At 26.7% G+C, this 57,671-nt stretch carries 46 protein-coding genes (2 of these 46 cut by a window edge); 9 read left to right on the forward strand and 37 right to left on the reverse strand.

Annotated elements, in window-relative coordinates:
- The 8 genes from Q0G30_RS02740 to Q0G30_RS02775 all read right to left on the reverse strand — a co-directional run.
- Nucleotides 1–156 carry the 5' end (the start) of a DNA topoisomerase IV subunit B gene (locus Q0G30_RS02740; protein ID WP_294386174.1) on the reverse strand. Its footprint begins 1,794 nt before the window's first position, so 156 of the gene's 1,950 nt are visible here — the first part of the coding sequence; its start codon is at nt 154–156; the stop codon falls past the left edge of the window.
- Between the two features lie 633 nt (nt 157–789).
- The gene (gdhA, locus tag Q0G30_RS02745) at nt 790–2,136 is read right to left on the reverse strand and encodes an NADP-specific glutamate dehydrogenase (protein ID WP_294386176.1); all 1,347 of its coding nucleotides are present in this window, start codon (nt 2,134–2,136) and stop codon (nt 790–792) included.
- Between the two features lie 254 nt (nt 2,137–2,390).
- Nucleotides 2,391–3,524, reverse strand: coding sequence for a glycosyltransferase (locus Q0G30_RS02750; protein ID WP_294386178.1), 1,134 nt, complete (start codon nt 3,522–3,524; stop codon nt 2,391–2,393).
- 65 nt (nt 3,525–3,589) lie between these two features.
- Nucleotides 3,590–4,117 carry a phosphatase PAP2 family protein gene (locus Q0G30_RS02755; RefSeq protein ID WP_294386181.1) on the reverse strand — a complete coding sequence of 176 codons (528 nt, stop codon included), beginning with the start codon at nt 4,115–4,117 and terminating at the stop codon, nt 3,590–3,592.
- Nucleotides 4,118–4,302: 185 nt separating this feature from the next.
- On the reverse strand, nt 4,303–4,932 hold the full coding sequence (locus Q0G30_RS02760; protein ID WP_294386184.1) for a hypothetical protein: 630 nt from the start codon (nt 4,930–4,932) through the stop codon (nt 4,303–4,305).
- Nucleotides 4,933–4,944: 12 nt separating this feature from the next.
- Nucleotides 4,945–5,925, reverse strand: coding sequence for a rhomboid family intramembrane serine protease (locus Q0G30_RS02765; protein ID WP_294386187.1), 981 nt, complete (start codon nt 5,923–5,925; stop codon nt 4,945–4,947).
- Between the two features lie 2 nt (nt 5,926–5,927).
- Nucleotides 5,928–7,724, reverse strand: coding sequence for an oligoendopeptidase F (gene pepF, locus Q0G30_RS02770; protein WP_294386189.1), 1,797 nt, complete (start codon nt 7,722–7,724; stop codon nt 5,928–5,930).
- 42 nt (nt 7,725–7,766) lie between these two features.
- Nucleotides 7,767–8,165: a DUF6762 family protein gene (locus tag Q0G30_RS02775; RefSeq protein ID WP_294386192.1), complete on the reverse strand. Its 399-nt coding sequence runs from the start codon at nt 8,163–8,165 to the stop codon at nt 7,767–7,769.
- A gap of 285 nt (nt 8,166–8,450) precedes the next feature.
- Here Q0G30_RS02775 and Q0G30_RS02780 point away from each other — a divergent pair, with 285 nt between their 5' ends.
- Nucleotides 8,451–8,885 (forward strand): hypothetical protein, encoded by a 435-nt coding sequence (locus Q0G30_RS02780; RefSeq protein WP_294386194.1) that lies wholly within the window; start codon nt 8,451–8,453, stop codon nt 8,883–8,885.
- A 37-nt stretch (nt 8,886–8,922) separates the two neighbouring features.
- On the opposite strand, the gene Q0G30_RS02785 is transcribed toward Q0G30_RS02780, so the two are convergent.
- The 8 genes from Q0G30_RS02785 to aat all read right to left on the reverse strand — a co-directional run bounded on the left by Q0G30_RS02785 (nt 8,923) and on the right by aat (nt 18,004).
- Entirely contained in the window at nt 8,923–9,192 is a 270-nt protein-coding gene (locus tag Q0G30_RS02785) for a hypothetical protein (protein WP_294386196.1), read from the reverse strand.
- A gap of 13 nt (nt 9,193–9,205) precedes the next feature.
- Nucleotides 9,206–10,453, reverse strand: a complete 1,248-nt coding sequence (locus Q0G30_RS02790; RefSeq protein WP_294386197.1) for a HAMP domain-containing sensor histidine kinase — start codon at nt 10,451–10,453, stop codon at nt 9,206–9,208.
- Nucleotides 10,454–10,456: 3 nt separating this feature from the next.
- On the reverse strand, nt 10,457–11,161 hold the full coding sequence (locus Q0G30_RS02795) for a response regulator transcription factor (protein WP_294386200.1): 705 nt from the start codon (nt 11,159–11,161) through the stop codon (nt 10,457–10,459).
- Nucleotides 11,162–11,307: 146 nt separating this feature from the next.
- Nucleotides 11,308–13,830: an FtsX-like permease family protein gene (locus Q0G30_RS02800; RefSeq protein ID WP_294386203.1), complete on the reverse strand. Its 2,523-nt coding sequence runs from the start codon at nt 13,828–13,830 to the stop codon at nt 11,308–11,310.
- Entirely contained in the window at nt 13,830–14,510 is a 681-nt protein-coding gene (locus Q0G30_RS02805; RefSeq protein WP_294386208.1) for an ABC transporter ATP-binding protein, read from the reverse strand. Before Q0G30_RS02805 ends, Q0G30_RS02800 begins: the two co-directional genes overlap by 1 nt.
- 142 nt (nt 14,511–14,652) lie before the next feature.
- Complete coding sequence (asnB, locus tag Q0G30_RS02810) at nt 14,653–16,533, reverse strand: asparagine synthase (glutamine-hydrolyzing) (protein WP_294386211.1); 1,881 nt, start codon at nt 16,531–16,533, stop codon at nt 14,653–14,655.
- 211 nt (nt 16,534–16,744) lie between these two features.
- Nucleotides 16,745–17,236 carry a DUF1648 domain-containing protein gene (locus Q0G30_RS02815; RefSeq protein ID WP_294386215.1) on the reverse strand — a complete coding sequence of 164 codons (492 nt, stop codon included), beginning with the start codon at nt 17,234–17,236 and terminating at the stop codon, nt 16,745–16,747.
- Nucleotides 17,237–17,353: 117 nt separating this feature from the next.
- Nucleotides 17,354–18,004, reverse strand: a complete 651-nt coding sequence (gene aat, locus Q0G30_RS02820) for a leucyl/phenylalanyl-tRNA--protein transferase (protein WP_195467781.1) — start codon at nt 18,002–18,004, stop codon at nt 17,354–17,356.
- Nucleotides 18,005–18,191: 187 nt separating this feature from the next.
- On the opposite strand from aat, the gene Q0G30_RS02825 reads away from it, so the two are divergent.
- The gene (locus Q0G30_RS02825) at nt 18,192–18,785 is read left to right on the forward strand and encodes an ATP-dependent Clp protease proteolytic subunit (RefSeq protein ID WP_294386219.1); all 594 of its coding nucleotides are present in this window, start codon (nt 18,192–18,194) and stop codon (nt 18,783–18,785) included.
- An 80-nt stretch (nt 18,786–18,865) separates the two neighbouring features.
- On the opposite strand, the gene Q0G30_RS02830 is transcribed toward Q0G30_RS02825, so the two are convergent.
- The 3 genes from Q0G30_RS02830 to Q0G30_RS02840 all read right to left on the reverse strand — a co-directional run bounded on the left by Q0G30_RS02830 (nt 18,866) and on the right by Q0G30_RS02840 (nt 21,127).
- Nucleotides 18,866–19,060 (reverse strand): hypothetical protein, encoded by a 195-nt coding sequence (locus Q0G30_RS02830; RefSeq protein ID WP_294386221.1) that lies wholly within the window; start codon nt 19,058–19,060, stop codon nt 18,866–18,868.
- A gap of 134 nt (nt 19,061–19,194) precedes the next feature.
- Nucleotides 19,195–20,394 (reverse strand): dicarboxylate/amino acid:cation symporter, encoded by a 1,200-nt coding sequence (locus Q0G30_RS02835; protein ID WP_294386223.1) that lies wholly within the window; start codon nt 20,392–20,394, stop codon nt 19,195–19,197.
- 175 nt (nt 20,395–20,569) lie between these two features.
- Nucleotides 20,570–21,127 carry a manganese efflux pump gene (locus Q0G30_RS02840; protein WP_294386225.1) on the reverse strand — a complete coding sequence of 186 codons (558 nt, stop codon included), beginning with the start codon at nt 21,125–21,127 and terminating at the stop codon, nt 20,570–20,572.
- Nucleotides 21,128–21,350: 223 nt separating this feature from the next.
- On the opposite strand from Q0G30_RS02840, the gene Q0G30_RS02845 reads away from it, so the two are divergent.
- Nucleotides 21,351–22,568, forward strand: coding sequence for a 6-phosphofructokinase (locus Q0G30_RS02845; RefSeq protein ID WP_294386227.1), 1,218 nt, complete (start codon nt 21,351–21,353; stop codon nt 22,566–22,568).
- A gap of 354 nt (nt 22,569–22,922) precedes the next feature.
- On the opposite strand, the gene Q0G30_RS02850 is transcribed toward Q0G30_RS02845, so the two are convergent.
- Complete coding sequence (locus Q0G30_RS02850) at nt 22,923–24,218, reverse strand: aminotransferase class V-fold PLP-dependent enzyme (protein WP_294386229.1); 1,296 nt, start codon at nt 24,216–24,218, stop codon at nt 22,923–22,925.
- A gap of 167 nt (nt 24,219–24,385) precedes the next feature.
- On the opposite strand from Q0G30_RS02850, the gene Q0G30_RS02855 reads away from it, so the two are divergent.
- From Q0G30_RS02855 to Q0G30_RS02865, 3 genes are all read left to right on the forward strand, one after another.
- Nucleotides 24,386–25,105 (forward strand): hypothetical protein, encoded by a 720-nt coding sequence (locus Q0G30_RS02855; RefSeq protein WP_294386231.1) that lies wholly within the window; start codon nt 24,386–24,388, stop codon nt 25,103–25,105.
- A gap of 9 nt (nt 25,106–25,114) precedes the next feature.
- Nucleotides 25,115–25,732: a DUF4397 domain-containing protein gene (locus Q0G30_RS02860; protein WP_294386233.1), complete on the forward strand. Its 618-nt coding sequence runs from the start codon at nt 25,115–25,117 to the stop codon at nt 25,730–25,732.
- Nucleotides 25,733–25,831: 99 nt separating this feature from the next.
- Nucleotides 25,832–27,748, forward strand: coding sequence for an ABC-F family ATP-binding cassette domain-containing protein (locus Q0G30_RS02865; RefSeq protein WP_294386235.1), 1,917 nt, complete (start codon nt 25,832–25,834; stop codon nt 27,746–27,748).
- A 124-nt stretch (nt 27,749–27,872) separates the two neighbouring features.
- On the opposite strand, the gene Q0G30_RS02870 is transcribed toward Q0G30_RS02865, so the two are convergent.
- The 11 genes from Q0G30_RS02870 to Q0G30_RS02920 all read right to left on the reverse strand — a co-directional run bounded on the left by Q0G30_RS02870 (nt 27,873) and on the right by Q0G30_RS02920 (nt 40,161).
- Nucleotides 27,873–30,524: a cation-translocating P-type ATPase gene (locus Q0G30_RS02870; protein WP_294386237.1), complete on the reverse strand. Its 2,652-nt coding sequence runs from the start codon at nt 30,522–30,524 to the stop codon at nt 27,873–27,875.
- 149 nt (nt 30,525–30,673) lie between these two features.
- Nucleotides 30,674–31,303, reverse strand: coding sequence for a TerD family protein (locus Q0G30_RS02875; protein WP_294386239.1), 630 nt, complete (start codon nt 31,301–31,303; stop codon nt 30,674–30,676).
- Nucleotides 31,304–31,317: 14 nt separating this feature from the next.
- On the reverse strand, nt 31,318–31,896 hold the full coding sequence (locus Q0G30_RS02880; RefSeq protein WP_294386242.1) for a TerD family protein: 579 nt from the start codon (nt 31,894–31,896) through the stop codon (nt 31,318–31,320).
- A gap of 28 nt (nt 31,897–31,924) precedes the next feature.
- Entirely contained in the window at nt 31,925–32,551 is a 627-nt protein-coding gene (locus Q0G30_RS02885; RefSeq protein WP_294386244.1) for a TerD family protein, read from the reverse strand.
- Nucleotides 32,552–32,717: 166 nt separating this feature from the next.
- A complete protein-coding gene (locus Q0G30_RS02890) occupies nt 32,718–34,022 on the reverse strand; it encodes a toxic anion resistance protein (RefSeq protein WP_294386247.1) in 1,305 nt (434 codons plus the stop codon).
- Between the two features lie 25 nt (nt 34,023–34,047).
- Nucleotides 34,048–35,592 (reverse strand): YceG family protein, encoded by a 1,545-nt coding sequence (locus Q0G30_RS02895; RefSeq protein WP_195467768.1) that lies wholly within the window; start codon nt 35,590–35,592, stop codon nt 34,048–34,050.
- 110 nt (nt 35,593–35,702) lie between these two features.
- Nucleotides 35,703–36,470, reverse strand: a complete 768-nt coding sequence (locus Q0G30_RS02900) for an HAD family hydrolase (RefSeq protein ID WP_294386251.1) — start codon at nt 36,468–36,470, stop codon at nt 35,703–35,705.
- Nucleotides 36,471–37,550 (reverse strand): cysteine protease StiP domain-containing protein, encoded by a 1,080-nt coding sequence (locus tag Q0G30_RS02905; protein ID WP_294386254.1) that lies wholly within the window; start codon nt 37,548–37,550, stop codon nt 36,471–36,473.
- Nucleotides 37,551–37,555: 5 nt separating this feature from the next.
- Nucleotides 37,556–38,719: a phosphoribosyltransferase domain-containing protein gene (locus Q0G30_RS02910; RefSeq protein WP_294386256.1), complete on the reverse strand. Its 1,164-nt coding sequence runs from the start codon at nt 38,717–38,719 to the stop codon at nt 37,556–37,558.
- A 24-nt stretch (nt 38,720–38,743) separates the two neighbouring features.
- Nucleotides 38,744–39,856, reverse strand: a complete 1,113-nt coding sequence (locus tag Q0G30_RS02915; RefSeq protein ID WP_294386258.1) for an HpcH/HpaI aldolase/citrate lyase family protein — start codon at nt 39,854–39,856, stop codon at nt 38,744–38,746.
- Between the two features lie 167 nt (nt 39,857–40,023).
- Nucleotides 40,024–40,161 (reverse strand): hypothetical protein, encoded by a 138-nt coding sequence (locus Q0G30_RS02920; RefSeq protein ID WP_294386261.1) that lies wholly within the window; start codon nt 40,159–40,161, stop codon nt 40,024–40,026.
- Nucleotides 40,162–40,647: 486 nt separating this feature from the next.
- Between Q0G30_RS02920 and Q0G30_RS02925 the strand changes: the two genes are divergently transcribed.
- Complete coding sequence (locus Q0G30_RS02925; protein WP_294386264.1) at nt 40,648–42,582, forward strand: glycosyltransferase; 1,935 nt, start codon at nt 40,648–40,650, stop codon at nt 42,580–42,582.
- Between the two features lie 51 nt (nt 42,583–42,633).
- On the opposite strand, the gene Q0G30_RS02930 is transcribed toward Q0G30_RS02925, so the two are convergent.
- The 5 genes from Q0G30_RS02930 to Q0G30_RS02950 form a co-directional block, all read right to left on the reverse strand.
- Entirely contained in the window at nt 42,634–44,391 is a 1,758-nt protein-coding gene (locus Q0G30_RS02930; protein ID WP_294386267.1) for a helicase-related protein, read from the reverse strand.
- 371 nt (nt 44,392–44,762) lie between these two features.
- Nucleotides 44,763–46,490: a hydroxylamine reductase gene (gene hcp, locus Q0G30_RS02935; RefSeq protein WP_294386270.1), complete on the reverse strand. Its 1,728-nt coding sequence runs from the start codon at nt 46,488–46,490 to the stop codon at nt 44,763–44,765.
- Nucleotides 46,491–46,589: 99 nt separating this feature from the next.
- On the reverse strand, nt 46,590–47,270 hold the full coding sequence (locus Q0G30_RS02940; RefSeq protein ID WP_294130392.1) for a Crp/Fnr family transcriptional regulator: 681 nt from the start codon (nt 47,268–47,270) through the stop codon (nt 46,590–46,592).
- A gap of 16 nt (nt 47,271–47,286) precedes the next feature.
- Nucleotides 47,287–50,487 carry a sensor histidine kinase gene (locus Q0G30_RS02945; RefSeq protein WP_294386271.1) on the reverse strand — a complete coding sequence of 1,067 codons (3,201 nt, stop codon included), beginning with the start codon at nt 50,485–50,487 and terminating at the stop codon, nt 47,287–47,289.
- Nucleotides 50,488–50,640: 153 nt separating this feature from the next.
- A complete protein-coding gene (locus Q0G30_RS02950) occupies nt 50,641–53,844 on the reverse strand; it encodes a sensor histidine kinase (protein WP_294386273.1) in 3,204 nt (1,067 codons plus the stop codon).
- 192 nt (nt 53,845–54,036) lie between these two features.
- Here Q0G30_RS02950 and Q0G30_RS02955 point away from each other — a divergent pair, with 192 nt between their 5' ends.
- Entirely contained in the window at nt 54,037–55,386 is a 1,350-nt protein-coding gene (locus Q0G30_RS02955) for a [Fe-Fe] hydrogenase large subunit C-terminal domain-containing protein (protein WP_294386274.1), read from the forward strand.
- A gap of 263 nt (nt 55,387–55,649) precedes the next feature.
- Entirely contained in the window at nt 55,650–56,891 is a 1,242-nt protein-coding gene (locus Q0G30_RS02960; RefSeq protein ID WP_294386276.1) for a LysM peptidoglycan-binding domain-containing protein, read from the forward strand.
- Nucleotides 56,892–56,930: 39 nt separating this feature from the next.
- Here the strand turns inward: Q0G30_RS02960 and Q0G30_RS02965 are convergent, their stop codons facing one another.
- Nucleotides 56,931–57,671: the final stretch of an ABC transporter ATP-binding protein gene (locus tag Q0G30_RS02965; protein WP_294386278.1), read on the reverse strand. The gene runs 1,110 nt beyond the window's last position; 741 of the gene's 1,851 nt are visible here — the last part of the coding sequence; its start codon lies off the right edge, out of view — the gene reads right to left on this strand; the stop codon is at nt 56,931–56,933.

The following is a 57,671-nucleotide window of genomic DNA, read 5'->3' on the forward strand; positions in this document are numbered from 1 at the left end:
ATCTATTGAGTTATCTAATATCTCCCATATACAATGATGTAATCCCTTTGTTCCTGTAGATCCTATGTACATCCCAGGTCTGACTCTAACTGGTTCAAGTTTCTCTAAAGATGTCAAATCCGTTACATCATATTTACTATTAACTTCATTATTCATATAAACCTCCAAAATTATAACCTATTCACATTTAAGTAATAATTTAGATATAATTATACAATTTCATAATATCAAAATCAAACTAATGTTCTTTATTAACGTTTCTAATTCTATCATACTTTTGTGTTTATTTAAAAGTATGTTTAAAAATACCCTTAAAATTCCTATATTATTACGGTATTTAATTATAATTAATTCAATGATTTTTATCCTTTTATTATCTAAATATTTGCTTCCTCTTCTTTCATTTTTAATAAACCTAGCTTATTTATATGTTATCCTCATTATGTGAGCTACTATCCACTTATAGAAGTGGTAGCTTCTTGGTCAATATACCAAATGGTACAAGTTTATCTAAGTTAATTTTTACTACTATTGTTGACTGTCGTCAAGTGCTGTCTATCTCACATTTTAGAATATGTAAGTATTTTTACACTAAGGTTAAATTTACAAGCTATTTTGCTTGTATTTATTGATTTTATGGATATTTTAAGTATATTCGTAAACTTAAAGTTCTAATTTTTTATAATGCAATTAAAATAAAAAATCAAATTACTTTATAATTATTTAAACTATAAAGTAATTTGATTTTTGTACTGAATCCCAATTTTCTAATCTATTAACTCTAATTAACTATACTATACCTTGTGCCATCATAGCATCAGCAACCTTCTTAAATCCTGCTATGTTAGCTCCCATTAATATATTCCCTTCTTGACCATATTCTTTTGCAGCAGCTGCTGAATTGTTATAAATATTAATCATAATATTTTTAAGCTTAGCATCTACTTCTTCAAAACTCCAAGACATTCTCATACTATTTTGAGACATTTCTAAAGCTGAGCAAGCAACTCCACCTGCATTTGCAGCCTTAGCTGGTCCAAATAACACTTTATTACTTTGGAATACTTCAATAGCTTCTAATGTACTTGGCATATTAGCACCTTCCGCTACTACCTTAGTTCCATTTTCAACTAAAATCTTAGCTGATTTTTCATCTATTTCACCTTGAGTTGCACAAGGAAGTGCTACATCGCATTTTATAGTCCAGATACCTCTGCAACCTTCAAAATATTTAGCTGAAGGAACATAATCTAAATATTCTTTGATTCTTCCCCTCTTAACTTCCTTAATGTTCTTTACAACTTCAAGATTAACTCCATTTTCATCATAAATATATCCATTTGAATCGCTTAATGCAACAACTTTAGCTCCTAATTCTGTTGCTTTTTGAGTTGCATATATAGCAACATTTCCTGAACCAGAAATTACAACAGTTTTTCCTGCTAAAGAAAGTCCATTATCTTTCATCATTTCTTCAGTAAAGTACACTAATCCATATCCTGTTGCTTCAGTTCTTGTTAAACTTCCACCATAAGATAATCCTTTTCCTGTTAAAACACCTTGATCATTAGCATTTCTAATTTTCTTATAATATCCATACATATATCCAATTTCTCTACCACCAACACCAATATCTCCTGCTGGTACGTCTGTGTCTAACCCTATATGCTTACATAATTCAGCCATAAAACTTTGACAGAATCTCATTACTTCTCTATCTGATTTTCCTTTTGGATCAAAATCTGAACCACCTTTTCCCCCACCAATAGGTAGTCCTGTTAATGAATTCTTAAATATTTGCTCAAATCCTAAAAATTTAATTATGCTTGAATTAACTGTTGGATGGAATCTTAATCCACCTTTATAAGGACCTATAGCACTGTTAAATTGAATTCTATATCCTCTATTAACCTGAACTCTTCCTTTATCATCTACCCAAGGAACTCTAAACATGATTTGTCTCTCAGGCTCTACAATTCTCTCTAACAATCCCTCTTCAATATACTCTGGATGTTTATCGAATACTGGAATTAAAGAAGTTGCTACTTCCTTTACAGCATCTAAAAACTCCCTTTCATTTTCATTTCTCTTTTCTACTTGTTCTAAAACATTTAAAACATACTCTTTTCCTGTCATAAGTTTTCCCCCTTATCTTTATTACTATTTTATTCCTAGGATGTTTTATATATAAGTTTATTCTATTACAGCCCTTATATAAGTAAATTCCTAATAAGTTATTTATTAACATCCTAACCCTACTTAATATATTAATACTATTTTTGTAATTTTAAAAGCTAATTTTAAAAAACAAAAAAGTTATATTAATTTTTAACTACTTTCTATTAACTTAATAAAAGTAATTTATAATCAACATAACCTTTATACTATTATTATTTATTTATAATATTATTATTTTCTATTAATTCATTTATTAATAAAAATATATTTTTTGTAGAATCATTTTTATCAAAAGATTTGCAAGCTTCCTTCATATCCTCTAGTTTTTCACCGTCTTTTAATAATTCTACAATAGCTTCTCTACAGCTATTTCCATCTTTAATTCTTACAGCCATATTATGCTTTAATAAAAACTCTGCATTTTCTTCCTCTTGCCCTGGAATCGCATCAAAAACTGCCATTGGAATATTACAAGCTAATGCTTCTGTAACTGTTAATCCTCCTGGTTTTGTAATTATTATGTCTGATGCTTGCATAAATTTATTAATTTCATCTGTAAAATATATAAGCTTTGTTTTTTTAGGGCTATTACCTATTACTTCTTCAAAATGCTTATATAGCTTTTGATTTCTTCCTGTAACTAATATTATTTGAAAATCTAAATCTATATCGATTATATTTTCATAAACCTCAAAAACATTTGATACTCCAAAACTTCCTGCCATCATTAATATTGTTGGTAAGTTTTTATTAAGACCTAATTCTTCAATTACTAATTGTTTTTCTTTCTCTTCAAAAAACACTTCATCTACAGGTATTCCATAAGGATAAATACATCTTGCATCTACTCCCTCTGAAGCCATTTTAGCAACCATATCATCATTAGCCACAATATATGCATCTACCTTATCATTTATCCATGCCTTATGTGGTGCATAATCAGTCATTATACATATTAATGGTATATTTATTTCTCTTTTAGACTTTAATCTTGATACCATTTCAGTTGGAAATGGATGTGTTGTTATAATAACGTCTGGCTTAAAATCATCTATTAACGGTAATAACTTATTTGCAAATATATTGTTAAGTCTAGTTACAAAGTTAGCTAACTTATGATCCTTATTAGTTAAATCATATAGCTTTCCATATAATCTAGGAGTCTTAGTAGCTAAATAAACATATCCACTTGTTACTGTTTTATTTAATATTGGACTTATATACAATAAACTATCTACTATTTTAACATTTATATCTTTATTTTTTTGGGTCATATAACCCTCTATCGCTTTAGATGCCCTCATATGTCCGCCACCAGTCGATGCTGACAAAATAAGAATATTCATTTAAGGTCCCCCTAACAATATAATTTCTATAATCAATTTACTATTATATCACATAATTTTAAATATTAAAAAACCATTCTCCCTAAAAAAGAAACTACAGTTATACCACAAGTAAATCCTAAAAGCATTCCAAAAATTACATCCGTTGGATAATGTACTTTTAAATATACTCTTGAAAATGCAATTAATGTTGCAATTGGACTTACTATTAATCCTAACTTCCCATTCATTTGTAAAAATACTGCTAAAGCAGCAAAGGATGATGCTGTATGCCCTGATGGAAAAGAGTATGTTATAGGTTTATTTATCAATAACTTTTCTTCTTTATCTTGAAATGGTCTGCTTCTTCTAACTATATGTTTTATTATTCCTTCACCAATTATTGTAGTTAGTGCCACTGCTAAAATAACACCTATACCAATAATTCTATATTCAACCTTTAAGAACATTAAACTTGATATAACAAACCATATTACTCCTAAATTCCCCATCATAGTTATAATTGGCATCATTTTATCAAATGTTCTATTTTGACATTTTTCACTTATGTACTTTAAGCCCTTATTATCTATTGTTTTAAAAAAATTAAACATTCTCCACTCTCCTATTTTTATTTTTCCATCTTTAGTATTTTGCATACTCTATCTTTTCTTTCATTATACTCTTAATTATATAACAATTTTATTATAGAAACTTAATTCTTTATTAACATTTATCTACTATTTTCTTAATATTTTCTTAAAACCATAAAAAATAAGTAGAAATAGTAATACTATTTCTACTTATTTTTACTTTCATTTATTTGTTTATTTATATTTTCAATAAATTTTATTTTTTTTCCTTTTATATAATATAAGTAAATAGGAACATTAGCAACTATCCCCATAATGGTTCCGCATATTATATCCCACATAGTGTCATGCAAACTATTATTTTGAGATGCAAATCCTAGCAATTGATCAGTTGAAAATTCCCATATTTCCCACACTGCAGCACCTGCTATGGAAAATATTATAGAAAATAACATAGGCATATATCTTTTAAATGAATTATCTATATTTCCATTACTTACGTGTAAAAATAATATATATCCTATCAATCCAATAATAAGTCCTGATAATAAATGCAATATTTTATCATACATAGGAATAATTATATAAAAATCAAATACATTTCCTAAATACATTGCCCCAATAATAAAAGAATAAATCAAATAAAAACTTATTCTTGCTTTTCTTAAAAAGGTTTTTTTATAAACAAAATACATTATCCATAAAGTAGCTGCCATTAATCCTATTCTAAAAAGCTTTTCTCCACCCCTAAAAATAAAATCATATATTGCTGTAACAACTAATAATACCATTGATATTAAATTTAATCTTAAAGCCTTATCCTCTAATAAATTCATCAACATACTCCTTTATAAATTACCATATTTTTTATCTTTTACTGCTAAAGCGGAAATACATCCAAATATTAACCCACCAATATGAGCACCATTATCTATATTACTTAGTGTAACTCCTATAAATATATTTATGAGTAAAACTTTAAATAAGTTTATTATATATGCTTTTCCAATTTTATTTTTATGTCTTATTCCAAAAATAATCATAGCTCCTAAAAGTCCAAATATTGCTCCTGATGCTCCTACACTTATTGAATTAGCATTAAATAAATAACTAAATATACTGCCCCCTAAAGCTGAAATTAAATATATAACTATATATTTAATTTTTCCATATACATATTCTACTTCTGATCCAATAATTTTAAGTGCATACATATTAAATGCTATATGTGCTAGTCCACCATGTAAAAATGTACATGTTATTAACCTCCAAGGCTGTCCATTATTAATTAAAACATTTACCTTAGCACCTAATTCTATAAGTGTATATGAATTAATATTATATATACTTTTAGATAAAAAAGCTGTAATTATAAAAATTAAAATATTTACACATATTAATATATACGTAACTAGGCTTTCTTTGTATTTTACTTTAAAATTACTTGTCTTTTGCTTTTCCATACTATAATTAAGTATAGAAACAAGTGGTTTACAGCTATTATCGCTGTAAACTACTTGCTTTTCTTTTTCTGAATAAATTAATTTATTATAACTTTGCTGAATTAATGATTCATAGCTTTCTTCTGTACATATAACTATATTTAGGGATATTTTTTTAGAATATACCTTTTCTAAAAAACTCATTGCTTCATAATATATAAAATTTTCTTCATTATTTTTACATACTACTACAGCATAAATAAAATCTTCATTTTCCATTATAGCTATCCATTTATTCTCTTTTAAAGTTTCACTATAATAATCCTTTATATAAAACCCAGCTTGCTTTGTTAGCTCACTAAATAAAGTATTTTCTACTTTGTTCATAATTAAATTTCTTTCTCTAACATATCTAATAATTCATTAAATCTATCAATAGTTGCTTCTAATGGCTTAGATGTTGTCATATCTACTCCTGCTTTCTTTAAAATTTCTATTGGATAATCACTTCCGCCACTCTTTAAGAATCCAACATATTTTTCAACTGCATTAGGTTGTTTGTCTAATATACTCTTAGCAAATGCAGATGCAGCTGCATATCCTGTTGCATATTGATATACATAGAAGTCACTATAGAAATGTGGTATTCTTGACCATTCAACATCAATTTCAGAATCAACTACCATTTCTGGTCCAAAGTATTTAACATTTAATTCATGCCATTTTGCATTATAGTCCTTTGCTGTTAATGGAATACCTTTTTCAAAGCTTTCATGTGTATAAAGTTCAAACTCTGCAAACATTAATTGTCTAAATACAGTTGTTCTTATTTGTTCCAATTCTTGATTTATTAAGTATAGCTTTTTCTTTTTATCAGTTTCTTTGTTTATTAAATGATGAATTAGTAATGCTTCATTAGTAGTTGAAGCAACTTCTGCACAGAATAATGTATAACCTGCATAATAGTAACTTTGTTCTTTTCTTGAATAATAAGAATGAATTGAGTGACCCATTTCATGAACTAAAGTTGATACATCATTAAGTTCATAATTATAATTTAATAAAACATAAGGTTTAGTATCATATCCACCCCATGAATATGCCCCACCACGTTTTCCCTTATTAATATATTTATCTATCCATCCACCGTTAATTCCTTCTTGGAATATATCTAAATATTCTTCCCCTAAAGGTTGTAAGCCTTCAACTGCCATTTTTACTGCATCATCAAACTCTACTCTCTCTTTAGGAATTTCAATTACTGGCACATATAAATCATACATATGCATTTCATCAAGTCCTAATAGCTTTTTCTTTAAGCCTACATATCTATGAAGTGATGAAAGATTATCATCTATAGTTTTTATAGCATTAGTATAAACTTCTAAAGGAATATCATTTGGTTTTAATGATGCTTCTAATGCACTATTATAATTTCTTACTTTAGCTCCAAAATTAAATACTTTTATTGAACTAGAAAGAGTTGTTGCTAATGTATTTTCAAAAGCTTTATATTCTTTGAATAATCCCTTAAATGCTTCTTTTCTAACTTCTCTATCCTTTGATTTAATAAATGAAGAATAGTTTCCTTCTGTTAACTCAACTTCTTCTCCATCTTCATCTTTAATATTACCGAACTTCATATCAGCATTTGTCATAATATTATGTATAGATGATGGTGCATCTAAACAATCTGAAGCTGCAGCAAGTAACTCTTCTTCTTTTTTATCTAATACGTGTGGTTTTTCCTTTAATATATTTTCTAATAAGAATTTATATGGCTCAAGTTCTTTTAATTCTTCCATTTGTTTTTCTATTGTCCCATCAGGAAGAGATAAAATTTCTGGTACCACATAAGCTGTATAAGTAGCATATTCAGCCATATAAGCATCAATTTTATTCATCATTGCTTGATACTTTGTATTACTTGTATCTTCATCACATCTTAAATGTGCATAAACATAAATTTTTTCTGCCTTTCTTGATACCTTTTCATTTACTTCAAAATATCTTATTAAAGTTTTTCCATCTCCAAGTTTTCCTTCAAACTCTTTAAGTTTTGGTGCTTCTTCTTGTAATTCTTTATATTCTTTTTCCCAAACTTCGTCACTAGAGTATATTTCATTAATACTCCATTTATCTTGCTCTTGTATTTCCTCTCTTTTCTTTAAAACCTTACTTTCCATAGCCCACCTTCAGCCTATCTCTATAGGCATCTCCTTTCTATTTTATTGATACTCTTCTTCTTTACCTTTAATATCATTAAAGGCTTTTTCCATAGCTTCTTCTATTAACTCTATAGAAAGAGATAACTTTTCTTCAATGTATTCATGATCATCCTTATATTTAAAATTAATTAAAAACGTTGGATTATACTCATCATCAACTTCTTCAATTTCAAACCCTTCATTTTCAAATAATTCCATATTAAATACATCATATATTGCAGAGTATTCCCATTCTTCAACATCTTTATTTGTATCAAATTTTATATAAACATTATCTCCTTTAACATAAAAACCTTTTATATGTTCTGCTCCTTCTGAAACCTTATAACTTCCAAGTTCCTTGGTTACAAATCCTGTTTCATTATCTCTTTCCATTAATATTAAGCTTGAATAATCCATAATAATATTCTCCTTTTCGTCTTATCACTATCTGTATTTTTCTATTCATAAACTGAATTTCATCTTATGAATTTAATGTTAGCAAATAAAATTATAAATTCTTTATTATTTTGCTAAAAATATTTATTTAAATTTATTAAAAATTCACACTCTATATTAAAGAATGTTTTATCTTAATTATATTGTTAGTATTCCAAATATACAATATTTTCTTTACTTATTTACACAATATGGTAATATATAATTATAAAATAATAGCATTAATTTCTTTATGGAGGTTAACATATGAGCACTGTTTCTGTAATAAAAAAAGAAAATTTAATTAAAATAAATCATAAAAAAAAGAAAATACAAAGAAATAGAAAAATTATTGCAACATGTATTTTATTGTTAACATTATTTATTATAGGAACCTCCATAAAAAATATGTATGTATCTTCTAAATGTTCTAATCTTATTTATTCAGTTGACTATTATTTTACTCACTGGAAAGATAAATCTCTTAGATTAATAGAAGTAGAATCTATGTCTGTAATATCAAATACTGACAACAAAATAGAAATTGAGGCCTATGGTTTTGCATATAAGAAACCCTATAAAAAAACTTATTTAATAGGAACTTTTAGTGAAGATGATAAAGGTCGTTGGCATATGGAATCAGTTAAAATTAAGGAGGAAAATTCTAATATAAAATCAGAATACAGTTCTCCATCACAATAAAAATATGCGCATCCATAAAACGATGCGCATATTATCGCTAAGACTCTAATAAATTATCAAATTCTCTACTTACATTCCAAGTATGATAATTATTTCCTTCCTTTGAGTGATTTTCTATAAAATCTTGTAAATCAACTTCAACTTCAGTATATTCATCTAATTCTAATTTTACAGTATCATCTTCAGTAAATTCAATTTTAGTAATTTCTCCTTGTTCTATTTCTTCACTACCATAGTGAAAAATTACTCCTAACTCTACTAATGTATCAAAACTTTCTTTTAATTCTTCAACTTTATCTTTTGTCATTCCTTTTTTCTCCTTATACTATTACTTTCAATAATATTATATTAAAAATTGTTCCTTTTCCAAGTTCGCTTTCTGCTGTTATACTACCACCATGTGCTTCTATTATCTTTTTACTTAATGATAATCCAATTCCTATACTCTTAGGATTTATAGAATTTTTACCTTTATAAAATCTTTTAAATATATTTTTAAGTTCAGATTTTTCAATTCCTTCCCCATTATCGCTTATTGTAATACTAATAAATATAGGTGTTTCTTCAAGTATAATTTTGATTTTCCCATTGATATCTGTATGTTCTATAGCATTTTTTATTATATTACTTAAACTTTCAGCAATCCATTTTTTATCATGCAAATAATATCCCTCGCTATTAAAATCTAACTCTATACTTTGTTTTTTATTATTAGCACTTACTTTTAATGGTTCTATAGCATACCTTATACTTTCACTAATTGGTATCATTTCTTTATTATAACTTACTGCATTACTTTCTATTCTTGCATATTTAAGTAGTGTTGTTATAAGCCAATCCATTCTATCTAATTGCTCAGACGTCATTTCTATAAATTTGCTTTTTGTTTCAATATCCATATTTTCATGATTTTTTAATATATCATTATAAGCTATTAAAGCTGAAAGTGGTGTTTTTAACTGATGTGATATATCATTTATTATATCTTTTAAATTTATTTTTTCATTTTTTAGATCTCTTAATGCATTTTCAAGTCTTTCTCCCATATGAATAAACTTATTATAAAATACATAAAAGTCACCTTCCTCAAATTTAAGTTCTGTAGAATTAAAATTTCCTTCAACCATTTCATCAGCTCTTTCACCCAACTTTTTTATATTATTAAATATTGGTGAAATAATCTTTAAAATTAATATCATAGCTACTATAAAAAATAATATCCATAATAATATTATAGTTAACTTCAAATTGCTATAACTATCCTTAAGAATTGGATTTTTTATTGGATTTAAATTTTCATTATAATAATATTTATCTAAAATATTGTTTCCTAATTCATAGTACTCATTTATATTTCCTTTAGTTATTATTGGAACTATTTCTTCTTCAATTTCAGGATTATTTTCAATTATTACTCCAACTAAAGCCGTATTTTGATCAATATATTTTTTATTTATATCATTAAACCAATTGTATGTTATAAAAATAAAAGCTGTTAAAAATACTAAAAAGGTTATAAGGCTAGTTATTATAATAAGTTTTACTTCCTTATTTTTAAGTAACCTCATATATTATACCTCCTTAGCTTCTTTAGCCCATCTATATCCTATTCCTCTTACTGTTTCTATGTATATAGGATTTTTTATATCATCTTCAACTTTTTCTCTTAATCTTTTTATATAAACTGTTAACGCGTTTCCATCAACAAAATTTCCATCAGTATCCCATAGCCTTTCTAATAATAAATTTCTTTCTAATACATTTCCCTTATTCTTTATTAAAAGCAATAATAGTTTATATTCAATAGTTGTAAGATCAATAACTTCTCCTTTTTTATAAACCTTATATTTTAATAATTCAACAGTTATATCCCCACTTATAATTCTATTACTATTTTCTTCTTTTTTAGGCGCTACTCCTCTTCTCCTTAAAACTGCATTTATTCTAGAAACTAATTCTTTAACTCTTATAGGCTTAGTTATATAATCATCTCCACCCATATCTAATCCCATAACTACATTTCCTTCTTCATCACATGCAGTCATAAATATTATAGGTATTTCACTATTTTCTCTTATTTCTTTGCAAAGTTCATATCCTGTTCCATCTGGTAGCATTACATCTAATAGTATTATGTTAAATTCATTATTTTTATATTTATCTCTAGCCTCACTTAAATTCTTAGCATGAACTACATCAAACCCTTCTTGCTTTAATGTATATTCCATTCCTAATGCTAATGGTAAATCATCCTCTACAAATAATATTTTTATCATATTTACTATTTCCCCTTTATTCTAAAATAGGAGCAGAAAGTTATTCTGCTCCTATCTTTTTATACTCAATTGAATAATTTACTAATCTTTCCTAATTAATCACTATATATATTATAACCTATTAATTTCACTTTATAAATAAGTTACTACTCAACATTTCTTATAGTTTCTACTAAGCTCATCTTTTTAAGTTTATTTAATGGAATTAATGATGCTATAAGAACTACCAATAAATTAATTATAAAACCTATAATAAAAGGTTGCCAGTAAATTTTGTTTGACATTGTAAAACCATATGATACCATTTTAACAACTAATAAAACTAATGGAATTGAAAGAACTCCTGCTAATATAGATGAAAATATACCATGTAATATACCTTCAAGTAAAACCATCTTAGTAAGCTGCCCTTCACTCATTCCAATTGTTCCTAACGTTCCAAATTCTTTCTTTTTAAGAAGTATATTAAGAGAAATAGTGTTTACAACATTAACTACTCCTATTAAGGTTATCATTACTATAAACCCATAAATAAATACATTTATTACATTCCACATTTCTTCATTACTTTGATTATCTTTATTTATATCACTAAATGTTATTTCATTATTTTCTGCTATATTATTAATCTTTTCTGCTGTTTTCTCAATAGACTTTTCATCATTTACATCTTTATATCTAAATCCAATAGTAGTACTATAATCATTTTCATCATAAAAGTTATTAAAACTATTAAAATTCATTATTATTTTAAATGTAGTACTAAAGTCATAATCAAATGGACTTCTATTTATTATTTTCTTAACTTTAAATTCTATAAAATCATTACTTGTTTTATCTTTTTCTAAATTTTCATTTACCTCATCTAAATTTTCTACCGCATGTACCTCAATAGAACTCCTAGCTACTTTAATAGTGTCTCCTTCTTTTAAATTAGTAAAATCAATATTTTCTAACTGCCCCTCTGCATTATAATTTGCCAGACTATTAACTATAACTACTTCGTCACTTTCTAAATTTCCATCAATCCCTAACTCATTTAATGCTTCATCACTATATCCTTCAATTTCTGCATTTTCTATTAAACTATTATCTAAAGTATTATACCTATAGTTCTTATATTTATCAGTTACTACATCTCCATCCAAATATAAATAAGGTATATATTTATTTGAAATTTTATATACATAATCAATACCATCTATTGATTTAACTTCATATTCAATCTTATCAATATTTTTATAAGGGTATAGCTTTCCGTGTGCTAAACTATTCTTTTTTATATAATCTAACTCATCTATTCTTTTCATATTTAATGTAGTAAATGTAATAAACATAATAAGTGAAATACTTAATGAAAGTATTGTTACTGTAAATCTTTTCGAATTTTTTCTTATATTTTTATAAGCTATCCATCCTTCTATTCCAAATATTTTTCTTATAATATTTCCTTTATAATACTTATTTTTTTCTTCTCCATTGTTTCCTTTAATAACACTTATAGGTGAAACTTTTCCTGCTTTCCTTGCTGGCCCAAAAGTTGCTAAAAATATCGTTAATACTCCTAATATTATTGTAAATAATATTATACTTGGATAAAATTTAACAACTAATTGTCCTCCTTCAAACATATTTGATATTTTACTATCTAATATCTTAACAGTTATCCAAACACCCAAAAATCCAAATATAGTACCAAATGGTATTGAAGTTAAACACATTAATAAGCCTTCTCTTATAACAATATTACTTACTTGCCTTGGAGTTGCCCCTACACTTCTAAGTATTCCAAACTGTGTCATTCTTTCAGTTACTGATATGTTTATAGCATTATAAATTAAAAATATAGTCGCTAATACAATTATAGCTAGTACAAAAATGACCATACCTTTAATTGCTGTATTTATACCAACATATGAACTTTCACCTTTTAAAGATAATAAGTCATTATTTATAGAAATATGATTAAATTTCCTCTCTAAATTAAAATTATCAAATTTTTCATTAACTAAGTCTGTTTTATTTTTATTATTAACTACTGTAAAAAATACATTATACTCCTTATTATCTTCAAGATTATCTAAAAGTGTTTCTCCTGAAAATACTGAATTACCAGTTTCATATTGCTCTTTAATAAAGCCTACAACTTTATATTCCTTATAATTATCAGTTAATACTTCATTTGCATCTTTATCATATTGAACTTCTCTTAATCTTACAGTATCTCCTATACTAATTCCTAAACCTTCTTTTGCATTATTATTTAAAATAAGCTCTTTACTACTCTTAGGATACTCTCCTTCTGTTAATTTTGTTGTAGTTATATCATTTGAATAAGTTGTATCTTGCTCTGTTATATAAATACTATTTTCGCCTTTTCCTTCTAATGTTAACTTTCCTAAAACTACATTGGCAATTGTACCTACCTTTTCTAGATCAACATCATTTCTTAGTATCTTTACTACCTCTGCATTGACACTTGAAAATCCAAATTCATAATCCCCATTATTATCTATAGCTCTATCATACATGTAATCATTAAAACTTAATCCTAGAAATCCAACTCCACTAATAAGTGATAATGAAAGAATTATACCTATAATAGTAAATAATGTTCTTTTCTTATTTTTCTTTAAATATTTTAAAGTAATATCACTATAACTTTTCATTATTTATTCACCTCATCAGTAGTGATTTGTCCATCCTCAATAGTAATAACCCTATCTGCAGATTTTGCTATATTAATATCATGTGTAATTAAAATTAATGTTTGATTATATTTTTTTGCACAATATTTTAAAAGTTCTAATACTTCCTTTGAATTTTTAGAATCAAGATTTCCTGTAGGTTCATCTGCTAAAATAATTGATGGCTTATTAGCTAAAGCTCTTCCTATAGAAACCCTTTGCTGCTGTCCTCCTGATAACTCTGATGGATGATGATTTCTTCTTTCTTCTAATCCTAATAATTTCAAAAGCTCATTCATATAATTTTTATCTATCTTTCCATTATCTAAAAGAACTGGCATTTCAATATTTTCTTCTGCAGTTAAAACTGGTATTAAGTTAAAAAATTGAAATACAAATCCTAACTTTCTTCTTCTTAAAATTGCTAATTCTTTTTCCTTTAATTTATAAATACTTTCTCCTTTTATTATTACTTCTCCAGAACTAGGTTTGTCTACTCCACCAATTAGGTGTAACAATGTACTTTTTCCAGATCCAGATGGTCCAACTATTGCAACAAATTCTCCTTGTTCTATATTTAAATTTATATTTTTTAAAGCCTTAACTTCTGCTTCTCCACTACCATATACTTTACTTAAATTCTTTACTTCTATAAGTGCCATAACCTGCTCTCCCCTTAATTTTTTATTATAGCTACATTATAAAATCTAAATATTACATTACTATAAATTCAATTATTACAATTTATTAATATTAAACATAATAAAAGTGAAGTAGATTTATTTTTTACTTCACTTTTACAACTTATGCTAATTTACTCTTACTATCGCTTCTATTAAAGTCATTATATTTTTCTAATTCTTCTATAGATTTTCCTTCAATATATATTTCATACCATAAACAAAACATAAATACTGTCCAAACCTTTCGTGAGTTGTCTTTTTTCCCTTGGATATGCTCATCTAATAAATTAATTACATATTTCTTATTTATTAATTTATCAACCTCTGCATTATTAATAACTTTCCTAACGTATTTTCCTAAATCACTTTTTAACCATACTCTTATAGGTGTTGGAAATCCAAGTTTTTTCTTATCTTTAATATAAGGAGGCACTATATTCTTAAATGCTTCTCTTAATAAAATCTTTGTATTATTTCTACTTACCTTTTGTGATAATGTTAAACCTTCTGCACATCTTAAAACTTCTTTATCTAAAAATGGTACTCTTAGTTCTAAAGAGTGTGCCATAGACATTTTGTCAGCTTTTAATAAAATATCTCCTTCTAACCAAGTATTTATATCTATATATTGCATAGTGGTAACATTATCATAATTATTATTATCGCACTCCTCATATAAACTAGATAAAACATTACTATACGTATTATTTTCATCATATTTATATATTAAGTTTTTTACCTCTTCATTAGTAAATATTTTAGCATTTCCTATATATCTGTCTTTTAGCTTAGTAGTACCCCTTAACAAATAATTTTTTCCCTTTATATCTGGAAGTGATTTAGCTATCTTATTAACCTCACATTTTATTACTTCTGGTAAATATGAAAATGGCTTAATACTATAATATTCCTTATAAATATTGTATCCTCCAAACAACTCATCTGATCCCTCACCAGATAAAACTACTTTTACATACTTTCTAGCTTTCTCTGATAATAAATAAATGCCAACGCAAGATGGATCTGCTAATGGATCATCCATATAATATGCTACCTTTGGTAATGCCTTTATATAATCCTGTTCAGATACATTTATTGATATGTTTTCTATACCTAAGTATTCTGCTGTTCTCTTTGCAACATTTAATTCATTATAGCCTTCAACATCAAACCCAATAGAAAAAGATTTAATTTTAGGGTTAATCTTTGCTGCTAATGCTGTAATAATAGTAGAGTCTATTCCTCCAGAAAGAAAAGTCCCAACTTCAACATTTGCTATCATATGATGCTTTACAGAATCATTTATAATATCATAAATATTTTCTGATGTTATATCTTTATTATTAAATTTAACACTATTATATTTTCTAAATTCTATTTCGCCATTTTTTATTGTAAAATATGTTCCATTTGGAACCTCTTTAATTCCATTGATGATAGTATTATAATTAGGTGTATATTGAAATGATAAATAATTTTGCAATACAGCCTCATCTACATTTACCTTATCAATTAATTTTATTAAAGCCTTATATTCAGATGAAAATGCTATAAACTCTTCATTATTTATATAATATAAAGGCTTTATTCCAAAATGATCTCTAGCACCAAATATTATATTTCTTACTTCATCATATATAATAAATGTAAACATTCCTCGTAACTTATCTAAACATTTTTCACCATAATTAATATATGATGTTAAAAGAACTTCAGTATCTGAATTAGTAATAAATTTATTACTTTTTCTTAGCTCTGTTCTTAATTCTTTATGATTATATATTTCGCCATTAAATACAATTGTTCTATTTTCCTTTTTAAATGGCTGATTACCACCTTCTAAATCTATTATACTTAATCTATCGAATCCAAATGCAATATTATTTTTTATGAAATATCCTGTATCATCTGGCCCTCTATGAATTATCTTTTCTGTTAATTGTCTTATAAGTAATTGATCAGCTTTTTTATTTTTATAATATATGGATATATAACCGCACATTTTATCATCCCCTAGTTTTATTAAAATTTTAAAATAATATAATTATTTTCTCTAATTATTATTGCCATATTTTTCATTTTCATTTCATGTTTTCCATTATTAATTTTAATTTTTTTATTAATCTTTTCTTAATCTCATATTAAGAAAAGATTAATAAAACCTTTAATTTTCAAAAAAGGATGAAGTAATTTTAAATCACTTCATCCTTTTATTATTTAAATTTTACTGATTTATAAATATAAACTCCAATACTTCCAAATAATATAAGCAAAGATATAGGTAGAAACACTATTGATAAACTCTTACTATTATTCATTGCTATGATTGTACTAATTTGAATATAAAGAAATATAGCTAATATCTCAACATTAATAATCTTTATAAACGTTGATGCCATTGAATATTGTTTATCCTTATTTATAGGGGTTATTTCAATACAATAATTACAGACTTGAGGATACTTAGATAATATAGCTAGCACTATATAAGATATTATTACTATAGGTAGTAATATAAATAATGTATTTTTAGAACCATATGCATCAATCTCCCCATTAAAATTAAAATGAGTTGGCACTATATCAGGTGCTTTGCTCCAATAAATAAAGGTTATAATTATTAAAGCCATAACTAAAATTAATCCTACTATATCAAGGCACTTATTTATATTTTTATATGGATATTCACTTTTCCATTTATCCATTATTACCCCTCCATAAATACTATAATTACTCTATATTATATTAATTAGCAATAGAAAAATAACGTAAACCAAATTCATATTTCTAAGTTATTTATTTTAATTACACTCTAATAAGAATTATAAATCAATTCCTTCTTGTAACATACTTTTAAATTCTCCCCAACTTACAAACTTTCCTCCCATACTCTCTAAGTGATTAGTATGCATTTGACAATCTAAAAATAAATAATTTTCCCTTTCAAGCTTTTTACAAATACTTATTAAAGCTACTTTAGATGCATTTGTTTCTATTGAAAACATACTTTCACCAAAAAAACATCTTCCTATTTTAACTCCATAAAGCCCCCCTACAAGTTTACTTTCCTTATATACTTCAACACTTAAAGCAAATCCCTTATTAAATAAGTTTATATAAGCTTCTTTCATATCATCAGTAATCCATGTTCCTTCACCTTTTTCTCTAAGTGCTTTACAATTACTTATTACACCTTCAAAATCATTATTAAAAGTAACTTTAAATTCACCTCTATTAAAAACTCTTTTCATTGACTTTGATATTCTTACTTCATTTGGTTTTATAATAAATCTAGGCTTTGTACACCACCATAATATCGGATCATCCTCATTGTACCAAGGAAATATTCCATTACAATAAGCTAATACAAGTCTTTCCCATCTTAAATCTCCACCTATGGCTAATAATCCATCCTCTTCAGCTAATTCTGGATTTGGAAACATTATTTCATCAGTTAATTGATATATTGGCATAATATCTTCCTTTCAATCAAATATTTAATAATCTTAAAGTATCATAATATTAAAATGTATAAAAGATAAAAATTTCAATTTATAGTTTATCTAATTTATACACACTTTTAACTACCATCAATTAAAATTTAATGATATTATATTAATTAGGAAAATTTATCCATTTAATATTTAGGAGGGAAATAACATGTTTCTTTATAACAATGAAACTGAAAAAAAAGAAAATACAAAGGATTTACCTGATATAGCTATGGAAAAACTACTAAAATCAAGAACAATAATCATTTCTGGTGAAATTAATCAAGCCTTAGCCGAAAAAGTTTGTGCTCAACTTCTAATCCTTGAAGAAATGAGTAATGATCCAATTAAAATTTTTATAAATAGCCAAGGTGGCCATGTAGAATCTGGTGATACAATTCATGATATGATTAAATTTGTTAAACCTAGAGTTATAATGATAGGAACTGGTTGGGTTGCAAGTGCTGGAATAACTATATACCTAGCTGCAGATAAAGAAAATAGATATTCATTACCTAATACTAGATATATGATTCATCAACCTTTAGGCGGTTTTAACGGTCAAGCTACAGATATAGGAATTGAAGCTAAAGAGATATTAAGAGTTCGTCAAAGAATAAATACAATTATAAGTGAAGCCACAGGGCAACCTATAGAAAAAGTTAATAAAGATACTGATAGAAACTATTGGTTAAATGCAGAAGAAGCTCTAGACTATGGAATAATTAATAAAATAATATCAAGTCATTCCCAATTGGAATAATTATAATAAAAAGAAGCTTATTATAAAGTAATTATATTATTTATAATAAACTTCTTTTATTTATATTTTTATTTAAATATCTATTTACTCATAAGTAAATGCAATTCCCCGTTTCCCAACATAACTGTAGTATGCTCTGATATTGGCTTTTCTAATGATATTTCAACTTTAGGAGAATCTTTAGTAAACTCTACATAGTACTTTAAAGCTCTACTTTCATTTTCTATAATCATGAAAATCATAGGCTCATTAGGAGTTTGTAATTTTAAAATCATAGTTTTTCCTGAACTTTGTGAAAAGTGATATATCCCGCCTTGTAAATATTCGCCATAGGGGGTTCATCATTAACACTTGCATTTACTACTATTGTTGATGTTATAAAAATCATAGCAACTATGATTAATTTATTTTATACTGCTTTTAATTTACTCTTCTCTTGCTGTTTATTATTTCTCTTATTTATAAGATAATCCACAATAATAGCTATTGCACCATCTCCAGTAACATTAGTTGCAGTTCCAAAACTATCTTGAGCTGCATGTAATGCAATCATAATTGGTTTTTCTACAGCTCCAAACCCAAGCATTGATTCAAGTAATCCTAAGGCAGCCATAACGCCCCCTCCTGGTACCCCTGGTGCTGCAATCATCGTAACTCCTAACATAAATATAAATGGCATTATCATTCCAAAAGTAGGAGTTTGTCCATTCATATACATAACTGCCATAGAAGTAAGAACTAAAGTAATAGTATCACCTGCTAAATGTATTGTTGCTCCTAAGGGGACAACGAAATCTAAAACTTCCTCACTAACTTCATTATTTTTAACACATTGAATTGTTACTGGAATTGTTGCTGCTGAAGATTGAGTTCCTACGGCAGTCATGTATGCTGGAATCATATTTTTTATTAATTTAAAAGGATTTTCTCTTTTAATAGCTCCTGCAATGCAATATTGAATAAATATATATGTTAATTGTAATGAAAATAATATTACATATACTACTCCAAAAGATTTTAATGTATTAAATATTTCACCACTATAACTTAGCTTTGCAAAAACACATCCAATATAAAGTGGAACTAACGGTATTAATACATTAGTAACGATCATTAAAACAATTGAATTAAATTCATCTACTACTTTCAACATTGTACTATTTTTAATTTTAGATAAACCTATACCAAGTACAAATGCTAATACTAATGCAGACATTACTCCCATTATTGCTGGTATTTCTATATTGAAATATGGTTCTATAGATTTTCCAGCTTCACTTAATGCAACTTCACTTTTTATTAGATTAGGTAATATTCCTGCTCCAACTAAATACGCTGCAAATCCAGCTGCTAATGTAGAAATATATGCTACTATCGTAGTTATTATAAGCCCTTTCCCTGATTTACTTCCTAATGATGCTATTCCTGGAACTATAAATCCAATAATAATTAAAGGAATTACAAATGATAAGAAGTTTCCAAATAAGTTACTAAAAGTAGCTAACATCTTCACTGGAACTTGAAAATTATTTGCCCCACATAATAATCCAATTCCAATTCCTAATACTAAACATAATACTATTCTTGTAATTAAAGATAGTTTTTTCATTAAATATCCCCCTTGCTGTCCTTCATAAAAAAACATATGTCCTTTTATTAAATTCACTATAACCCATTTTTTAACTATTGTCAAATTAATTTACAAAAAAATCTATAATAACGATAAATTTATCATTATTATAGATTAATTAATTTCTGTTATATTAATATTAATTAACTATTTTTTAAAAGAAAATCATTTTTAGTGCAAAAATAATTAAAGTTATTCCTCCAAAAAAATTAGCATACTTTTCTATAAATTCTATCTTTCTTATATATCTACATAAATAAAATGCAAAAGAACATAATATTAATGTTATAAATCCAACAATAGAACAGTCACTTATCATCATTAGAGCATTACTTATGTAATTAAACCCCGTAAAACCTATAACAAAAGCATCAATACTAACAGATATTCCAAGTATTAATACCATTCCCTTCTTTAATAATAATGTTTCATCTTCTCCAGCATTTTCAAATCCTTCTTTTATCATTAATATACCTACTACAGCTATTGCAACACCACCAACTATATTAGGGATTGTTGCTATATACTTTTCAAATAAATGACCTCCTATACCACCTAAAAGAAAGAATAAAAATTGAAATATTGCAAAAGACATAATGAAAGCTATTTTACTTTTACGCATAACCTTAGGATTCACCCCAATGCTAACAGTTACTCCAACAGCATCCATAGCTAAAGCAATTCCCACTATAATTACATCCTTTAAATTCATACTCCCCCACCTTTACATTATTTGTATAATTTTATTATTAATTTTATCAACCTATGATTCATAGTGTAAATTTTATTTTTTTACATCTTTTATTTAATACTATTTTGTTGTATAGTATATATTGTATTAAAAATAGAGCAAAATAGTATATCACATTAATGTCTATTTTCTAGTATTTAATGTATGTTTTTAATTAATTTGAACTTTAAAGGAGAGTATTTTAATGGCAAATTGTATCATAGCACAATCTGGAGGTCCTACAGCAGTTATAAATTCAAGTGTTGTTGGATTAGTTGAAGCAAATAATACTTTAGGGATTTTTGATAAAGTTTATGCAGGTTTAAATGGAATTGAAGGAATTTTAAATGGTAATATAATAGAACTTTCATCATTTTCTCAAGATGATATAAATAGATTTAGATATACACCTTCATCTGGTTTAGGTTCTTGTAGATATAAAATGAAAAAACTTGAAGAATCAACTGAAGAATATGATAGACTACTTGAAATATTAAAAGCTAATGATATTAAAGCTTTCTTTTATGTTGGTGGTAATGATTCTATGGATACTACTGCTAAACTAAGTGCTTATGCAAAAGAAACTGGAATAGATGTTAAATTTATAGGTATACCTAAAACTATAGATAATGATTTAATGTACACTGATCACACTCCTGGTTTTGGTAGTGCTGCTAAGTTTATTGCAACAAGTGTACTTGAAACTTACCTAGATTCATCTGTGTACATAAATAATGGAATATTTATTTTAGAAACTATGGGACGTGATACGGGGTGGCTAGCTGCATCTGCTGCATTAGCTAAATTAAACGGAAAACAAGTGGCAGATTTCATTTATTTACCTGAAACTGCTTTTGATGTAGATAAATTCTTATCTGATGTTAAAAATAAATTTGAAGAACAAAATCAAGTTTATATAGTTGTCTCTGAAGGAATAAGAACTGCTGAAGGAAAATTTGTTGCTGAAGCTCACGCTCAAGCTCATGATAAATTTGGCCATGCCCAATTAGGTGGTGTTGGTACTTACTTAAAAAACTTAATAATATCTTCTGGTATAACTAGTAGAGTTAAATCTTTAGAACTTGGAGTACTCCAAAGATGTGCTATGCACTGTGCTTCTAACATAGATTTACAAGAAGCTTATGAAGTTGGATATGAAGCATTAAGACAATCTAGTCTTGGCAAATGTGGATATATGATAGGAATAAAAAGAGAAAATAACGAACCTTATAAATCTTCTTACTTCCTAATCGAAGCTGATAAGGTTGCTAATAATGTTAAGTACTTCCCAACTGAATGGATAAATGAGGCTGGAAATAACTTAAAAGAAGAAGCCTTAGATTATTTAACTCCTTTAGTTTCTGAAATTCCAGATATAATTTCAGCTTCACCAATGCCATCATTTAAAGTCTTTAACAAATAAAATATTGTTCCCCACGTGGATACTAAAAATTAATGATTTTTCTTATTAAATATAGCAGAAGTCGTTATCTTTAAAGGGGATCGCTCAGAAAATTGTATCTTTTATCTTAAAAGCCAGTGATATAGAAAAATTGATTATATTATCGGAGGGAAAATTATATAATGAACTTTAGAATTTAATTATTATTAGAATAAAATCTGCGTTAAGAAGCTGAGGGAATGAAATGACTTTCGAAGCTTTAGCAGATTTTATGGAAATAATAATATAAATTCTTAGTGAAATTATATTCCTTCACGGAGATTATATAATCAATTTTTCGGCATCACAGCATTTAAGCCTTAACGAACAATTTAGTTATTTTGCATAGCGTCTACAGAGATATTCAATTGTATCTAAGAATATATTAGCTTCTTTTTTGCTATTGTATATTCCTAAACTTACCCTAACTAGTCCTGGGGTTCCAACCTCACTCATATATCTTTGCAAATCATTATCTGCTATTCCAAGAACTCTTCTTGTATATGGATGTGCACAAAATCCGCCTTGTCTAACCCCTATCCCTCTTACTTTAGAAAGCGTTTCTCCAACTTCTTCATAAGTCATTCCATCAATATTAAATACTAAAATTCCTAATCTATCATTTATATTTTCATTATCCCCATATAAAATTATCTTTTCAAAGCTCTTTAATTCTTTAATTAAATATGCTAATAATTCTTTTTCATTATTTTCAATTATTTTAAATCCTATTTTATCCATTTCTCTAAGAGCTTCTGATATTGCTATAGCACCGAAAAGGTTTGGAGTACCTGCCTCATTTTTTTCTGGTGTATCTAGCCATAGATGACGATCATCAAGTACAATTTGAACAGTTCCACCACCTGATGAAGCTGGTTCTTTTTTATTAAAGACTTCTCTTAAACCAATAATTACTCCACTTCCAAATGGAGCATATATCTTATGACCAGAAAACACTAAAAAATCTATATTTTCACTAGCATCTTCTTGTATCATAGATATTTTTTTATGTGGAATTAATTGGGCAGCATCAACAATTATTTTAGCTCCATATTTATGAGCTGACTTTGCTACTCTTTTTATATCATTTACGTAACCAGTAACATTAGATGCACCTGTTATAGTAACATATTTAACTTTTTCTTGATACTTATCTAATAGATATTCTATTTCTTCTATTCTAACTCTACCATCTTTATCTACTTCAACATGTCTTAAATCACACTTACTTCTCCAAGGTAGATCATTTGAATGATGTTCCATTCTAGTTGTAATTACTATATCATCCGTATTATCAATTAAAATATTAGATAATTTATTTAACCCATCAGTAGTATTACCAACAAAAAATGCTGTATAGATATCCTCCGGTGCATTAAAATATTCTAGTATATATTTTCTAGAACTTTCGTATAAATCACTACAATACTGAGATTTTTTACCATCCCCTCTTGCAATTGACCCATAATATTCACTAGTTTCTAATACTTTTTTCATAACTCTTTTAAAAGGTGGAGTGGTAGCTGCATTATCAAAATTTATAGGAATTAATCTTCCTTTTCCATCTACATTAACCTTTTTATCCAACCCTATAAATAGTTTTCTTAAATCATCTATATTTTCCTTATGCATAATAATCCCCTCCACTATAATATATTCCTTGATTTATCTATTGTGATTATCTAAACACATTATATTCTTCAATTGTAATATACCTCTCATTATAGTCATATTCTATAAAGTAACATATGTGTTTAAAATACATATATTATTAATAAATTATTATTTGGAGGGTAACAATGAGTTCCAAAAAAAATAATGTTGAAAAATATAATAATAATAATAATGATAATAACGATGATTTAACTTTTATACCTTTAAATATTGATTCATCTTTAGCACCTAATAGTACAAAATTTCCATTGCAAATAGAAGGAATTTCTGTAACTAAAACTTTAGGTACCATATCATTAGGTTTTCCAAACTTAAATATTAACCCAACTCCAATGCCTTTAACAACAAACCCAATGATTGAACTAGCTCCACTTACACCTTATCCTAAAAATATACCAACTATTGATTCAAATGAATCTTTAAACACAAAAAATAATAACATTAATACTAATAATAAAAATAATAGCATTAATACTAATAATAAAAATAATAACATTAATACTAATAATACAAATAATACTACTACTGGCTTGGAGTATCCATCAGAACTAGACGATAGCTTTCTTTATTCATATAATGAGCCAAAAGTTAATGAAAGATATATAGACGATTCTATTAATATACTAGATATTTTAAGAAACTTTGATATGTCATTAGACTTTTCCTCATCTGAATCAAGAAAAAATAATTGTACAGAAGATGAAGTTAATAAAATATTTGCCTTAATAGAAAAAGATAATCCTGGAATATTAGCGACTATGAAAGCTTACAGGGTTCCTTATCCTATTACTAAATTATTAATAAAAAAAATAATAAAAATATCTCTTGATAACTATAAAAGGTAGGTGCCTTATATGGAACAATTTTCAAAATCACTTCCTCCAATTGAGCCTAGTTTAAGAATTCTTCATGCAGTACCTAATGCCCCAAATGTTGATGTTTATCTAAATGGCTCTCTTATAACAAGTAACTTAGCCTTTGGAAAAATATCTAAATATAGTCAATTATTATCTGGAGAATATGAATTTCAACTATTCAAAGCTGGCACTTATGTCAAGCCTTTATTAAGTCAAAATATTCAATTAATAGCTAATGCTAACTATACAGTTTCAATAGTTACATTATCCAATAATTTGTATTTATTTAGGCTAAAGGATGATAATGTTCCTATAAATAAATCTAAGTCATTTTTGAGATTTATTAATTTATCTTCAAACGCACCTTTACTTACTTTAGGATTACCTAACGGTATTATACTATTTAATCAAGCTGAATATTTAGAAACTACGGGATATTATCAATTATCCCCTGGAATATATAACTTTGAGATTCTCTTAGGAGCTTCTGAATCACCTACAAAATATATTAAGAATGTTACATTAGATGGTGGAAAATTCTATACTATCTATATTATAGGACTATTTAATGGTAAGCCACCACTTGGCTATCTCTTTGTAGATGATGCAATCTAAAAAAAGGAGTTGTTGAAAAACATCTCCTTTTTTTAATTTGATATAGATTTACTATAATAGTATAATTATAAGGAAAACTTCGTCTAACTGGAGGAAATTATGATAATACTAAGTTGTAAAGATATATGCAAAAGTTACGGAATACGCGATGTCCTTAAAGATATTACTTTTTCAATCAATGAAGGTGATAAAGTAGGAATTATTGGTGCTAATGGTGAGGGAAAATCAACCCTTTTTAAAATAATAACTAAAGAAATATCTCAAGATTCTGGTGAAATATTTATAGATAAAAATAAAACTTTAGGTTATTTATCACAAAATTTAGCATTAGACTCTGATAAAAATATTTATGAAGAAACTCTTTCTGTATTTGATGAGCTTCTAAACATTGAAGAAAGACTCTCATCCTTAGAAATAAAAATGAACGAACCTTATGATGAAAATAATGCTTCATATCATGACAAGCTTATAAAAGACTACACAACTCTTCAAGATATATATTCACATAAAGGTGGTTATATCTACAAAGGTGAAATATCAAGAGTATTAAAAGGACTTGGATTTACTGAAGATGACTTTTATAAATCTATAAATACTTTAAGTGGTGGACAAAAAACAAGAGTTGCATTATGTAAATTACTATTACGTAAACCAGATATCATTTTACTTGATGAACCAACTAACCACTTAGACTTAGAAGCAATTAGTTGGCTAGAAGACTATATGAAAAACTATAAAGGAACTGTTTTAGTAATATCCCATGATAGATTCTTTTTAGATTCAGTAACAACTAGTACTTTTGAAGTTATTGCGGGAAAAGTTGAGTGCTATAATGTTCCTTATTCTAAATTTATAGATCTTAGAAAAAAGAACTATGAAGCAAAACTTAAAGCTTACAACCTTCAGCAAGCCGAGATTAAAAGACAAGAAGCAATTATTGAAAAATTCCGTTCATTTAATAGGGAAAAAAGTATAAGAGCTGCTGAAAGTAGAGAAAAGGCATTAGAGAAAATGGAAAGAATTGAAGCTCCAACACATGAAAAAGAAGGTTCTAAAATTAAATTTGAAGCTTCTATAAAAAGTGGGTATGACGTTTTACATATAGAAAATATGAATAAATCTTATGGTGAAAAAACATTATTCACAAATTTAAATATAGATTTAAAACGTGGTGAAAAAGTTGCTTTAATTGGTGAAAATGGTAGAGGTAAAACTACTCTTTTCAAAATAATAATGGATAAAGTGCAAGCAGATAAAGGTGTTAAAGTATTAGGTACTAACGTAAATGTTGGATATTATGATCAAGAACAGTCAGATTTAAATTTAGATAAAACAATATTAGATGAAGTTTGGGATGAGTTTCCTAACTTAACAACTTCTAAGCTTAGAAGTTATTTAGCCTCTTTCTTATTTACCGGTGATGATGTATTTAAAGTTATTAATACATTAAGTGGTGGAGAAAAATGTAGAATAAATTTATTAAAGCTTATGCTTTCTAAATCTAATTTACTTCTACTAGATGAACCTACTAACCACCTTGATATTATCTCTAGAGAAGCCTTAGAAGATGCTATATTAGAGTATGATGGAACTTTAATGGTTATATCTCACGATAGATATTTCTTAAATAAAGTAATTGGTCGTATACTTGAACTTAAAGAAGATGGTGTTGCTGAATACCTTGGTAATTATAGTTATTACCAAGAAAAAAAGCTTAACCCTACACGTTTTGAAGATTATGAAGAATTAGCTAATGGAAAAACTAAAACTCAACTTAAGGATGAAAAAAAGAAAAAGCGTGAAGCTGAAAAGGAAGCTAAAGCTCTTCAACTTAAAATTAAAACTCTAGAAAAAACAATTGCTGAAAAAGAAGATGAATTAACTAATTTACAAGAACAGCTTTGTTTAGAATCAATTTACTCTAATCCTTCTGAAAGTCAGCGAGTTAATAGTGAAATAAAAAAATTAGAAGATAATATTTCTCAACTTTATGAAGAATGGGAAAATCTAGTTTAGGTAATAATTAAATAAAAAAAGTCGGCAGTGCCGACTTTTTTATTAACTTATTACAAAATAAAATTTAGACTCTTCTATATATTTTTATATAACCTTTGCTGTTTCAAGTATTCTGGTATTTTTCCTATGCAGTTTCTGCCATATTTTGCTTAACTACATCTTTAGAAAAATTATTTACTATAGCTTTTCTTATCATATCTACCGGAATAATTGTAATTGCCATAAATATTATAACTAACCAATTACTTATAGAGATTGGCGTACAACTAAACATTTCTCCCCCAATAATTGTTAACAATCCTTGAACTAATATTATTATTCCCATTACCTTTAGGAAGCTCATATTTTCATTTATATGCTCAAATATGTTAGAATTTTCACTTCTTACATTAAATCCATTAAATACTGCACAAAGTACAAACATTGAGAAATATGCTGTCATATGCTCTTCTGTATCAGCAAACATTTTTATAAAATATGGAGCTTTCAAAAATACAAAGCTTAATATTGTTACCCATGCCCCTGCAAATATAATTTGATTCATCATCTTACTAGAAACTATACTTTGAGTTCTTGATTTAGGCTTTTCAAGCATATATTTCTTAAGTGCTGGTTCAGAACCTAAAGCTAATGCTCCAAGGCCATCCATAACTAAATTAATCCAAAGTATATGAGTAATTTTTAAAGGTTCTTCAATTCCAAAGAATGGTGCAATAGCACATACAGCAACAGCTCCAACATTTATAGTTAATTGGAATTTTATAAACTTTAAAATATTATTATAAATTGTTCTACCATATAAAATAGCATTTTCAATTGATTTAAAGTTATCATCTAATATTACTATTGAACCTGCCTCTTTAGCTACATCTGTACCACTACCCATTGCAAAACCAACGTCTGCTCTCTTTAATGCAGGAGCATCATTAACACCATCACCAGTCATACCACATACAAGATTTAGTTCTTGAGCAATCCTTACCATTCTTGATTTATCTGTTGGTAATGCTCTAGCTATTACTCTTAAATTAGGTATAATGGCTTTTACTTCTTCATCAGACATCTTATTTAATTCCTCTGAAGTTAAAGCAACATCTGTATCAGATCTTAACAATCCAGCTTCTTTTGCAATTGCAACTGCTGTTTCTTTTCTATCACCAGTTATCATTACAACTTGAACACCTGCATTTTGAACTTCTTCAATGGCTTGTTTAGCTTCTACTCTTACATCATCACGAATCCCTACAAATCCAACAATAATTAAATCATCTGGAAGAGTATCTTCTACTAATTCACTTTCACTATAAGCAAATGATAAAACTCTCATAGCCCTTACTGCTAATTCATCTATCTTGGTATTAATCTTATTCTTATTTATCTCAACTACATTTCCGTTTTCATCTAACATTTTTGTAGCTTTTGCAAGTAGCCTTTCTGGAGCACCCTTATACACTGTTTTTCCGCCTAGTTGACTTGCCGAATATTTGTTAGCAGAATTAAACCCTTGTGATTTTTCAACAACTATATCCGCTAATTTTGACATTTCTTTTTGTGTTAAAAAGTCAAGTAATGCTTTATCAGTAGCATTTCCTCCAACAACTTTACCATTTGCATCAAACATTGCTCCAGTATTTTTACCAATACAAAGCTTCATCATTTCTTTTACTTTAGATCCATCTTTATAAGTATCTTTTAAATTTCCATCAAAAAATTCAACAACTTCTAATTGCCCCTTAGTAATTGTCCCCGTTTTATCTGAAAATAATATATTTAATGACCCTGCCGTTTCAATACCAATTGGCTTTCTAACAAGTACATTATTTTGTAACATCTTAGAAGTATTTCTCATAAGAACAATTGCAATCATAAGAGGTAATCCCTCTGGAACTGCCATAACAACAATAACAACGGCTAACATAATTGCTTCTAATACATCTTTAAATATTAATACTCCACCAATTGCGAAATAATCGGTAAATCCACCTGCAACTAATATTTTATGTCCAAGTAATGCTAATGCAATAACAACTGAACCAATATAACCAAACATAGAAATTTGCTCTGCAAGTTTAGTAAGTTTTACCTTCAATGGACTTGCTACTTCTTCATCAGCCATATCAGCAGCCATAGCACCCATCATAGTCTTCATACCAACCTTAGTAACTTCCATAACTCCTTCACCATTAAATACTACTGCACCTCTAAATAAAGAGTGTGAATCAACAAAAGTATCTCCAGTTATATCTGCAGTCATAGCAATTTCTTTATAAGCTTTAGAATCTTCTACTGCAACTTTTTTACATTCTTCTGCTTCACCATTAAGAGCTGAATTATCTACTCTTAAATCTCCTTGATAAAGATATCCATCAGCTGGAATTTTATCTCCACTTTGAAGAATTACCATATCTCCTACAACAAGTTCATTTACTTCAATTTCAACAACTTTACCATCTCTATATACTTTACATACATCTTTTTTAGTAGAATCTTTTAACTTTCTATACTCGTTATCACTTGCAATTTCTGTTTTTGCAGAAATTCCAGTTACTAACAATACAGATATAGCTATACCGATTAGCTCTCCAAATTCAGCATATCCCATGAATGCCATTACTGCCATAATTGCTGCAATTGCTAATAATAACTTAATCATTGGATCATCAAATGCACCTTTAAATTTATCCCAAAATGTTTCTGGCTCTGCTTCATGGATTATATTATCCCCATAGAGCTTTCTACTTTCATCTACTTGCTTTTTATTAAGCCCTTTAATCATCCCATTCTCTCCTTAAATAAAATTTACATAATTATAATATATAAGTACTATATTATCATTTATTTATATTTTTTTAAAATATTACATTATAATTTCCTTAAAAAAATATACATGCAAAAGTAAAATATCTTTTGCATGTACTTCCTTAGCTATTGATATAAAGCTAATACTCCATTTAAATCGGCGATTTTACCTTCTCCAACAGCCTTAAATTGCCATTCTGATCCACTTCTATGAAGTTCTGCAAATATTACAGATGTTGCAGTAGATCCATTTTCCTTTAAATTAAATCTACATAATTCTTTTCCATTTTGATCTAGGTCTACTAATCTAACATATGAATTATTTATCATTCCAAAAGTTTGTCTCTTAGCCATTGCTTCATGAATTGTAACAACGAAAACTATTTTTGCTATGTTTGAATCAATCTTATCTAAATCTATATTTATTGTTTCATCATCACCTTCACCAGCACCTGTTCTATTATCACCAGCTAAAGAAATTCCTTGACCTACTTTATTATTAAAGAATATTACATTTGAAACAGTATTAAATTTATTATTAGCATCTAATAAAAATGCTGCTATGTCTAAATCAAAATCTGAACCATTATTTGAAATATCCCATCCTGCACCAAGCATTACTCTTTTTAATCCTGGATTTCTCTTTGTTAAATCTAATATATCATTTTTGTTTAAATTTAAAACTCCACCAGTTGGTGCATTATTGCTTGTATTTCCTGTTAAATTTCCAAATCCTGAACCTAAATTAATTCCCATATTAATTGCCTCCTCTATTTATACATATCTGCTAAAGATTTAACTGTAGCTTGTAATAATTCTCCCTTAGCCTTAAATTGCCAACTACCATTAACTCTTTGTAATTCTGCAAAAAGTAATGCTGTATTATTTCCTCCATCTTCTGATAGGTTATATCTACATATTTCTTTATTGCCATTATCTTCATTTAATATTCTAATATAAGCATTTTTTACCTTAGAGAAGTTTTGTTTTCTTGATACTGCATCATAAATATTAAGTGCAAATATAACTTTATCACACTTTGGTGATAATTTATCTAAATCAACTGATATCTTTTCATCATCACCATCTCCAGCACCAGTTCTATTATCTCCATGTAAGTATATTCCTTCACCTTTTAAGTTTCCGAAATATATTACTCCTCTATTTATTAATTTGTCATTACTATCTAATAATAGTGCTATTAAATCTAAATCATAATCAGCACCTAAATTAAAAAACCCTTTCTTAGCAACATCCCAACCAGCCCCTAACATAACATGCCTTAATCCTGGTTCTGCTTTTCTTAAATCTAAAATATCATTTTTTTGTAAATTTAAAACTCCTGCCATATTCTTTCTCCTCCAAATCTCATATTCCTTACATATACAATCCTAAAATTCCATTTAAATCAGCAATTTTTCCTTCTCCAATTGCTTTGAATTGCCATTCTCCACTTACTTTATATAATTCTGCGAAAATTACTGAAGTAACTGTTGAACCATTTTCTTTTAAATTAAATCTACAAATTTCTTTTTCATTACGTTCTTCATCTAAAATTCTAACATAAGAATTTTCTACCATTCCAAATGTTTGTCTTTTAGCTTGAGCCTCATGTATAGTAACAACAAAAACTATTTTTTGAACATGTGATGAAATTGCTTCTAGATCTAATCTTATTCTTTCATCATCACCCTCTCCAGCTCCAGTTCTATTATCACCTTCTAAGTAAATTCCTTGACCCTTCATATTGTTAAAGAATATTACATCATCTGGTATGTTTTGAACCTTACCATTATCATTTAATAAAAATGCTGCTATATCTAAATCAAAATCTTGTCCTATACTAGCTACATCCCATCCGGCTCCTAATATTACTTTCTTTAAGCCTGGATTCTTCTTTGTTAAGTTTAAAACATCATTCTTTTTTAAATTTAATGCATTTACTCCATTATCAGTTGTATTAGAACGCATATTATTCATCATTGATCCTAAATTAATTCCCATTTTTATACCCCCTAAATTCAAAGTATTATTTTTAATTATCTTATGCGATAAATTATACCACTTAACAAAATACTTTTCAACTCTTTTCAAGGTATATTTTATTTGTTTTTCTATTTATTTTAATTATGTCCATTTTTCTATTTTTATTCACTATTTTTTAATTATTTTATGATTGAGCTATATTCTTTTTCATTGTATGCTTAATTTGTTCAAGTTTAGCTGAGTTCTCTACTCTTTGTGCCCTATTAGCTTCTTGAATAGCCTTAGTATCTTCTATTCCCTTCATTATTGTTTCAAAGGATTTCTCTAATGTAGAAATAGCTACTGAACTTCCTGATGCCATTCTTGCAATTTCTACTGACTGTCTAGCAGTATTTTGAGCGTTTCTCATAATAAGTTCATTAGTCTTATCATCTAACTGCTTAATTGATTTAGCTTGAATTTCTTGTCTTTTTAATATAACAGCTTGTGCTAGGCATTGCTTAAATATTGGCAATGTAACTATGAATGATGAATTTATTTTTCTCATTAAATTAAAATTAGACATTTGTATAGTTTGAATCATAGGTGCTGCTTGAATTGCAACATTTTCTGCAATTTGAAGGTCATATACACGTTGTGATAACATCTCTTTGCTTATTTCAAGTTTTTGAGTTAACATATGCTTTTCTTCTTGGTTCATTGCAGTATTCATTGATATTTGCTGTATATATGCATCTATTTCTTCTAATGCTAATTCTCCAGCAACAATATACTTCTCCAATAATTGATAATAATGAAGATTAGCATCATATAATTTCTTTAAATTAGCATTTGATTCCCTAATATCATTTTCATATTTCTTTAATAATACATATACCTTTTCTACTTCATATCCCATAGTATCGTATTTTTGAAATAATTTAGCTACACTATTACCTACACCTTTCATAAGCTTAGATAACATAGATGGTTTTTCTACTCCTTCAAGTTCCTTAACGTCAAACTTATCCATTATTTTAGTTAAGTTTACTAGCATTTCACTAGCTTCTTCTGATTTTACAGCCTTCATTGATTTTAATAATTCATCAGAAACCTTAGATATATTTTCACTTGCCTTTTGTCCAAACATAACTATTGAATTAGGATTTTGAATTTCTACTTCACTAGTAAGATCTTGAACCTCTTTCATTCCTCTTAATCTTTGCTTATATTCTGATATAGTTGCCATATCAAAGTTATCATTTGGAATTTGTGTATTATCATTAGGATACATTCCCATTTCTCCTTGATAACCTATTTGAGGATTTGGATACATTCCTTGCTGTCCTTGGTAACCCATTTGTTGATTTGGATACATTCCTTGTTGGCCTTGATATCCCATTTGTTGGTTTGGGTAACCTCCTTGTTGACCTTGATATCCCATTTGTTGGTTTTCATATATATCCTCATTTAATGTTTGTCCAAACATATTATTATCATTATTATTCATATAAATCTCTCCTTTTCTATTTTTTCTACCTTCTTAAAAATCTTGAAAAAACTCCTTGTTTTAAATTCATTAAATTATTATATTTTGAATCATACTTCATTACATCTAATCTAAAATTATTTAAAGCAGTAGCTTTTATTACATTATTAATATTAAATAAACCTGATGGGTTAAATATAACTATATCAATCCCTATAGTATGAAGGTATCCCAAAAGTATTTGCATAGATTCAGGCATTGTATTTTCATCTTCAAGATAAATTACTATTTTAGGTATAGCTGCTGTAAAATCAAAATTATCTATTAATCTAACAATACTTTCATTTAACCCTAAAACTAATACTAATAATCTTAATATTTCTTCTTTAGTAAAAGTTCTATTAAATAATTCTGTATTGCTTATTGTTTCATTAAACTTTTTTAATAAAAAATTTTGAGTATCTTCGCTATATTTTGAAAATCTATATATAGGCAACTTTTTAAGTTCATCTATATCAAAAGAACCATCACTTAGTTGACAAAACATAAGTTGGTACATATCATCTGTAAATTGCACATCTTCTGAGAAATATCTCCCATTAAAAACTAAAGTATTTGGTGATGATGTACAATATTTCACTAGCTTTTGATACTCAAATTCATCACTATATATTCCATCTATCTTTTTAAAGAAACACGGAACCTGAACGGTATTACCTTCAACCTTAAATCCACTTCTCAATTTACAGGGCTCATTCCAATAAATATAAATATCTTCTAATATTGTGTCTAGTAAAATACTCTTTGTATATCCTTTTCTAAACTGCCACGGTTTAAACATTCCAGTATTAGAAAAAAGCTGTTCTTCTATATCTCTTTGAATTTGCTTAGTAACAGTTTCAAAATTATCAATTACCTTCCCCTTGCTAGCTCTTTCTTTAAAAGATTCAACACTTAAAATCCCCATACTTTTTATACATTGACTTAGACCTGCATCATCAATTTCATTCCATAACTCTTCTTTTAATGGATTAATATAAATAACATCAAAGCCCATTTTATAAAGCATAATTAGAAAATATATTTCATGTCTTTCAATATTGCCGTAATAAACACACTTTGGATTAATGCTAGCATCATATTTTATATCTTTAGCATAGGTATAAGTCCAAACAATTAATTTAGTTATAAAATTATTTCTTACATTATCATTAAAGAAATTTTCCTTGCTACAAGCAATCGGTATAACATATTCTAATGCACTTAAAAACTTAAAATTTACTTCAAAATCATCAAATATCGTTATATCTTGTGTAGTCATTTTATAAACATCCATTGAGGCAAGTTCATTAAAAATATACTGAATCAATTCCATTTCACCGCTTAAAGGAATAGAATTATCAAATATAATACATTTATCTTCCTCTTCTATAAACTTACTTTCAATAGTCTTAATAAAATCATTATATTTAGAACTATCATCTACACCTATAAATCTATAAAAATATGGCTTAAACTTATTATATGTATCTTCTCTTTCATAAATAGTTCTAAACATATAACTTGTTATGTTTCTTAAATTTATAGCCATTTTACAAATTAACCTCTTACTTTCTTAAAATAAACCTTCCATCTAAATTTTAACCTATTTCATACTTTCCTTTCAACTTTTTCCTTCTTTTACTCCATTGGTTCTACTTTTTACATAATAATTTTATTTATATAATCTAAAATTTCTTCTGTAGCATGTATTTTGCTTTTTTCAGTTATTATAGCCTTTTCATGTTTGAAAGAACTATGCTTAGGTAAAATCGTTATTCCTCTACTAGTAAACTCTCTATCAACCTCTGTATCACCAGATGTAATTAATTTCTTTATATTAAACCTTTCAATAATATAATCCACAGCATATACCTTGTTTATTCTATTATGAATAATAAATATCTTAGCTTCTATTCTTAAGACATTAATATTTTTACCAAACTTATTATTTATTATATTGTAAAGTTTCTCTGCTTCATATGAGTCTATGCATTTTACAGTAATATAAGAATCTTCAATATTCCTTATTTCTATAACTCCTATACGCTCTTTATATTCTTTTTTTAATTTTTCAAGATAATTAATATTTTCATTCAATTCATCTTGATTACATAAAGATTTCATTTGCTTGTCCCAAGCTTCATCAAGTTTTCCATCAATGTAAATTTGAGCTCCATTTGTACATATTATAATTTGGGGATTGTAATCTCTTATAAAATCAACTCTTAATGTCTGATTAATATTCCTCATAGTACATGGTATAAAAATAAACTCTTCTCTTTTTAACAACTCCTGTAGCTTATCATAAGCATAATCAGTCATATAGGTTATCTCTTTATCACCAAGCTTTTCTACACACTTATAACCTCTGTGTTTAGAATGTATAATTGTTCTATCTAAATCCGTAATAAAAAATATTTTCTCCATTTATCTTTCATTAATTATTGAAATACAATTATATTCGCTATCTTTATATTCAATAACTTTTACTCCTTTTTCCTCTGCTAACTTAAGTATATGCTCTATATTTTTATCACTCTTATTTTTAACTAATACAACTCTCGGATCTCTTCTTAATAAAACTCTAGCTGATTCTCCCACACTTAACTTAATATTATTTATGTTATTAACATCATATAATTCTCTTATCTTACTAACAATCTTCATTGAATACTCTTTATCTATATTTTCCAAAACTAAATCTTCATATTTAATGCTTATTTTTTTAAATTCATTATCTATCTTATCAATAAAATATTGTGAGTAATCTTCATCCTTTAAATAATATAAAGTCTTAGCTCCATGAAACTCATCCTTACCAATATATTTTTCATTATGAATAGTTCTACTTATCAATCCACTTACCGTTGAGTTTAAACAACAAGTCGCTATTCCAAAGTCCTCCCTTGTTCCACACACTTTACATAACTTTGCTGGATCTGAAATAACAGCTAATGAACTATCTATATTAGTTTTATTTTTATTATTAAAATCATCTATAGATTTATTTAATTCTTTTGTTATAGATCCTTTTCCAGTCCATCCATCAACAAATTGTATATTTGCTTCCCTATGTTCACTTAAAATATATTTCAATGCATTAGAATCTATACCCTTATCTCTTATAATAGATATACTATAGTGTGGTATATCTACTTTATATTTTAACTTCAGATATTTTCTAATTAATATTCCATAGGGAGTTCCTGCTCTAGCTAACGAAACAATTACCAACTTATTACCTTTTTGCCTATATATTATCTCGGATATCTTTGCAACATAATATGCAATTAATTTCTTATCTCTATTTAAGATATTAAGAAATATATTTTTAATATCTTTACTTGGTATACTTTCTTTTGAAATCATTTCAGAATAGCTTACTCCGCTTCTTATTAATTCCTCTTTTTCTTGAATTGTGATTTCCTGTATTTTATCAGTTAAATCCTTAAGCAAAAATATGCAATCATCTTTATAACTATGTTTAACTAAATTTATATTCTCCATAATCTCTAAACCCTTACCGCAATCATATTGTTTGTTAATTTAATATTTAAATCATCTTCTGTTATTAAAATCACCTTATCATATTTTTTTTCAATTTCACTTTTATTATAAAAATAATACTTTATCCCTTTATGATAAAATACATGTTTTTCTTTTATAGGATATCCATCAACATCATCACAATAAATTGGACTTCTTGTAGTACTTTTAAAATATACATCTCCCTTTATATAGGATGCTATTCTACAAGGAATATATATATTTTCTCCATGTCCTAATACTAATATTTTTTTATTACTTCCAATGAAATCTTCAAGCCTATTAGCTATATCTTTACACTTACTCTCTAATGCTTGTATTTCATTAAAATCTACTCCAAATCTTCCTGTATGTAATAAATAACTTTCAACTTCTTTTTCATAGTTTGTCTTTAGATCTATCCTATCTAAAGCATTATAATTTAAAACATCAGTAGTATCATTTATTACATTATCATTATTATCCATATAAGTAGTTGTATCCTTTATTTTTATATCTCCTGATATTAATGATAAAACCTCTACATTAATATTTTCTTTATTTACTAAATCATCATATACCTTCCTATGCTCTTCATTTCTCCAATCTAAAATACTTACTATAATGAATTTTTTTGCATTAGTAACCTCTTTTAATTCCTTTATTATGTTTATCATAGATTTTCCAGTTGTTATCTCATCATCTACTAAAATTATTTTTTCTGAATTAATAAGTTTGTCCTTATCTAATGGAAAACATTTATGGGTTGTTGCATGAGAATGCTCTTCCTCAAATTTCAAAATAGATTTTATCTCTTTTATATCCTCTCTAGTAGTAGTGAGGTAATAAGAATTTTGAATATATGATGCTACAGCCATTCCTAATCCTGTTGCTGTTTCAGCAAACCCTAATACACATATTTTTTCATTATTTTTATAGCTTTCTCCTTTTTCTTCTTTATTAAAAATTAATCCAGCTAACTTGCAACCTATTTCTTTACATACACTAGGTTTAGCTTCAATATGCTTTCCTAACACCTTACTTATAAACAAAAAATTTCTTTTTTCATTATTAATTCTTTTTCCCATTACTATTAAATCATTTAAATTTAAATTATATTTATTCTTTCTTATATTAATGTCTACACTCATAGTCTATCCCCTTTTATATCACTTTTATAACACTTCTATAGATTTACTACTAAAATTACTTTCCTTATATAACTCCTCATATGATATTCCTTCATTTAAAACTCCAAAAATTTCAGCTCTATTCATAACCTTCTTAGCCCAATTAAAATGTGGTTTTACCTCATTCATCTTATTGCCACCATAACCTTTAAATACGCCTCCATCTTCCAAAGAACTAATTATACTTTTAGCATCTATATATTCCTCATAAGTAACTGTATATAATGAATTCACATATTTTATTTGACTTGGATGAATTATTGTTTTACCACAAAATCCATTTTCCTTATCACTTTTTATTTCATTTATCAAACCAGAAACCTCCTTAGATTTTATATCTTCAGAAAAATATTCCCAAACTGGTGCTGAAATAACGTAATCTTCTCCATCTCTTGAAAACATATTTATAATATCAATTAGACAATCCGATACTACCCTTACATTATAAATACTAGAATCAATACTTCTCCTTAATCCAAATTTAGAAGAAAAATCAGTACCTCCAACTCTAATATTTAAAATAATATCTGAATAATCGTCTACTATTTGTTTTATATTAATTAATTCTTGAATCCTAGTTTCTTTATAAACAATAGCCTCACTCTCTAAAATGGGCATAGCATATAAAACTTCATTATACTTTTCAGAAATCCTCTTTGTATATTCAAGATAAGCTATTGAATTTTTTGAGGTAAATTTCGGAAAAATAAATCCAGTAATATATCTAAAATGATCAGCTCTTAACTTTGAAGTGAATCTAAGAAATTGATTATAGTTTCTTACCCTAAAAAAAATAAGTGGAATATTATTTGTAACCTCTATATTGCTAATATACTTTACTAAATTATCAAGCATGTTAACTACATTATTCTCTGCATCCTCAACCTCACCATCTCTAGTTGCATCCTCAAAACAAATAGAAATTGCACCTAACTCATTAAACTCTCCATTAATTATCTTTTCATAAAAATTCTTTTCTCCATTCATATATAAATTAGCACCTACTGCATATTTTAATATATCTTTATTCGAATTCTTATTAAACTCTACTGGCTCTTTATAGAATAGATCTTTTTTATATTCATTTAAATATCTCAATTATTTATACTCCTTTATAATACCTGTTAATTACTTTTATGCAATATTTAAGTACTCTATAATTATAGCAAAATAATTAATATATTGTATAAATATAATATTAATATTTTATTATTTTCTTTTTAAAAAAAGAGATGCTTAACTTACATCTCCTTTTTTTATTTTCATTAAATTACTTTATTGAATAATCTTTTTATTAGACTATATTTTCTACTATTTATATTTAAATCTTTATCATTTGCAATAGATTTTACAATATAATTACCAATTACCATTGCAATATTGTAGTCGTATAATGGTGTCATAACATCTACCTCCTTTTTTATTTAATTTTATTTGTGTAGTACCACCTTTAAAGTAATTACTCATTTTATTTTCTCCTTTATTAAAATTTTTTATATAAAAATGACCATGGTTTTTCCATGGTCATTAAAATATTATTAAAAACAATATAAAATACCATGAATACGATAACTCATGATATATACTATGATAAATTATTAAGATTCACTAAAAAATGTACAACTATTCCATAGGTAGAGCTATCATATAAAATTTATTATTAACTTTATTTAATTCTATTTTTTTTATATTATTAAACATAAACTCTACCTCCTTTTTATTTCATTATATATATTATGCTATTAATTTATATTTGATACTTTTTTTCATTTTAAATTATAATTTTTATTATTTATCCATATTTAACTTGCTTCTTATATGTTAATATAATAATTAAGTACTTCATAAATGAAGAATTTAATTATTATTAATATAAAGGAGGCAACTATATGTATTTAATAATTTCTATTTTAGCTTTATTAATTGCATTTTTTATTTCAATTATAAAACCTGAATATAGAAGGATATTAATAATAGTAAATATATTTATATGCATTGTATATACTCTATGGAGATTTACAGTTATCCCTGTTCATCATGGTATTATGAGTTTTATATTAGGTATTTCTCTATATTGTGCTGAGATATTAGGATTAATATCATTTATAAATTTTCAATACTTATTTAGTAAAAATCACAAACTTGAAAATAAATCCTTGAATAATTATACTATGGAAAATATTCCATCTGTAGATGTATTAATTTGTACATATAACGAACCATTAGATTTACTTCAAAAGACTATCATAGCTAGCAAAAAACTAGAGTATCCTCAAAATAAGCTTAAAATTTATATCTGTGATGATGGTCATAGAGATGAACTAAAACACTTATGCAAAAACTATAACGTTAATTATATTACTAGAGATAATAATGAGGGAGCAAAAGCAGGAAATATAAATAATGCATTAAGTATAATAACTGGTGATTTATTTGCTGTTTTAGATGCAGATATGATTCCCAAAAAGAACTTTTTAACTAAAACTGTAGGCTATTTTACAAATGAAAATATGGCTTTTGTACAAACTCCTCAAGTTTATTATAATCAAGATATGTATCAATATAACCTAAATAAAAAAATACCTAATGAACAAGACTTCTTTATGAGAGATATAGAGGTTGCTAGGGCTGCAAGTAATGCGGTTTTACATGTTGGGACAAATGCTGTTTTTAGAAAAAAATATGTACTTGAAATAGGAGGATATCCTACTTGCTCAATAACTGAAGATATGGCAGTTGGTATGTTATTACAAGCTAAAGGTTATGACTCAGAATTCATAAATGAAGAGTTAGTTTTAGGTTTAAGTGCTACTACCTTTACTGAACTTGTTAAACAAAGAGATAGATGGTGTAGAGGAAATCTACAAGTAATGAAAAAATTTAATGTATTATTTAATAAAGGTCTAACATTTGGTCAAAAAATAGCATACCTTGATGGTGTAATATATTGGCTTTCTAGTATTCAAAAAATTATATATATACTTTCACCATTAATATTTTTATTGAGTTGTAAATTAATTATAGATTCTTCTCTTAAAGATTTATTAATTGTATTTATCCCTTTTTTATTAGGCCAAGTATTAGTATTCAATATACTCTCTCCTAGAACAAGAAGTTTAAGATGGTCCCATTATTATGAAGTAGCTATGGCTCCTCATATAACCATTTCTATATTTCGAGAACTACTTTGTTTGAAATCAGAATTTAGTGTTACATCTAAGGATTTAACTAACAACAAAAAGCAATTTCATTTTAAAATGGCTTTACCTCATATTTTAATAGCAATTACTAGTATATTTGCTTGGTTCTTTGGAACAGTATCCTTATTAACTAATAAGATTAATTTAGGTGCTTATTTAATTAATATTATCTGGAGTATTTATAACTTTTTAGGTTCAATAATTTGTATTAAAGTTGCATATCAAAATCCAATATATAGGCAAAGTGAAAGAATTTCAATTAAAGAAAATATACATATTTTTATTAATACATCAAAGGGAAAATTGGAAGGATCATTAATAGATATTTCTGAAAAAGGAGTAGCTATAAAATTAAATAGTCCCTTAGATGTTAAGTTAAATACAAAACTCGATATACATATTGATAACTACATTATTCCTTGTAAAGTTGCTAGAAATACAGACAAGCTTTTAGGACTAAAATTTGACTCGCTAACTAATAATCAACTTTACTTTATAATGAATATATACATAGATAATATGCAAGCTTATTACGACCCTAAAAAGTCACCAAAATATATAAAAGAGAACTGTACTAAAAAAGGTATTTTCACATTTAGTAAATCTAAAATACAGTCTACTTAAAAATAACTATCTCAAAATTAGACTTTTATAATTTTGAGATAGTTATAATTTTTATATTTTCACTAGAATTTCATTTATATCTTCACTAACTTTGATTCTTTCTGAATATACCCAATCTACATCAAACTTTAAATTAAATATCTTAGAAAAAGAATAATACATATTAATTTTTTGATAATAAATTTCTAAATCATCAAGATTTCCTGTAAAACATGTTGGCTTTGTTACTTCTTTCAACTTAGCAACAAAAACTTCATCTACATACTCTAAAAACTTATCCATAAGTTCTTCATTGGCAACATCGAAAGGAACTTTTAATAAATCCCATTGATCCTCTTCTTTAAGCTTATATCTCTTTATTTTTTCTAATATTAATAGATACTCACTTATATCCATCTTTGTATAGTAATCTATCTTTGATTCTCTAGTCTTCCATAGCACTAATTTTTCATTTAGCGGTAGACTTTTTATAGTTAAAATTGCTTCTGATGGACCTATTACAGCTTGCTTTATAATCTCATCTTTTACTTCTAACTTTCTACTAATAAAATTATGAGTATCAGAAACTCCAGCTACATAACCTGTATCATATATTCCCTTTCTACCAGCTCTTCCAGCAATCTGCTTAACCTCTTGAGATGTTAATTCTCTTACCTCTTCACCATCAAACTTTCTTATAGACATAAATATTATTCTTCTTATAGGTAAATTAACACCCATTCCAATAGCATCTGTTGTTACTAAAACTTTATTTTCCTTATTTATAAATTGTTCATATTGCATTTTTCTAACTTCTGGTGGTAAATCACCATAAATAATACTAGTTTTTATATTTTTGTTTGAATAATCTTGTGCTATTTCTAATACTCTCTTTTTCGAAAATACTACAATAGCATCTCCTTCTTGAACGTCATTATAACTAAAGTTTTTAGTTTCAACTATTAAAGGTATATTTCTATGATATTCCTTAATTTCATAATCATCTTCACAATCATCTAATATTTTAATTAATAATTCCTTAGCATTCATTGCACCACAAATATGAATTTCATTGCATCTAAGTCCTAAAAGAGCTCTACTCCATGCTATTCCTCTTTGTGTATCACTAATCATTTGAATTTCATCAATTACAGCAATATCATAACTTTGCTTTAAATTAACCTTTTCTATAGTACATGAAATATGAGTTGAATTTTCTTTTATTATTTCTTCCTCTCCTGTCATCAAATCACAAACTATACCTTCATTATTTAACTTATCATAGTTTTCTAATGCTAAAATTCTAAGTGGAGATAAATATACGCCTTTTTTAGCTGTTTTAAGCCTTTCTACTGCATTATAAGTTTTTCCTGTGTTTGTATCTCCAAGATGAATGTATATTTTTCTTTTCATTCTTCTTGTTACCATATATTCATCTTTTGGATTATCTGGAAATGCCTCTTCAAAAGCTTCTCCAATAAGCTTTGGTATATGCTGTTTAGTAAGCACTGTCATAACACCTGAATTTAAAAATGTATTATAATTTCCTCTAACTACTTCATAAAAATCAAAATCAGTATTATTTTTCTTATTATAATCTTCAAGCATTCTCTTAGAAACTTCCTCTAAAAGCTCCTCATATCTCTCACATACATTCTCATATTCTTTAAAGCCTTCCTTTTCCATCTCCTTAAGTAATTTAAGTTTCTTTCTAATAGAAGTTTCTTGCTCTATTAATGCACCTACCTTAGAATGATGTACTATTTCTTCTATTTGATTTATTTGACTTTTTAGCTTTTTAAATTCTCTTAGCGCTGCATTCTTTTTCATATACTTCCTCCGCTATTCTATTAATTATTTTATCCATATTACTTTCTTCTTCATATCTTCCTCTTATTATTGTTAAGAGGTTCTAGAAAATCTATTTCTTCTATGAACTTATTATTAGAAATTTTCTTTTTTTATATTATAATCCCCTCTTTTTATATTTCTTACTATAAAACTATTATAAATTACTTTACATTATTACCCAAGTATAATTGTTATATTAATTTAAGCTATTACTTTCACTAAATTGAAACACAATTGACAAATTTCTATATTATACTTTAATCATAAAGTGTTAAACAAAATTTCTCCTAATAAAAAATTCCTAGAGAACTACCTTCCCCCGGTAATTCTCTAGGAATTTTATTTAATAATTATTTTAAAAACATCTTCATATCATCTTCAACATTAGTTATTCCACCAATTCCAAAGTTTTCAACTAAAACCTTAGCTACATTAGGTGAAAGGAATGCTGGAAGTGTTGGTCCTAGGTGGATATTTTTAACTCCAAGATATAATAATGATAATAATACTATTACAGCCTTTTGTTCATACCATGCAATGTTAAATGCTATTGGTAATTCATTAATATCTTCTAATTCAAATACTTCCTTTAATTTTAATGCTATTAATGCTAATGAGTAAGAGTCATTACATTGTCCTGCATCTAAAACTCTTGGAATTCCATTTATATCTCCAAGATCTAACTTATTATATTTATACTTAGCACATCCTGCAGTTAATATTACTGTATCTTTTGGTAATGCCTTTGCAAAATCTGTATAGTAATTTCTTGATTTAGCTCTTCCATCACAACCTGCCATAACGAAGAATTTCTTAATAGCTCCAGTTTTAACAGCTTCAACAACTTGATCTGCTAATGCAAATACTTGTGCATGTGCAAATCCACCTATAATTTCTCCTTGCTCTATTTCTGTTGGTGCCTTACACTTCTTAGCTTGTTCAATTATTGCAGAGAAGTCCTTAACTCCATTTTCATCAGCTTCTATATGTACACAACCTTCAAATCCTGCAGCTCCTGTTGTATACATTCTTGATTTATAGCTTTCATTTTTTGGTGGTACTATACAGTTAGTAGTCATAAGAATTGGTCCATTAAAACTTTCAAATTCTTCTCTTTGTTTCCACCATGCATTACCATAGTTACCTACTAAATGCTTGTACTTCTTTAAATTTGGATAATAATGAGCTGGTAACATTTCTGAGTGAGTATAAACATCTACCCCTGTTCCTTCAGTTTGAATTAATAATTGCTCAATATCTTTTAAATCATGTCCTGATACTAAGATACCTGGGTTTTTACCTACTCCTATATTTACCTTTGTAATTTCAGGATTTCCATAAGTTTCAGTGTTAGCAGTATCTAATAATGCCATACCATCTACTCCTACTTTTCCTGTTTCTAATGTTAAAGCAATTAATTCCTCAACGCTTAATGAATCATCTAAAAGCTTAGCTAAAGTTTCTTGCATAAATGCATCTATTTCTTCATTATCAAAACCTAAAGCATTAGCATGCTTAGAATATGCTGATAATCCCTTTAATCCATAAGTTATAAGTTCTCTTAATGATCTTATATCTTCATCTTTAGTTGCAAGTACTCCAACTTCATCACTATTTGACTTTTCTTCTAATATTGTATTTAAAGACTTAACTTCCTTAGATCCAGTTACTACACTCTTAATCTTTTCTAAGATACCGGCCTTTTTATCCATTTCTTCATTTGAAGATGCATCCCATAAAGCAACTTCTGATAAATTTTCTTTATCATTTAATTTTTCAATTAAATCTTTTTTGATTCTTAAAGTTTCTTTTACTCTACTATAAAATACCTCATTATCAAAGTTTGCATTTGTAATAGTTGTGAAAAGATTTAAAGTAATAAAGTGATTTAATTCCTTATTTATTTTCTTTCCTTCTTTTCTTAATCTTGTTGTTACTTCTGATAATCCTTTAGTAACATATATTAATAAATCCTGCATGTTTGCTAATTCTGGACTCTTTCCGCATACACCAAACTTAGTACATCCTGTACATCCTGCAGTTTCTTGACATTGAAAACAAAACATCTTATTGTCCATATTTAAAATCTCCTCTTGAAATATATTTTTTAAACTTCATGACCTTATTCTATATTGATATAAGAAAAGAGTCTGTAACATTAGTTACAAACTCTTTTTTTAATTAAATAATTCTTCTTCTAAGCCTTCAATATCTAATATTTGAATCTTTTTTCTATCAAACTCAATATAATTTCTATCTCGTAAATTAATTAATTCCCTTGATAAAGACGGCCTTGGAATACCTAATAATGCTGCTATTTCTTCCTTTGAATGCTTTAATATTATAGATTTACTTTTTTGCTCTTTAACTTCATTTAAAATATAATTAATAACTTTTTGTCGTAAACTTTTAAAAGATATACTTTTTATTTTTGAATTTAAAATGAATACTTTATCGCTTAATAAGGAAATGAAATTCTCTAATATTTTCTCTTCATAAGAACATAATTTTAAAACATCATTTTTATTTATAAAAAGAACCGTACATTCACTTAAAGCTATTACTGTTGCAGGATATGTTTTTGCCTTGGAAAATACCAATGCTTCTCCAAATACATCTCCTTCAAGCAATCTACTTAAGACTATATATTTTCCGTTAGAATATAATCTCTGTATCTCTATAGTTCCAGATAAAACTAAAGATAAACTTCTACATTCATCATCTTCATGAGCAATTATTTCTCCCTTACTGTAATTCTTTATATAGTACTTAATTTCTTTTAAAACTTTTTTTATACTTTCATCACTTAATCCAATGAACAACTGATTTTTCTTTATTGTTTTAACTATTTCTTCCATAGAATACTTCCTTTTACTATTGTATAGGTAATATAATAATAAATTCACTTCCCTTTCCTTTTTCACTAACTACACTAATCTCTCCTCCATGAAGATTAATTAAATTCCTAGTTAAAGTTAATCCTAGTCCACTCCCTCCAAATTCCTCTGAAGATTCACTATACACCTGACCAAATCTATCAAAAATAGCATTATGATACTTTTCATCTATTCCTACCCCAGTATCTTTAACACTAATCCTAACTTTTTTATGTAATTCACTTATAGAAATAGTTATAGTTCCTCCTTCACTAGTAAATTTAATGGCATTTCCAATTAAATTTATTATACATCTCTCTATGTCTAATTTATCACACTCTATAAATACCTCTTCTATTTCAGGGTCAATTATAATTTTTAATCCATTAACTTCTGCAAGATTAACCATTGATAAAGCTGTATCTTCCACAAGAGTTACTATATTAACCTCTTCCTTATTTAATCTATAAAACCCAGAATCAATTTTAGACGTATCAATTATATTATTTATTAAATTTAAAAGTCTTTTCGAATTACCTTTTAAAGTATTCATGTACTCACTCATTTTTTCCTTTGATATCTGAATTTCTGCTTTATTAAAAGATGTTAATAATTGTTCTATAGATAAAATAACATTCAATGGTGTTCTGAGTTCATGAGATAAGTTTACAAAATAATTATTTTTATGTTTTTCTAATTCTATAAGTCTTTTATATAATCTTTTATTTTCCTCTAAGTTATTATTTAATTCTTGAGTTCTTTGAGTTACTAATGCATCTAATATCTTTACTTGATTATAATATATGTATATTATACTAGCTATTATAATTATATATATAGCATATGCTAAAGGAGTTTTCCAAATAGAATTCTTTACTTTAATATTTATCTCTGATATATCAGACCAAATACCATTATAATTTCTTCCTGATATTAACATTTTATATTTTCCTGGAGATAAACTAGCATATCTTGCATAATTTTCATTACCTGCAAAAATCCAATCACTATCCATACCCTCTAGCTTATATGCGTACTGCATTTGATTTATACTTTTATACTCTGGAACAAAGAACTTTACATACAACTCTCTGGAGTCATATTCTAAAACAATATTATTTTTTAGTTCTAATTCAATTCCACCGCTTGTTTTTATACTATCTATAATTATATCACTAGTTTCCATTTTATTTTGAATATCTAATGGGTCAAATTCTGTTAATCCATTTACTCCCCCAAAATAGATATTCCCTTCTTTATTTTTATGATATGAAAATCCATTATACTCATTAGTTGCAAGACCATCTGATTCATAATATCTTATAAATTTATCATTATCTTGATCATACATGGATACTCCATAATTAGTACTAACCCAAATGTTATCCTTATTATCTACTATTACTCCATAAATAAAATCATTAGATAATCCCTCACTATATGTATATACTGTAAACTCTTCAGTCTCCTTATTAAATTTATTTAATCCATCTTGCGTACCTATCCATATATTCCCTTTACTATCTTCCGCTATAGATCTTATATTATTAAAACTTAATGAATTTACCTCTTCATCATTAGCTAAGTAATTTTTAACTTCTCCAGTTTCTTTATTATACTTAACTAAACCTCCATCATTACCTAACCCAAACCACATTATTCCTTCATTATCTTGATATATACTACTAACAGTTTTTTCATAGATACCATTTTGCTCTAATATATCATTATATGAAGTAAATTTACTTTTTCTATCAAATGTACATATTCCCCCTCTAGTTCCTATCCAAAGAACTCCATCTTTATCAATATACAATACCCTTATTTCATCATTTACTATACTATTTTTATCATCTGATTTTTTATAAACAGTAAATTTATCTGTACTTTTATCATATTTATTTAATCCATTATCAGTTGCAATCCAAATCTCATTTCCTATTCCAGTTATATCTTTTATTCTATTACTACTTAATGAATTATCATTATTAACATCATTATAATATCTTGTAACTATATCATTTTCTTTATTTATTTTATTTATACCAGAGTTAAATGTTCCTACCCATACCATACCTTCATCATCTTCATATATTCCACAAACACTACTATTACTTAATGAATTAGGATCTGTTGGATCATTTCTATAAACCTTAAAATCTTTATTAATAGAAAACTTACTTATTCCATTAAAAGTTCCTACCCACATCACTCCTGATCTATCTTGATATAAATTAATAATGTTATCATCACAAATACTATCTTTATCTGTATTATTTTTATATGTATAAAATGTTTCATTCTTCTCATTGAAACGAGCTAAACCTTGATCTGTAGCTAGCCATATTGTCCCATCTCTATCTCTAAGTATATCTCTTATAAAATTACTTGGTATAGAATTAGGATTATTAGGGTCATGAGTATATACCTTTATACTATAATCCTCTAAATCCATTATATTTAATCCACCTGTTTTAGTTCCTATCCATAACTTTTTTTCACTATAATAAATAGAAAATATATTATTTTCATTTATTGTATTTTTATCATTTTCATCACTTAAAAATTCTTTTACAGTACCATCATCAGGATTATATCTGTATAACCCTTCTCTTGTAGATACCCATATATTCCCTTGATTATCTTCATCAATATCTTGAAGGCCTTTATTCTCTAAATATTCACTAGCTACTTTTATAAATTTATCATTTTCACTATCATATAAATTTAGTCCATTTATTGTACAAACCCAAAGTCTCCCCTTAGAGTCTATTAACAATTCATCAACAACAGTATTAGAATAGGTTTTATCTTCATCTGAAACTAAATATCTTGTTATATCTCCAGTAAGTAAATTCATTTTATTTAGTCCACCATCAGTACCTATCCATAAATTTTTATCACTATCTTCTACTAATGAACTAATCATATTATTACTAATACTATTATCATTATTTTTAATATTCTTATATACCTTAAATTCATTTCCATTATATCTATTTAATCCATCATTAGTACCTATCCATATATACCCCAAACTATCTTGATATATATATTCTGCTAAAGATTGTGATAATCCGTCATCTATAGTTATACTTTTAAAATTAATATTATAGCTATCACTAGCATAAACAGTATTGTAAAATATGCATAATAGCATAAATAAAAATATTATAACTTTTTTTATATTCCTTTTCATTTTATCCCCCATATTTTTTTCCTTTTCTCTACATATTATAACAAATTTATCTAAAAAAATCATTTAAATTCCTATATTGTTTTTATTTAATAATAATATTATTAAATTTACATTTCCTAAAAAAAAAAGAATTTGTAAATATTACAAATTCTTTTACTGTTTATTATTTATAGGGAGTAAAATTATAAATTCACTTCCTTTTCCCTTTTCACTAATTACACTAATTTCTCCTCCATGGAGGTTAAGTAAATTTTTAGTTAAGGTTAATCCTAAACCACTTCCACCAAACTCTTCAGATACTTCATTATAAATTTGACCAAATCTATCAAATATGCTTTTATGAAATTTAGAATCTATTCCAATACCCGTATCCTTAACACTTATCTTAACCTTATTTGGTAATTCACTTATAGTAACTATTATCCTTCCATTACTATCTGTGAATTTTATCGCATTTCCTATTAAATTAGTTATGCATCTTTCTATATCTAATTTATCACACTCTATAAATAGCTCCTCAATTTCAGGATCAACTATAAGCTCTATTTCCTCCATTTTTGCCAATTCAACCATACTTAAAGCTGTATCTTCAACTAAACTTACTATGTTAGTTTTTTCTTTATCTAACCTATATGAACCTGAATCTATCTTAGATGTATCTATTATATTATTAATTAAATTTAAAAGTCGTTTTGAATTTCCTTTTAAAGCATTCATATAAACTTCCATTTTATCTCTACTTATTTCTTTTCCTTCCTTATTAAGGGAAGATATTAATTGCTCTACAGATAAAATTACATTTAATGGTGTTCTTAATTCGTGTGATAAATTTACAAAATAGTTATTTTTATATCTCTCCATTTCTATTAATTTATTGTATAATTTTTTATTTTCATTTAACTTATTGTTTAGTTCTCGAGTCCTTTGTATAACTAATCCATCTAATATCTTAACTTGATTATAGAATAAATATATTATTAAACTTATTATGAAAATATAAAAACAATATGCATAAGGAGTTTTCCAAATAGAATTCTTTACTTTAATATTTATCCTAGATACATCAGACCAAACCCCATTATAATTTCTCCCTGCTATCAACATAGTATATTTACCTGGCTTTAAACTAGCATATCTTGCATAGTTTTCATTACCGGCAAAAATCCACTCTTTATCAGTACCTTCTAATTTATAAGCATATTGCATTTCAGTAGTATTCCTATATTCAGGAGTAAAAAACTTTATATATAATTCTCTTGAATCATAATCAAGTACAATATTCTCACGTTCCTTAATTTCAATACCACCACTTGTTTTAATACTATCTATTATTACTTGTTCACTACTTATATTAAACTTAATATCAAATGGATTAATTTCTGTTAATCCATTTATACCTCCAAAATAAATTCTGCTACCATCCTTATTCATATGGTATGAATATCCATTATACTCATTGCTAGAAATTCCATCAGCTTCATAATATCTTATAAATTTATTATTTACTTGATCATATATTGAAATTCCATAGTTAGTACTTACCCAAACATTATCACTATTATCTACAATTACACCATATATAAAATCGTTAGATAATCCATCCATATATGTATATGAAGTAAATTTTTCACTTTTCTTATCAAATTTATTTAATCCACTTTGAGTTCCTATCCATATCATTCCATTACTATCTTCTGAAATAGCTCTTACAGTATTAAAACTTAATGAGTTTAAATCGTTATCATCGGATAAATAATTTTTTATCTCTCCAGTTTTTCTATTATAACTTACTAAACCACCATCGGCTCCAAGTCCAATCCACATTATTCCTTCATTATCTTCATAAATGGCGGAAACAACCTTTTCATAAATCCCATTTTTCTCAAACAAATCATTATATGATACAAATTTATCTTTTCTATTAAAACTACATAATCCATTTCTAGTTCCAATCCAAAGTAGTCCATCTTTATCAATAAATAATGCCCTAACCTCATCACTATTAATACTATTTTTACTATCCGATTTATTATATGTAGTAAAAGTACCTGTATTTCTATCATATTTATTTAATCCATTATCAGTTGCGATCCATACTTCATTGTCTATTCCTGTTATAGCTTTTATTCTATTACTACTTAAAGATTGAGAATTTCCTTGCAAATTATAATATCTAGTTACATCTCCAGTAATCCTATTTATTTTATTAACTCCAGAATTAAATGTACCAACCCATATCATTCCATCATCATCCTCATATATTCCACATACGCTACTATTATTTAATGAATTATTGTTTGTTGGATCATTTCTATAAACTTTAAACTCCTTATTTATATAAAAGTTACTTATTCCATTATAAGTACCTATCCAAATTCCTCCGGATCTATCTTCATATAAATTTATAATATTATCATCACAAATGCTATATTTATCTGAATTCTTTTTATATGTATAAAAACTTTCAGTTTCCTCATCAAATAAAGCTAGTCCTTGATCCGTTGCTAACCATATAGATCCATCCTTTGCTCTAAGTATATCTCTTATAAAATTACTAGGTATACTAGTATTATCATCTAGATTATACTGATAGGATTTTATACTATAATCATTTAAATCCATTATAATTAATCCACAGGTTTTAGTACCCAGCCATAATTTATTATTACTATAATAAATTGTAAGAATATTTTTATCATTAATTATATTTTGAGGATCATTAAACTTCTCAATTTTTTCTTCCTGTGGATTATATCTATATAATCCAGCATCAGTAGATATCCATATAACCCCATTATGATCTTCCGAAATATCTTGAATAATCTTATCATTAAACAAATCAGTTTCTATTTTTATAAATTTATCATTTTTACTATCATATAAATTTAAACTACTAATGCTACATACCCAAAGTCTTTCTTTTGAATCAACCATTAACTCTTCAATTACGGAATTAGATGAATTTTTATCATCTTGAGAAATTAAATACCTTGTTATATCTCCAGTAACTAAATTCATCTTATTTAAACCACTATAAGTACCTATCCACAAGTTTTTACTATTATCCTCTACTAATGAAGTAATTACATTATTACTTATTGTATTCTCATTACTTTTACTATTCTTATATATCTTAAATTCACTACCATTATATCTATTTAAACCATCGCTAGTTCCTATCCAAATGTATCCATAACTATCTTGATATATATATTCAGCTAATGATTGAGATAACCCATCATCTATAGTCATACTTTGAAAATTAATATTATTATTTTTTTCTGCATATACATTATTGAAAAAAACACATATTAATATAAATAAAAATATTCCAACCCTCTTTAGTATTCTAGTCATATTGCACCTAACCTTAAATATATATTTTTAACATATTATAACAAAATTATGTAAAATAGTCATTAATTTTGTTTTTAATATTCATAATATGTTATTTTTTATTTAATTTAATTTTTAAGTATTTTCATATCACAATAGAGATATACTAAATTATACAGAATTATTTATTATTTCTATTTTAGGAGGTATATGATGAATAGTAAGTATACTGATTTGTTTGATATATTAATAAAATCTTATTATGACGGTAATTTTGACGAAACCCTTAATAAAATAATTACTTGTCATGAAAAATCTCCACAAGAAACTTTTGAAATAATAACTTCCTTGTGTGGAGTGAAAGTTGATTTTGATAATAATTATGTTTATAACTTAAAAAAAGCAATAACTAATTATAATGTAAATAAAAAAATAGTAGAAAAACTTGAATGTTCCGGTGCAAATTGTAATCCAGATGAGAATAATACATATGGTTGCCAAAAAGCTTGTCCTTTTAATGCTATAAAATTTGATTCTGATAATAATACAACTTTTATTGATGATAATATTTGTATTGATTGTGGTATTTGTGTTGATTCCTGTAACAACGGCCGTATTTTAGATAAGATAGAATTTCTACCAATTTTGGACTTATTAAAGAACAACAAAACTGTAATCGCTGCAGTTGCTCCTGCTATTATAGGTCAATTTGGCAGTGATGTAACTATGGATCAATTGAGAGCTGCTTTTATTAAAGTTGGATTTACAGATATGATTGAAGTAGCATTTGCTGCTGATATGCTAACTATAAAGGAAGCCGTTGAGTTTAATAAACATGTAAAAAGTCCAAATGACTTAATGATAACATCTTGTTGTTGCCCAATGTGGGTAGGAATGTTAAAAAAGGTTTATAAGGAGCTTGTTCCTAATCTTTCTCCTTCTGTATCTCCTATGATTGCAGCTGGTAGAGTAATTAAATCTCTTAATAAAGATGCAAAAGTTGTATTTGTAGGACCTTGTATTGCAAAAAAAGCAGAAGCAAAAGAAAAAGACGTTGCTGGAGCCATTGACTTTGTTTTAACTTTTCAAGAACTTAATGATATATTTGAATCCTTAGAAATTCAGCCTAGAGACTTAAAGGGTATTCCTTCTATAGAATATACATCTAGAGGTGGAAGACTATATGCACGTACTGGTGGTGTTTCAATAGCTGTAGAGGAAGCTGTAGAAGAACTTTATCCAGATAACATTAAAAACTTTAAAGCTAGAAAAGCTGAAGGGGTTAAAGAATGTAAAGCAATACTTGATGAAGCTTTAGCAGGTAAAGCAAATGCAAGCTTTATTGAAGGTATGGGGTGCGTTGGTGGATGTGTTGGTGGTCCTAAAATTCTAGTTCCTCCTGAAGAAGGTAAAAAAGCAGTAGATAATTTTGCTTATGATGCTTCAATAAAGGTAGCTGTTCATAGTAAAATTCTTGATGATGTCTTAGATAAATTAGGAATAGATTCATTAAGAGACTTTGAAGATTCTAAAAAAATAAGTATTTTAGAAAGAGATTTTTGATATTTTATATTATGCAAAAAAGAGTTATGCCATTAGGTATAACTCTTAAAAAATAAAATTATTTTTTGTTTTGTTATTCTTTTTTATTTCTTCTACAAGCAACGTATCTAGTTAGTTCATTATCTAACAATCTTTTTAATTATTACTTTGTTTTCAGTTTCTGTAAATCTTTATCCTAATCTTAAACAAAGTTTTAATTTTATTCATATACTGTAGTATCAATTAAAGAAATTACCGCACGAATGATTATGAGGTGAGTTACTATGAGTATAAAATCCAAGGAATATTTTCCACCTAATTCAAACTCAATATATATTTACAGAGGATTTAATAATAATTCAATAAACTTCAAAAGTTCAGTAGATTATTTTAATAATAATAAAATTCAAGTTAGATTTGATAATGGTATAACTAATATAGTAAATATTTATGAATATGCTGATGACGGTATTAAACTTTCTTTTCAAGCTGAAAATACTTACTGCCATGAGAATTTCTTAGAGAAATCTAAGAATATTAATAATTATTTAATAAAAGAGCCAATTATTAAAAATAATATGTGGCTTTTACCTGATGGAAGTAAGCGTTGCATTACTAATGTAGATATAGAAGTTAAAACCCAATTCAATTTATTTCCTTCAGCCATAGAAATTGTTACTATATTTAAAAACAACTCTGACTTTTCCATAGATTACTATGTACTAGGTATAGGTCTTGTTAAAAGCTTATATTATATAAAGAAACTAGGATTTTTGTATTGTGAGCTTGAAGATATATTAGAAAATACCCCTTACTCTAAAAACGTTAAAGTATACTATCCTGATGAAAAATTAAATACTATTTGGTATTCAAATGCAACTTTGAACTACAATACTAATGAGGATATAACTTTAGGCTTTTCTAAACTATTCGAAACCCCTCCTACAGGATTACTTCCATTAATAAATCGTAATACAAAAATAAATAAAATATACTATAACTATAAAGATAATTTTGCTTATATAGATTTTTACAGTAGCATAATAAATAGCCTTATTGAAAATACAAATAAAAGCAAAAGCTTTTTTGACTGTATCTACAATACTTTAAGAAGTTATTATAAAACTGAAAAAATATATATCACAATAGATAATAATCCTTATACAGACTATTTTACTCCTATCATACCAACAGATGAAACTAAAATAATTGAATGGAGAGTGCAGAACTGCAAATATCCCTTTACCTATTTAGTAAAAGAAAATGATACACTAATTAATATATCCAATAAGTTTGGGATTAGCCATGATAAGATTGCGAAATTAAACAATATAAAAAACCCAAATAAACTTTTAAAGGATCAAGTCCTTCAACTTTATTCATCTGGCATATATACAATAAAAGAAGGTGATTCTTTAGAGGAAATCTCTAAGATGTTTAATTTAAGCTTTAATAAATTAATTGAAATTAACAATATATCAGATTTAAAGCTTATTAAGTCTGGTCAAAAAATTAAATTATACTAAAAAACAAGGTGGATAAATTTTCTCCACCTTGTTTTTATTTTATGCTTCTGCACTCTCAAACTGACTATTATAAAGATTAGCATAGAATCCATTCTTAGCTAATAAATCTTCATGATTTCCTTGCTCTACTATATCTCCATCTTTCATAACAAGAATAAGATCAGCATCTCTAATAGTAGATAATCTATGTGCAATTATAAAACTTGTTCTTCCATGCATCAAATTATCCATAGCCTTTTGAATTAGCACTTCTGTTCTTGTATCAACTGAGCTAGTTGCTTCATCAAGTATTAATATCTTAGGATCTGCTAATATTGCACGGGCAATAGTTAATAATTGTTTTTGACCTTGTGACACATTACTTGCTTCTTCATTAAGTTCCATATCGTAACCATGTGGTAGTGTCTTTATAAAACTATGAACATGAGCTGCTTTAGCTGCCTCTTTAACTTCTTCATCTGTAGCATCTAACCTACCATAACGTAAATTTTCCATTATAGTTCCATTAAATAGCCATGTATCTTGAAGAACCATACCAAACATCTTTCTTAAATCATTTCTTCTAAAATCCTTAATATTATGTCCGTCAATTAAAATAGCTCCATCATTAACATCGTAGAATCTCATAAGAAGTTTAACCATTGTTGTCTTACCAGCTCCAGTTGGTCCTACTATAGCAACTCTTTGGCCTGGTTTTATATGAGCTGTAAAATCATTAATAATAATCTTTTCTGGATTATATCCAAAATGAACATCCTTAAAGTCAACTTTTCCTTCTAT

The sequence above is a fragment of the uncultured Clostridium sp. genome (assembly GCF_934754925.1).
Classification (GTDB): Bacteria; Bacillota; Clostridia; order Clostridiales; family Clostridiaceae; genus Clostridium.

Excerpts from the sequence above, each read along its gene's own strand:
- gdhA (WP_294386176.1), bottom strand. The coding sequence starts at position 2,136 with ATGACAGGAAAAGAGTATGTTTTAAATGTTTTAGAACAAGTAGAAAAG.
- Q0G30_RS02750 (WP_294386178.1), bottom strand. The coding sequence starts at position 3,524 with ATGAATATTCTTATTTTGTCAGCATCGACTGGTGGCGGACATATGAGG.
- Q0G30_RS02755 (WP_294386181.1), bottom strand. The coding sequence starts at position 4,117 with ATGTTTAATTTTTTTAAAACAATAGATAATAAGGGCTTAAAGTACATA.
- Q0G30_RS02760 (WP_294386184.1), bottom strand. The coding sequence starts at position 4,932 with ATGAATTTATTAGAGGATAAGGCTTTAAGATTAAATTTAATATCAATG.
- Q0G30_RS02765 (WP_294386187.1), bottom strand. The coding sequence starts at position 5,925 with ATGAACAAAGTAGAAAATACTTTATTTAGTGAGCTAACAAAGCAAGCT.
- pepF (WP_294386189.1), bottom strand. The coding sequence starts at position 7,724 with ATGGAAAGTAAGGTTTTAAAGAAAAGAGAGGAAATACAAGAGCAAGAT.
- Q0G30_RS02775 (WP_294386192.1), bottom strand. The coding sequence starts at position 8,165 with ATGGATTATTCAAGCTTAATATTAATGGAAAGAGATAATGAAACAGGA.
- Q0G30_RS02780 (WP_294386194.1), top strand. The coding sequence starts at position 8,451 with ATGAGCACTGTTTCTGTAATAAAAAAAGAAAATTTAATTAAAATAAAT.
- Q0G30_RS02785 (WP_294386196.1), bottom strand. The coding sequence starts at position 9,192 with ATGACAAAAGATAAAGTTGAAGAATTAAAAGAAAGTTTTGATACATTA.
- Q0G30_RS02790 (WP_294386197.1), bottom strand. The coding sequence starts at position 10,453 with ATGAGGTTACTTAAAAATAAGGAAGTAAAACTTATTATAATAACTAGC.
- Q0G30_RS02795 (WP_294386200.1), bottom strand. The coding sequence starts at position 11,161 with ATGATAAAAATATTATTTGTAGAGGATGATTTACCATTAGCATTAGGA.
- Q0G30_RS02800 (WP_294386203.1), bottom strand. The coding sequence starts at position 13,830 with ATGAAAAGTTATAGTGATATTACTTTAAAATATTTAAAGAAAAATAAG.
- Q0G30_RS02805 (WP_294386208.1), bottom strand. The coding sequence starts at position 14,510 with ATGGCACTTATAGAAGTAAAGAATTTAAGTAAAGTATATGGTAGTGGA.
- asnB (WP_294386211.1), bottom strand. The coding sequence starts at position 16,533 with ATGTGCGGTTATATATCCATATATTATAAAAATAAAAAAGCTGATCAA.
- Q0G30_RS02815 (WP_294386215.1), bottom strand. The coding sequence starts at position 17,236 with ATGGATAAATGGAAAAGTGAATATCCATATAAAAATATAAATAAGTGC.
- aat (WP_195467781.1), bottom strand. The coding sequence starts at position 18,004 with ATGCCAATATATCAATTAACTGATGAAATAATGTTTCCAAATCCAGAA.
- Q0G30_RS02825 (WP_294386219.1), top strand. The coding sequence starts at position 18,192 with ATGTTTCTTTATAACAATGAAACTGAAAAAAAAGAAAATACAAAGGAT.
- Q0G30_RS02830 (WP_294386221.1), bottom strand. The coding sequence starts at position 19,060 with ATGATTTTAAAATTACAAACTCCTAATGAGCCTATGATTTTCATGATT.
- Q0G30_RS02835 (WP_294386223.1), bottom strand. The coding sequence starts at position 20,394 with ATGAAAAAACTATCTTTAATTACAAGAATAGTATTATGTTTAGTATTA.
- Q0G30_RS02840 (WP_294386225.1), bottom strand. The coding sequence starts at position 21,127 with ATGAATTTAAAGGATGTAATTATAGTGGGAATTGCTTTAGCTATGGAT.
- Q0G30_RS02845 (WP_294386227.1), top strand. The coding sequence starts at position 21,351 with ATGGCAAATTGTATCATAGCACAATCTGGAGGTCCTACAGCAGTTATA.
- Q0G30_RS02850 (WP_294386229.1), bottom strand. The coding sequence starts at position 24,218 with ATGCATAAGGAAAATATAGATGATTTAAGAAAACTATTTATAGGGTTG.
- Q0G30_RS02855 (WP_294386231.1), top strand. The coding sequence starts at position 24,386 with ATGAGTTCCAAAAAAAATAATGTTGAAAAATATAATAATAATAATAAT.
- Q0G30_RS02860 (WP_294386233.1), top strand. The coding sequence starts at position 25,115 with ATGGAACAATTTTCAAAATCACTTCCTCCAATTGAGCCTAGTTTAAGA.
- Q0G30_RS02865 (WP_294386235.1), top strand. The coding sequence starts at position 25,832 with ATGATAATACTAAGTTGTAAAGATATATGCAAAAGTTACGGAATACGC.
- Q0G30_RS02870 (WP_294386237.1), bottom strand. The coding sequence starts at position 30,524 with ATGATTAAAGGGCTTAATAAAAAGCAAGTAGATGAAAGTAGAAAGCTC.
- Q0G30_RS02875 (WP_294386239.1), bottom strand. The coding sequence starts at position 31,303 with ATGGGAATTAATTTAGGTTCAGGATTTGGAAATTTAACAGGAAATACA.
- Q0G30_RS02880 (WP_294386242.1), bottom strand. The coding sequence starts at position 31,896 with ATGGCAGGAGTTTTAAATTTACAAAAAAATGATATTTTAGATTTAAGA.
- Q0G30_RS02885 (WP_294386244.1), bottom strand. The coding sequence starts at position 32,551 with ATGGGAATTAATTTAGGATCAATGATGAATAATATGCGTTCTAATACA.
- Q0G30_RS02890 (WP_294386247.1), bottom strand. The coding sequence starts at position 34,022 with ATGAATAATAATGATAATAATATGTTTGGACAAACATTAAATGAGGAT.
- Q0G30_RS02895 (WP_195467768.1), bottom strand. The coding sequence starts at position 35,592 with ATGGCTATAAATTTAAGAAACATAACAAGTTATATGTTTAGAACTATT.
- Q0G30_RS02900 (WP_294386251.1), bottom strand. The coding sequence starts at position 36,470 with ATGGAGAAAATATTTTTTATTACGGATTTAGATAGAACAATTATACAT.
- Q0G30_RS02905 (WP_294386254.1), bottom strand. The coding sequence starts at position 37,550 with ATGGAGAATATAAATTTAGTTAAACATAGTTATAAAGATGATTGCATA.
- Q0G30_RS02910 (WP_294386256.1), bottom strand. The coding sequence starts at position 38,719 with ATGAGTGTAGACATTAATATAAGAAAGAATAAATATAATTTAAATTTA.
- Q0G30_RS02920 (WP_294386261.1), bottom strand. The coding sequence starts at position 40,161 with ATGACACCATTATACGACTACAATATTGCAATGGTAATTGGTAATTAT.
- Q0G30_RS02925 (WP_294386264.1), top strand. The coding sequence starts at position 40,648 with ATGTATTTAATAATTTCTATTTTAGCTTTATTAATTGCATTTTTTATT.
- Q0G30_RS02930 (WP_294386267.1), bottom strand. The coding sequence starts at position 44,391 with ATGAAAAAGAATGCAGCGCTAAGAGAATTTAAAAAGCTAAAAAGTCAA.
- hcp (WP_294386270.1), bottom strand. The coding sequence starts at position 46,490 with ATGGACAATAAGATGTTTTGTTTTCAATGTCAAGAAACTGCAGGATGT.
- Q0G30_RS02940 (WP_294130392.1), bottom strand. The coding sequence starts at position 47,270 with ATGGAAGAAATAGTTAAAACAATAAAGAAAAATCAGTTGTTCATTGGA.
- Q0G30_RS02945 (WP_294386271.1), bottom strand. The coding sequence starts at position 50,487 with ATGAAAAGGAATATAAAAAAAGTTATAATATTTTTATTTATGCTATTA.
- Q0G30_RS02950 (WP_294386273.1), bottom strand. The coding sequence starts at position 53,844 with ATGACTAGAATACTAAAGAGGGTTGGAATATTTTTATTTATATTAATA.
- Q0G30_RS02955 (WP_294386274.1), top strand. The coding sequence starts at position 54,037 with ATGAATAGTAAGTATACTGATTTGTTTGATATATTAATAAAATCTTAT.
- Q0G30_RS02960 (WP_294386276.1), top strand. The coding sequence starts at position 55,650 with ATGAGTATAAAATCCAAGGAATATTTTCCACCTAATTCAAACTCAATA.